The sequence below is a fragment of the Methylosoma difficile genome (assembly GCF_054657615.1).
Genome location: NZ_BAAHYJ010000001.1, coordinates 628,728 through 684,503, shown reverse-complemented (window position 1 = coordinate 684,503; position 55,776 = coordinate 628,728). Strand labels below are relative to the sequence as shown.

Here is a 55,776-nt window from a genome sequence, read left to right as displayed (position 1 = left end):
CAGCAGAGGCGTATCTGAGCCGGGGAATTCATGCACCACCAAGCGGCGGCCTAACTTAGCATCGTGGCTTTCCGTTAAGAAAGACATGCCACGGAATGAGGCGGTGCTTAAACGTTCCTGCCAACTCATGGCGCACCATCCCAAATATTGCCCGTGTTAATGCTGCTGTTGTTTTTACCAGGTGCAGAACTTGAGGAGGCAGTGGCTTTGCCGACAGGGATTAAGCCAGGTGATAGGGTGACGGTCAGTTGGGCGTTGGTATTAACTTCGACGGGTTTGGGTTGATAGTGCATCAAGTCATAAATGGCACTGCCTAAGCTGGTTTCATGGCCTGCCAGTGATGATAAAACCTTGCTTAAGCCATCATTAATAAAGCCCCCAACTTGATAGCCTGTATAAGCTGCGCCAGGCACAGCTACTGCACGGGCAACAACAGGCGCATAAGGTGCGACCGCCCCACCAGCCGCACGGGCTAAAGCAGGGGCGCGGCTTAGTAACGCCGAAGTGCTGGCAGATAGCTGCGTAACCAGCAATGATGTCCTTGCTGCGATCGGGGCAATTTGTGCAGATAAATTGGGTATACCCGCTGCATTGGGTAGTAAGCGATTTAAAGCCCACCAGCCGCCCGCCGCGCCTGCAATACCGCCAGCCGCCCACGGTGCTGCCGAAGCAGCTTGGGCAGCAACAGGATGCCGCTTGCCCCATTCAACAGCGGCATCAGAAGCAGCACCAACTTTTGGCGTGACTTTATCCAGCAAGTGCTTTTGTTGTTCTTCAAAAAACTGACCAGCTGCATTCAGTTTGTATGCGTTGGTTTTTGCAATTGGATCAAAATTCCGGTCAGATGCGCCGCCGGTGGCGCGATCATTTTTAGCAATTATGCTATTGGCTCGATTAACCAGCTCAGTATTTTGATAAGCCAGCAAAGCATTCTTGGCTTGCATATCTTGAAAGTAATTGACGATAACATTACCCTTCGCCAACTCAGAGATACCCTCAATTAAATTGCGTTGCTCAGCCTTATCAGACGTATTGGCAAGCTGAGCTTTTAGTTTTTGCAGCTGTGGGTCTTTGTTTAATTCTTGCTCAATAATATTTTGCCAAACGGTAACAGCATCAATACCCTTGGCACGTTGCTGCATCATATAAGCACCTAAGTCACCACGCCCCATACGCTCGAAATCTTTAGCCGTGTCGCTTGATGTTACTTTTGATAGCAAATTAAAAACGTTACGGCCTGCAATATCGCGCGTTCCTGCTGTCATTACAGCAGCCTCGTTCATCACAAGAATTTTTTGCAAGCCAAGCAAGCCAGTTAAACCCGCTGATTTACCAATGCCAATTTGTTCGGGCAGATACTTTGCCAAATCTTTGAACTCAAACCCACCCGCTTGTCCGGCAGATACGATCATATTCATGGCTCTAGCTAAGCCGTTTTCATCACGGACAACACCATTGCCGTAAAGCTTATTCACCAAAGCGGCAACATCTACCGGATCGGCATTGTTGGCTGTCATGGTCTTAGTGAGTGATGGCAAAGTGGCAAGTGCTTGCTGCTTGGTTAAAACACCACCACCAATGATTTCCTCAAGTAACGACGTTACACGGTCAGGCGTACTACCACCTACGGCAACGGCATGATGCACTTGTTTCTCAAGCTCTCTAGCACCTATCTGACGGCCTTTAGTATCCATTTCAGGGAAAGCCGTATTAGCAAGATAAGCTATACGCTGATCAAAGGTTAAAGCATTGCCCACAGGTGTACGCATCGCCATACCCAAGCCGACCGTACCACCCGCCAAGCTGCCCACTCCGCCTGCACCCAATTGCAATGCCTGGTATCGACGTTGCTCAGCGGTCAAATGCCCCATCTCATTCGTTAAATTACGCACAGTGGCCCGCATGTGTTCAGCGGCTTGTTGTTGCTCACGGAACGACAGAATGCCGTTAGCTGATAAAGTGCGGTAAGCAGCTTGGGTACGGCTAATGTCTTCGCGGATTTGTGCATGGGAGCGCACACTCAACCGCTCACGAGCATCATTGATTTGCTGGTAAGCGCGGATATGCGCGTCTTGGGTTTGGCGGGCGGCGCGGATTTGTTCTTCGGCGGCACGGCGGGCATCTGCCGCAATGCGTTGTTGAATGGCACGGGTTTGTTGCTCTAGCTGTGAAAAGCCACTGCGGATACGTTCATTGCTTTGCTGTGAGGCGCGGGCGGCTTCTTCAGCAACACGGCGCGACTCTGCCAACATGCGCTGCTGAATTTCCCGCGCCTTGCGCTCCAGCTCCCCCAGCGGACGCGATGCGCCGTCAGTTAGCTTTATGCGTAAGTTAACATCAGTAGTCATAGCCGCTTACCTGCTAGCCGCTGGTGGCGGCATATCATTTACAGGTATCTTCAACATTTGCCGCCAAACACGGTTAAACAAATGCGGGGCATTAGCCACCACTTGCCACTGTTCTTGCGTGTGGTTTCTTAAGTAAAACTGCTTAATGCGGGCATGGATGATAGCGTGCTTGTTGAACATGACACTCTTTAGACTTGGCTAAACTGAGCATCATAATAAGTGGATTGATGGTGGGTTTTTAGGCTGGAAATACTTCCAACACAAAAAAAGCCACTGTAAAATGAATTACAGAGTCAGTAGTAATCGTGTAGCTCTAATCAAACTTACGGCCTGTCATCACAGCGGCAATTTTTGCATAAGTGAAAAGCTCAGTAAGCGGCATAGCTTTAATAATCGGCAGCGGTTGGTGGTGTACGTGCATCAATAAACACACCGCCGATAGCACCTTGGCTACTTTTTTTCTTGATCTTCCTCATTATCAGCAGCAAGCAGAGCATCCACTATTTTAGTGGCGGCGCGATAATCAACACCACGTAGTCGCTTGATGATAGTTTCATCGGTGTTGCTAACACTGGCAATCAGCACGATGTTCTGGGCAACCCCGCCATGGACATCAAAAGCCAAATAATCTTCAGCAGTTGTGTAATCGCGGAAACTAAGCTTACTGACAGTAATTTTGCCAATCTCAATCGGGTGCTTAAGTGTTAAGTCAGCCATTACGCCACCTTCTCCGACACATTCGACACTAGCATCAACTTAGCTTCGCCATCACCCACCGCCACTACTTCGGCTGCAAATGCGCCCGACATCAAATGCACTTGACCGTCAGCCAGGCGTACTGTGACATCGTCGTTTTCGATAGCGTTTAGGCTGTCAATATCAATGCCTGACAACAAGTTGATAGATAAATCCAACTTGGCTTGGGTGGCAGTTTCAGTAAAACCGCCATCGACCGCCAAACGACCGGCTTTGGGTTCACGCTTCTTGCCGCTGGGCGTAAATGTGCCGGGCTTGTCTGCCAAGGGCAATTTGCCAATAGACGGCACACTCACCGATTTAATGTTGTTAATTAAAGCCATCGTTAAACCTCTTTCCTAAATTGTGCCTTGCCCGCAAGAATATAGAACGGGCTTAAGATCACGGGTTGGTCGATGTAGTTAAACCGACTAGCGTTAGTTGGGTCTTGCTCGATTACTAAAGTGTTTTTGTAATGCTCATACTCTTGAACCCACCCATATTCACGCATCAGGGTATCTTTGTAGAGTGTCAGCAAATACGCCCTTAATGTATCCAAAGTGACAATCGGTAAGCCAGGCCGGTAGTTTTCATCTGATTTAGCAGCCGCTTTGCCGGTAAAACGCATAATTGCACCCAGCCGTTGCTCGTAACGGATACGCTCCATCACCTCAGTAGTATTGATGTCCAAATAGGCATCATCCAGCGAATCGTCGGGGCGATGCAGGTACATTGAGATCAAACGCTTGATGCTGCTAGTGCCGTCACGTGATTTTTGCACCAAACTCAAGCCGCTAAACAATAGTGCATTTTGTTGCTCAAACGTCCACTTAGTGCCGCTTTTTAAGCCTTTTAGAGCCACGCCTTCGAGCGATTTAACAGGGTTATTAAACAACTCCGGTGCTGCGCTGGCGGCTACAATCGCCGCCGCATCCCATATCGAAGTAATGCCGTTATTCATACAGATACACGTGACATGCTCAAAGTTTTTATCAGCACCGTAAGCTATTGCACCTTCATAATCACCACTGAATGCCGTAAAAATCCGAAAGCCTGACTGGATGGGCGGGGCATAACGGCGCTGGCTTTCAATATGAAAAGATGAGAGTGTGGCGGCATCATTCAGGCCTAACGCAATGTAGCGCGACACACTGTAAAGATAACCCGACTCATCATTATCAAAAATAGCACCCAAGCCATTGGCGCCAATCAAATCCGGCACCAAAGTTCCGCCAGAAAATCCTTCAATATCCAACTCCATACCGGATGGCACGGAAACCACACTTAAACCGATATCATTGCCAAAGCTACCGTTATGTATGCACTCCAGAACGATTTCGCCATTGCCCTCACCGGCGCTGGCGACTACACAAATACCAACCGCATTGATAGCAGCCACTATTCGCGTACGAGCATTGCTGATACTTTGCCCATCCGCAACCAATATAGAAACTTCTATCAGTTCACCGGCAAGATAAAACGAAAACACCTCCGTCTCATCCGGCATACTTGTAATCGTCATCATTGCAGTAGCAGCATTGCCAGTAACGGGCGCAGCAAGAGGTAAAATAAAAACCTGCATTAATGGAGTGATCGCATAATAGCGTTTTGCCATTGCTGCCAGCATTGACCCTTCACCGGCTTTTTTTACAGCATCGGTTAAGCTTGCAACTAACACAATCTCATTAGCAACCGCTTCGCCAGTATTGCGCTTTAAGCCAACTAACAACATGGACGGCTGCCCAACGGTGTCCAATGATGCCATCGAGCCATCAATTTCAATATACGCCCCCGGCACGCGCAAACTAGCGGGGATGGTGTCAAAGTTAATCATAATAGTCCTGTGGTTTGTTGGTTAACCGTTACGCCGCTTGGCGTTGGGTCGGGTAAATAATTGGTGATAACCATGTCGATTTCGTACCGATCCCGCCAGTACAGCGCATCATCTACATAATCAACTACCATGCCGCCGCGTGGCTTTATGGGTTTAATGCTGCCTTCTAGCTCATAACCCAACAACAGCTTTTTTATAGCTTTGCGATAAACCAGCAATTTATCGTCGGTTTCGCCAGACTTTAGTGTGCGGGCATTAGCAATAGCTATCACGACATCAAACATCACTCCGACATCTTCTGCACCATCGCCGATGCTTTGCTCGTTATCTGTCACCCGTATTACCCAAGCCGCTGGCGTGGGTAACTTTTCTTTTAAGGCTTGGGCATATTCAGCCGCACCGCCAACTCTACGTAACCAAACATCAGAGAAGTCGGCTGGCTTCTGCTCAATCAGTCGAACAAGTGGCGTTAATGACAACATGCTTAGTTATACCTTGATGGGCTTGATGCAATCTCCGCCCCTAAAAACACATCATCAACGGTAACCTCAGGTTCAGGCGGCACTAACGATAAAACCCCTTTCTTATGCGAATCAAACATCTTGATTGTGCTGTCATAAGCTTTTTGCACGTCATCAGTCATATTGCCTTGGCTTTGTAGGTAATACAGGGCGACTGTTGCCGCTAAGCGGGCAAGCAACGGCGTTTGTACGGTGGCGGGGATGCTATAACCCAGCATAAGTGCATCAGCGTCGGCTAATGCGCCGTCTATAGCGTCGAGTGCTAAAGCAATGGTTTCTTGATCGGTATTGCTATAGCCTGTTAAATCCCCGTCATCAATTGCTAGACGCAAGGCCGCTTCGTCCACCATCTCCCGATCTGTCGGCACAGTTAACTGCACCAATCGCGTGGCATTGGCTCGCTTTAGTAAATCGGTACGGGTGGCAAATGACATGGTTAACCTGCGCTATCTGGTTTGGGTTTTTTCTTACTAGCGGGTTTAGTGGCTGGCTTTGCTTCTTCAGCGACCGCTTCAACCGCTTCGGTTTCAGCTTGTGCGGTTGGTTCTTCGGCTGCTGTTTCAACCGCTTCGGTTTCGGCTTGTGCGGGTTCTTCTTCGGCTGTTGTTTCACCAGCTTCACCTGATGGGTTTTCAATTACCCCCCCATCAGCCTGTTCGGCTGTTTCGCTAGTCGATGGGGTATTACGACCAGCTTCTTCCGGCTGCAATAATTCTTCTGAAACAGGATTGGGGTTTTCGTTGACAACCTCAATCAAGCCGTGCGCTTTAAGAGCCGCGCGGGTTGTGCGGTCAACATCTACCTCTTGCCACTGCTTATTGATAGTGATGCCCGCTGCATAGATGCTGTGACGACCAGCTGTAACACGCACCCAAATTTTTACGATTTCGCCCGTCTTCTTCATGATGCCACCACGTCAACCAGCAAGAAGCCGAATTCGGTGGCAGTAACCACTTCACGCACTGACTCACCCGCTCGGACTCTAACGCCGCCATACATGCCAATATCAGAATCGATAATCGTACCTGCAATACGAGCGCCGAATTGTGCGGTATAGCCCCAGCTGCCATCGCCGTCTTGAATGTTACTGCCTTGATAAATGCCTAAGCAGTTTTTGCCCCAAACGCGGACTTTTGAAGCGTCTTGACCTTTTTTAACACCATTAACCCAGCCATCGCCGACAATGATTTCTTCAACTTCAAGCTGATCTGCCATCCATTGCCGGGTAATTGAGTTGCGATTTAAACCAACAAGACTAGGGTGGTCGCTTAATGCCGACCAACATGAACGCCCCATGATTAGCTTGTTTGGACGCATAAATGGCTTGTCCAAATACTCTTTCAACTGATTGCGCGGATCAGAGTCAGGATCATCCCATTGGTCGTTTGCATTGCTAATACTTAAGCTGTAAGCAAAGTTGTTGGTATTGCCACAAATTGCCGCCACACGTTGCTCACGGCGCAATTCAACCAAACTCATCACGCGACGGGTTGCACGCATTAATGGCAGCTCACTAGGGCCATTCATCGCGTCTTGATTAGGCACTGGCTCGTCTAAGCCGTTGTTGATGGTTGCCAAATAGGTCGGGTCTTGGTCGGCAGTGCCAAGGGCATGGACTTTGCCTACTCGACCTACTTCGGTATCCACGGTACTAATCCAGTCCGCCATACGATCAGATACATCAATAAATTCTTGCTTATCGACAGTAACGCGCGGCATGACTTTATCGGCAATGAGTGCTTGATTTCTGTACTTGATTGCCACACCCGATAAAACGGGACTAATGACTAAGGGATTTGCATTACCAGGCATGTTTATGCTCCAGGTTGTGAGGATGTAGAAAAGGCAATTAATGCCGGGATAACGTCATTGCTGACGGCTGAGGCTAAAGCAATAGCAACAACCTCGACCGTTGTGCCTGCTGTAGGTGGCGTGGTTGTGACAACCTTACCCGCTGTGGTAACGGAAAGCCGCGCACCGAGTGTAATCGTGCCACCCGCTTTAACTTCGGCAATGCCTGCCATCACCACATCGACTTTTTTGCCTTTGGCTACATCATCGGCACTTACGCCACGGTCATTAACAAAGCCGACAACGAAGTCATTTGCATCGACGGCTTGGGCAACTGTGCCATCGGCGCTGCCCATTTTTACCGCTGTGTATGGCTCAAGTGCCGCTGTAGGGGTAAACGATTTAACAAATATGTGATTGTTGTACATAGTTAGCGTCCAGTTTGTGAGGTGACATGCTGGATAGCACTAATGTCGTCAACATCAATACCCAGCGCTTTTTGCTCTGATTGATAGCGTGTCGCCGCATGAGCAATAGCCTCGCCATTTTGCAGGTCAACACCAGCACCTTGATTGCCTGGCTTATGCTGCTTGCCCAAAATAGCCAGCTCTACACCTGCCGTTTTGGTGAGGTATTCAGTTAAGTCGGCCTTGTTTAGCTTTTCTAAAAACGGCACAACAACGGGCAGCACCTTGCCATCTTTCAATGCGGCTTGAATAAGCCCATCACAGTCAGCCTTTTCTTGCACCAAAGCGGCTTGGGCTTTTTCATCTTTCAAGGCGGCTAATTCGGTGGCTAGGGTATCGCGCTCGGTTGTTAATGCGGCGACTTTGGTATTTAACCCGTCGCGCTCGGTGGTGAGCGCGGCAAGGCTTTGTTTTATGGTGTCACGCTCAACAGTCAGCGCGACAATTTGTTGGTCTTTTTCCATGTTGTTACCTTGAGTTAGATTACGGTTAAGCTTTACTAAGCATTTAAGTGCCGCCAGATCATCCAAATCATCTAGCGCCGGGGAATTGGTCAGCGTGGCTGAGATGATTTCAATCACCTCACCCGTATTTTCGTAATACGTAAAAACAGCACTGGTGTAGCGCAGTTCTTTAGCAGCGATATGGGCATGGGCTTTATCTGTCCAATCAATATTTGTTGCCCATAAGCCGCTGTCACGCCATTGGAGGTTAGTAGGTGGCGCCCAGCCCGCAGCAAGAGCGACTTGCCCATTTTTTTCGGTATACAGAGATTGATGTTCGTAATCGATGAGGATGTCGTTCTTGTGTTCTTGGGCGCGGCGAATAACTTGATCAGCAACAGTCGCATCTAAAAACCAAGCCGCACACTCACGCGGACGACCATCCGTCGCACGAAAATAACCAGCGGGCAATAAGCGGGTTTCTGTCGGTACAGTGCCGTCCGCGTTGGGCGTGATTTCAAAAACCAGCGCGACAGTAGCAAGCACATTTTGTTGATGGGTTTTTGTTGGGTCAGACATAGCCAGCTCCGTTTGAGTGGCTATAGTTTTACAAATAGCAAGCCTATGGTTAAGGCTGGAAATACTTCCAGCCGTGGAATTAACCTAAGCCGATTTAAGGCGTTTTTGGGTAAAGCGGGGCGATGGTATGGAAAAAACGAGAACGCAAAATTTAAATGGGGTTTAAATGGCTTCTAGCGGGGGTTTACTAGGTTTTACACATTGCCTTGCTACTTCAACCAGCCATGCCGCCAATAAAGGCGGCGTATGTTCCCTGTCTGGCCTAAGGCATGATTTTCGATAACCATATTCACCCGGCGACAATCGAGAGCCATCAGTACGTCGCCCATGACTTCCAATAATACAAGCCTCCGCGCCTTGCGATATAGGCATAGGCGGCATAGATTCTGGGGAAATACCAACAACATACAAATACGTTGGCTTTTCAGCGGTATGACCAAAATTGCACTGAAAGATAGGTAATGTCCATCCGCCAAAGTCGTCAACTTCATTTGGTAATGGTAATTTCTTGGCAGGCCAAAGCTTGGACTGTTTTGGGTGCTCTAAAACGCCGCCAAATTCCCGTACTCTATCAACCGCCCACAGCGCTAGTTCTTTTTCATTATCACGCGGTTTTGCCATATGGCTTAATTGCCCCCATGCACGGCAAGGAGGATGCGCTACAACAGGTGTGCCGCCTGGCCACTGCAACGCATCACGCTGCGCGTCCCAAACATCACAATTTTGGAATTTTTTATAATTACTATCTGCCCGTGCGAATAAAACTGAAACTAATTTCATTGATTAAACCACTAGTTGTTTGCTTTGAGCTTGATGGATAATCCAGTGCTACCCAACATTGCACCCACAGCAATGCCATAAGATTGCAAATCAAACGGCACTTGCTTGACTACCGCATAAACCTCTAAACCCAAACCCACTAGCATGGCAATAAAGGCCAACCAGCGGATTAAGTCATGGGTGGTGTTGTCGGCTTCGGTGAGCAGTTGGGCAAGGATAGTATTCATAGCTTTAACATTTCTTGAGCTTCACTTTCGATAAATGCGTATTTTTTTAAAAAGAACCCTATATCTCGACCAGGCCTTTCTTTTTCTTCTTTTCCAAGAAGCTCTACCAACCGCTGCATAGCTTTTTCATACTGATCTTCTGGGTAAGCGGCAAGATTTACCCATTCTGATGAGATAACCCAAAGCTTAACTTTTGGCTCTGCATCTTTTGCAGCAATAAATCCATTTGCAATTGTTATTGCATTTTTAAGTTGGTCTATGTCGAGCTGGCTTAAAAAATCACGGATACTACTCATAACTACCTCCGATACGCAATTAAGTGGTGATACCCTTATCCCTACCAACGTGCCACGCCGGGGCGCATATCTATATGCACAAAAGTTCTATACAAACCTAAGCCGCCAATGTGCGCTTTTTTTTCTTTATGGATTTGCTCAATAATCGCGTGGACTTCTTTGGGCGACAATCCGGCGACTTGTATATCAGCGGCATTGCCTAGCTTGTGCTGGCTGTTTTTAGCGCCACCAACAGCCCTATTGTGTTTGGCACAACGCCTGCCACTTATGACTTTTATGGGTAAGTCGATGCTTTCCCTAATCAACTCCAGCGTTTTAATTAGCGTAGGGTTAACATCGCTTTCACCACATCCACAACGGCAGGCGAATTCTTTACTGTCAAAATGTTCGGATAGCTTGGTCATAATTACCGCTGGTGTAGTGCGCCGCGCAAGACGGCTTGAATGTGGTCTTCGATTAAAGCCACAGTGAAAACCTTATCTGCCACCGAGAAGCCTACTAAAGGACGTGCTGGCAAATGTTTAGTTGAGTGTTCAAAGTAATTTTTCTTTCCACTTTCAACATCCTCCGCCTTGGGTTTCCAAACTGTGCCATGGTGATGCCAATAGGCTTTCTCATCTGCTGTACCGATAGTTACAGAATCATGATCTGGATGGCTGTATAGCCTTAACATGTCGCCCTTTTCAACTAACATCCGTGGGTTAGTCTTATGCTTGATCGTGTATGGCTTAAGCGGTGTCCACGGCTTACCGTCTGGATCAACCTCTTTTACATGCCTGGCTTCATTACGTATTTTTAACGCTAAACCAAGGCTGGTGGTTACGTCTTGATTAACCAATTGCCCGCGTGCTTGGTGTAAGGCACGGACTAAATAATCACCTTCTAACGCGTTTTCAAACGTAATGCTGAGTGACATTATTTTTCCCCTTTTTTATAGACCAATTTGCCTACCCGCCAGTTATCCAATGCGGGGTCTATGTCGCTTTCAAACGGCGTGGTGAAAACGGTATCACCCACCCAGCCTTTTGATCTGCACCACTCGAATGCAGTAATAGCCACATCGGCTTTGCCATCCAGTTTAAACAGGCGCAAGTAACGGCGTTTTAAGCGCCAGCGTTTTGGCGCATCGGGTGAGGCGCTGGGGTTATTGTCTTGCTCCCAGTTCCACCAGACTTCATCAGGTTCTGCTAAGGCCATTGCCAACAGATTGACGGCTTGGATGGTTTTAGCAGGGATCGCCGCAAAGCTGCCTGTTTCATCAGCAAACAGCCGTTTGGTGATGGCGATTGGTTGGTTTACTACATCTTCAAACACCGCGCCTGTTTGAAGATCAGCACCAAAGGTATTTAAAAACTCTTCAGCTGCCACTTCAGGTGCAGTGGTAACGGGCAATAATGCCGTTGGTTTAATTGGCGTTAACGTTGGCAGTGCTGGCCTTGGTGTGCTGGTAGGCCACTTTGCGCCACGTGCTTTTAATACGGCATCGTAGCCTGCCAAGGGCGGCATCGTGTGCGGCTCTAGCCATGCCTTGCCGGGGTTATAAGCAAAGCCAGGGTCGATCATCGTATCTTTGCCGTTATGGGTAACAATAGGCACTTTTACCGTGCGTGGGTTGCTGCCTGTTTTACCGATGATTTTTTCTTCCCACCGGATAGCGGGGGTTTCATCCACGCCTGTTTTGCCTTGTTTAGCCCACTCGGTTTGCGCTTCCATAAGGCTTAAGCTATCCACCGTACACTGACAGCCATAACCATTTTTGGGCGTGATGTATTCCCAGCGGGCATTGTCAGCGGCGAGTATCAAACCATCTAAAAATTGATGCTCGACACGCGGATTGACAATGCTGTGATGTCGATAAACCCAGTATGGCCGCAAGTGCATGACGCTCATCATCTGCACATACTTGCCCGCGTTGTAGGACTGGCCAACATTGGTGTCGTAGATTAATTTACTACGCCAGCCAGGTGAGCCGTGATGACTCCAGCCGTGCGTTTCGACAATAGTGTCAAAGTCGACTTGGAATTGTTTCAAGCCCGTGCCTTCTTTCAAGGCTTTGTGCAGGGCGTTGTAAAAATCCTCCACCAACGCATCGGTTTGTGCGCCTGCGACGACAAAGGCATTGGCATGTTGCTTTTCATAAACGTCGGTATAGCTTGCCGTGGGCAGCTTTAGCTTATTTTCAAAAAAGGATATCGCATCTTTAAAAGGCAAATTAAAGGCGGCTTTAATGTCCATTTAACCAGCCTTCTTCTAGCCATTCATCACAACAATCGGCATCGCACCAACGGCGTTTATCCGGCACTGGATGTCCGCAATTATGGCAATAACCGTTGGCAACAATTTCTGGTACCGCTTTTTGAGAGCGTACGAGACTGACGTTTAAATCATGCGCAGCGGCGCGGTTGGCATCATCGGCTAAGTCGCTCATTTTTTTGCATCCACTCGTCCAGCTAAATGAGCCGCGCTAAAACCATCGGCAATTAAATCCACATACGTGCTATTAATGCCCCTCAGCTCAATAGTGGCTAATGCGGCGATAGCATCTTCAATACTTCCTTTGTCGCGGATCGTGTCATAAATATGAGTAATCATGGCTTGCTCGTGCGGCATTGCTAATGCTGTAAGCTGCGCGGCGTAAGCAGCGGCGATGTCGCCTTGTTGGAGCAATGGAGTTTTTGCTAAGGCGGCCCGCAATGCCGCTGGCGTGGGTGTGGCTTTGCCTAAAATTACACTGCCTTCTTTGGCTCTGGGGATTTGTAGGGATTGATGCCCCCAATCTTTATCGATTTCCATACCCAGATTAACGGCCTTGGTTAACACATCAATCATTTTTGCTTGGTCGGCTGGCTGTTCTGTATCCATTTTCATGGATGGCTCACGACCAGGCGGGAACAATCCGTTTAACGCGCAGATTGGCACGATTAAGCCTTTTCTGTAGCTGGGTTCAAGCTGCTTAACGTCATGCAGTTTGATTTCTTCACGGACTTTTTCATAAATGGCTAAGCGGGTTTCTGTAACGCCTTGACCATCAATTTCACCGCCCAAAATCGCGCCGCTTTGTTTTTCTTCCCAATACTTAATAACCTTCAAGAAGTCATCGACATTGCCTTTTTGCTTGGCTTCAACAAACTCAATCAGCATGTTGGCGGGGATAATGCCAGCGCCATCATTGCCTATGTTTCGCACGGCTTTTAAAAGCTCTTGGCGTTGACCTGGTGTTACGCCAGCTGGGTATTTACCTAAGCGCAACGGGATGCCATAAACCTCTAAAAAACGGTTCATGTCTTTGTAGTCGTAGGCTTTGAAGGCATACAGCCACGTTAATACTCGGAACAACGCGCATTGCTCCATGTAACCCGATTTAGCGCGGTGTTCATGCTTTATCCAACCAAACGGGCGCAGTGGCTCTGGGATGCCGCGCTTAACGTACATCAGTTCATTGGTTGGTAAATCAATCTGAAACAATGCTTGCGGCACAAAATCAATCGAGGCAGGCAAAAAGGTGCTGCCTGGCTTCCAATTGAATTCCATAGCGACAAAGCCTTTACCGATGGCGTCGGTCATGTCGAACTGGAAGTCTTCAAAGTTATCGATGCTAGTCAGCATGTCGCTTAGTTCGGCAGTGCGGTCTATCTCGCTTTGCGTGGCATCGCGGGGCGGCACTAACTGCCATTTAAGGCTAGTAATAGCCAAGCGGCGTTTATTGAGCTTGTCGTAAATATGCGCGTCGCGCTCTTCAATCATTGTGAAAAGCTTGGCTTGCTCATGGATATAGCCTTGCTCTGCCAGCTGAAACGCTTGGGCGACACGGGCAGGGTCTAGGGTATCGATTTGCCGATAGTCATAGGCTGCATTGTTATAGTTGCGGGTGTCTGTTTGCCGTGTATCTAAGCCTTTGGGTATTAACGATCGCAAGGCAGTAAGACGTTTTTGAAAGCCGATATTAATCATCTTGCCATCCATCATTATCAATTGTTGTGCGTCCACGCTGGCTACCACCGGCGCCTTCATAGCGGTATTCACCGCCAAACTGACAAGCTAAGGTGTGGAGCATTTCGAGCGCGTCGGGACCGTCATCGTGGTCGGCTTCGGGGTAAAACTTGAGCTGGTTGATTAGCGTGGTTTGGTTGCGGTTTAGGCGGATTTGACCGTTACGCACATAAGACTGCAATGACATGATGCGTAAGTCTTTGTCCGTATGCGGTATGACTGACACAGCAGGAAAGGCGATACCTTCACCAGCGGCATAGGTAATCAACTGTGAACATAAAAACGCCTGAAATTGCACGGTTTCAATTGCCCATGCTAAGCATTGGAATTCTTTTTGCAGCTCGATAGCGCGGCTAATAATCAATGTGGGTACACGGCGCTGGATGTCTGCCTCAATCACATCTAAAACCATCGTCCGGCGATTAAGGCCGCCCACCAAAATAGCTGATGGATCGCCTTTTTTGCCTTTGTTACCTAGCGATGGATCAATCGCACCGAAAAATATCCATTCTGGCAAATGGTTTACCCAGAACTGCACATCTTTAAACGGCGCGTTGTCATCGTTGCCTGCTTCGTTTTGTTGTTCTTGACTAAATGAGTCATGGTTAGTGGCTCGTAAGCACATCAGCTTATAAAGCGGCCTGACACCGGGCCAACTAATAACAGCCCCTGCATCCATTTCTTCGCGGTGGTCTGCATAAAACTGTTTTGCTTCCGCTTCCGCCGCATCGCGCTCTTCGTTCGTCCCGGTGCGGGTGTAGATATTTTCCCATTCTTCCCAGAGCCGCATGTTGTCAGGCCATCGGGTAATGGCTTTAAACACATACACTCGCCAGCCGGGTGAATTACCCACTTGATTGATGGCGGCGTTGTAATGCAAAGACGTACCTACCCAAAAAATATCCATGCCACCCATCGGCGGAGCCAGGCCCACTACGGCAGATAAGACAAAGTTTTTGGTTTTGTCGCGCTGCTCTTTGCTTTTGATGTTTTCGTCGTTTTCCAAATCATCTAAAAACACTGCATCGACACGATAAGGGCCGTGTTTCATACCGCGCAATTTCTTACCCGTGCCGCCGACGCGGATTTTGATATTGTTGGTAGTAACAGCACCGGAAGCCTGCCAAATTCGGCCTTTTCCGGTGGCATGGGGAAAATCCAAGATTAAGCGGGGGTTGGTGTCTAGTTCGACTTTAATGCTTTCGAGCATTTCTATCGCTTGCTCTAGCGTGTTCATAATGATGCAAAGCAAATGCTTGCGCCCGGTGACAATCAGCCACAGTGCGCCCAATTGGGTGACGTATGTGGATTTAGCCTCACCACGCGGGGCTTCGTAAACATCACGGGCATCTTTTTCATCGTCAATCACTTTGGGGAAGCGTTTGAATAAAAACTGATGGAAAAGTGAAAAGTGCGCGGTCGGGACGTAATGCGGGAAATAGGTTGTGACAAAAAATTCATAATCGTTTTGTACCCGTTCGCGACGTGTACGGCTGGCTTCTGGGTCAACATCAAACGCTTCAACTTCCAGCTCAATAATACGCCGCAAGTCTTCGCCTAAGGCTTCGACGCCTTTTAAAAACTCACCCAGATTTTTAATATCATTGATGTCATCAAGTCCATCCAAGTCATCATAACCATCGACTAGCGCGGGATTATTTATGTCCATGACGTTTACCCAAAATTGCGCCAATATTTTCAATGTGCGGCCGGATGGCTTTTAGTGCTGCCGGATCATTTTTGCGTAAATATTCGACAATGGTTTTTAAGGTATCGAGCGCGATGGAAAGCCCACTGAATTGGGGATTAAGACGGGAAAAGGCTTTGGAAAATTTGGCGTAACTATCAGCTAAGGTGCTATGCAACTGCACTTTAATCATCGCGGTTAAGCTGATGTCATTATCAATTTCGCGCTGAATGGTGATAGCTTGGCGATTGAAGTTTTCAATCACTTGCAAGTTGAGTTGGTCTATACCTGCACCGCTAATGCTAAATGCTGCCCGTGCGGTATCCCAATCGTCACCTTTTTTCTTGGCGGTGGCTTTCCAGGCTTTTGCCGTGTCATAGCTGACCGACGGCTCGCAAGATAATGCCGCTGAAGTCAGCGGCATTCCTTCGATGTACAGTTGTCGGACTTTGTCCTTGGTTTCTTGGCTGTGAGCCATTAGCCTGCCATCCGCTTACAGAATTCAATCCCACTCTGAATAATTACGGTAGTAATAGCAGTGGTAATGACACTTTGTTTAGCAATGGATTTGATCTGATCCTTATTGTCTTGCTCCAGCACTTTAACGCGGTCTTCCACGCCGTCAATACGTGTATTAACGCGTTGCTCACTAGCGCGAATATCATCGCGAATATTGTTTAACTGGGCAAACAGGTTAGTAAAATGGGCATCACTTGAGCCTTTAATTGTTCCCAGTTCCCCCATGATTGTCGCTAGGTCGATAACTGTTGATTGTTCGTTTTCGGGCATGGTTGCTATTCCGTGTCAGTAAAATAATTTTTGGTTACTTTACTGTGTTAATAGCAATGGGTTTAGGCTGGAAACGTTTCTAGCGGGCATAAAAAAGGCCACGCTTTGGTGGCCTTTGCTGTTAAAAAATTATGGTTTGATAGTTATGTAGGGTGGGCAAAACAGCCTGCCCACCCTACGATGCTAATTTGTATTTAATGATTTAATAAAATCAGTAACCCCTTGCAGTCTATCTACAGCATCAGCATTGCCGACAACCGTATTTATACCAACACCACATACGCTAGCTAACTTCATCAGTACATTTGCGACATCATCTTGCGCTTGGCACTTGCAGGCGTTTACATAGTTAATCATTTGTTCTTTTGCCAGTTTTTCAGCTTCTTGTGATGTAATCATTGTTTATCCATATGAAAAAAATCAGCCTTATAGTCTAGGTGGCAATTTTTTGCCCACCCTACGATGCTAGTTATTTACTATCAATTCGAAAAGTTTGCCTCTCAAACACTTCCGGCAATTTATTTAGTCTAATCTCAATTTCAACGCCTTCAGGTAGACTGATAATGCAGCTTGGGTCATCGCCAGCATTAAGTAAATTACCAAAATTATTTAGATGGTCAGCAAGCCAGTTTTTAGCTGGTTGTTTTAAGTCTGCAATCATAGCTCCATCCTTGCTTAAGTATTATCAGTGGCTAAATACATGTCTTTTTCAGATGCCACGCAATAAAAAGGCCGCACCCAAAGGATTTGACAGCTGGGATTGTCGGAATATTTGTAATATTCCGTATTAGCTAGATCATGCAAGCCTTGGACGGCATCCAAGTATTGTTCAAACCACCTTAAACGCTCTTCATCATCTTCCAACATCCAGAGCATAACTCTAGGATTGTTAGGTTTATGAAGTCTTGCGCTTTCTGCATCAATGATTTTTTTGGCAATATCCATATCTTCGCTATTCAGCGTGCGGAGCAGGCCTTCAAGAAGATGCCTGTTTTTATCCGTCAACTTAGGGGCGCGTATGGGATAAGGCCGCTCGATTCTTACAACTACCCCATATTTCTTTCCGGCGAAAACGTTTAAAATTAAAACGGTACTTAAATAACCTAAAGCACCGCCCAATCCGAATAAACCTAAACCAGCGATAAATCTAAGTGTATCTTCCATATTCATAGCTCCCCCATTGCCCTTATTTGCAAATAGCTTTTACTCACTGACACTGGCAGGTTTTCTAATCTTTCTATTTCCGCTAATACAGTTTTCCTAGTGGGTATTGATCCATTATAAATAACTAATTTACAACTAAAATCACCCCTCATTATTTGCTGCAATCGCAGCCGTCTAATATTTTTAAGCATATTATTCATAAATCCCCCAAATCAATTAAACAAATCATCTTGCAAACTATCAACCTTCACTTGTTTGCAAATATTCTGCACATGCCGCGATGAGATACCTGCCATTGTTGCCAATTCATTTAATGTGTACTGATGTCGGTTAAGGCGTAATTCTATATTTCTAAACACATTAAAAATTCTGTCTGCTTTGGGCAGGGCTATGTGGCAATCATTTCTCAAATGGTCGGCAAGCGCTTGGTGTAGCTTGGTGAGTTCTTCAGTGTTTAAACCAAGGCGGCTGCCATCGTGCTTAGGTAGCGTTATATAAGTGCCGCCATGCTGCTTTAAAAACTCTTGGGCACGTACGATACCCAGTGCGCCAACAATCGCCCGCATAACTGGCGTAAACGTGCTTCTTATCGCTTCAATTTCTTCGTCATTCAGCTGGTTTATTGTTGGCATTTTGCCTCCTTAGTTTTGCCGTGGCGGCAAAAACTCAAAGACAAAGTCGGCGGGGAAGTTAACGGCTGTCATTGATAGTGGGATGTTTTCCGTGCCGTTAATGCCATTTTTAGTGCTAGCTTCAATAAACCACGCGGTTTTAACGGGCTTAAATGACGCCTTAAGGATGCTTACACCTTCTGTAAATTCGTTGTTATTGAATTTACTGACCATATCCTCCAGCTTGGCGACGGCAGATAAGTTGATATTGCCGTTTTTATTACGGCGCAACAAACTAAACACCAAATCAACCAGCGCATTGATGTTGTCCGCATCTTTCTGGTCTTCATCACCCGCTTGCATTAATGATTTAGTTTTTATGTTTTGTAAAAAGTGGCTGATTTTTTCAACACCCACATCTACATCATCAGTCCAGCCTTCGTTGACGTTAAAGCCAATGGTGATGCTGTCTGTGCCATTGCTAAATAAATGGCTACGTTGTTCATCAAGGTACTTACTGCGCGATGGCTTGATGCCATAAGCTTTGTACTTCAATTCAAGCAAGTGCTTTCCCACGGTAAACACCTTGAGTTTTACAGCGGCTAACTTTTCGGACGCTTCTTTTAAATCTGCCATTAATTCTGGCAGTTGTTTATTCAATTCAGCATGGTAAAGGGCGACCGGATCATTCTTTTTGGCTTCTGCTTGTTTTTTTGCCAAAAGCTCTTGAAGCATTTCAACGGGCAGCTCATCAAGGGCGATATAGCCCGGTGGTGTGGTGGTTGGGATTTGTGTGGTGGTTTCCATTATTTATCCTCGCTTGTATCAATGATAGGTTTAGCGATTAGGCTTAATGTTTCTGCGAGTTGATGCACTAAGATGTCGGCATCGGTTTCGTTATCGTTATCACCCACCACGCGAAAACCAATGGTTTTATTGCTGGTGTCGGTTTGTTGGATGTCAAAAATTTCAATAATGTGCTTCGGGTTCATCTACAGACTCTTTGGCTTTGGGTCTTTGGTAAAGGCCACCCACAGGGGTAGCGCGTTGGCATAGCCAGCTGTCGGCTTGCTCTATAAGTTGGTCAATCGGTGCCTCGGGTGTGCTGGCTTTATCGTTAAAGACGATTTGGTAATACGCTTGGTTTGGGTCGTCTGGGTGTCGGTAAAAATGAATGCTGTAAGCAGCTTTAACGCTACCGCGTTTAACTTGATTCTTTGGGTCGTCAAGGATGGTTTGGAATTGCTTTTTTATAGCGGGTGGCATACCAAGGCATTTAACTTCGGCGGCATCTTGTTGTGCTTTTGGGCGTGCTGGCAGGCAGCTTAATACTTGGCATGGTGCAGGCCAGTCTTTAAGCGTGCCGGCTGCTTTTAAAAAGCCTTCACGAATGCGGTCGGCATCTTGCTGTTGATTCCATTTGATGTGTTGGTTGTTGAATACCGCAATCCATACCTCCGCTACAGCTGTGATGGTATCAACAGCAGGTGTGCCGTTTAGGCGCAAAACCAGCAGGGTTTGCAGGCCTTCTATGATGCTATCGCGCAACCACATCGCTGCCTCCTTTCATGCTTTGCAGGGCATTAACGGCATTGGCAGTGGCTGATAAGCTGGCAGCAACGGGCGACTTGCCATTGATTACCACGGGCAGATTGTCAGGCTGTGGGCGGCTGACTTCGGTTTTGATGATGTCCAGCAAATAGCCGTGCCCACCTAGCGGAGTGTCTATTTTTCCGGCATCACGCAGGGTGATTATTTTTTGCAGCGCCACTTCCCAAATGTGCGGAGGGGCATCACAGACCACGCCATCGCGCTCAATGCGTTGCGCTTCAATCATGGGTGTTAACTCAGCCAATAACGTGGTAACACGCGCCCAGCTTAGTTGGCTTTTTTTGGGGCGAAACAAGCCAAGGTAACGGATTACCAAGGGGCCAATTGGCGACATTTTGGCAACTTGCATTAAGGCATCGGTGGCAGATTGATTAGCTACCAAAGCATCTAATGAACTGGTTGATCCGCAGGCGGGGCATTTAATCCTCATAACGCCGCCTTTAAACGATGGGTTGCAAGCACAAGGCTTGTTTAGCGACCGCATCCACCAGCTTTACATTAAGCGGGTGGTCTTTGCGGTATTCGCGGATACCTGCAACTAAGCCTTCCACGAGCATACGGGCTGAGCCTTGGCAGTATTTATACATGCGCTCTATCACATCGTCGGCGACTTCTTCTGCGCCAAAACTGGCTTGTATTAACGCGGCTGCGTCTTCTTTGGTGATGGCTTGGATGGTCTCTGGAAAGAAGCCACAACGGCTACGGATTTGGTCAAATTGCCCGTGCTCTGGCTTGAGGATGCCACGCAGGTATTCCGTGCCACATAACACGATGCCGACATTGGCGATGTCGCGCAGGCGGCGTAAGGCATTCAGTACGCTGGGGGTGACGGTTTCGGCTTCATCAAAAATAAATAGCGTGTCGGTTTTGATAACGGCGTTGATGATGGCGTTAAATTTATCGTCCATGCTGCCCTTGACTTCATACCCCAAGACTTTACGGGCCAGTAATTTGATAAGGGTGTTAACAGTCATCATTGGTGTGGCTTCGATTAAGTAGGTGTTGGGGTGGCTGGCGGTGTAATGGCGCATGGCGTAGGTTTTACCTGTGCCAACGTAAGCGCTTATCACAGCAAAATTGCGGTAAATTCTGGCTTGTGAACAGGCGGCGTTGGCTAGTTTGAATACACTGGTTTCAACAGCGGCGATGCTTTGTTGGCTGCTGTCATCAACATTACGCAGGGCGGATTCAACTGCTGACAAAATCTTACTGGGTGATGCGCCATAAGCACCGCTAAGGATTTGGTTTAACGCGGGCGCACTGGTACGCGCTAAACGGGCGACGGCGGCTTGGGTGTAATTGTTGTCGGCAATCCACGTTTTAATGGCGGCGATTTGGTTAATATCTGCCGGGCTATAGTGGCTGGGGTAGGTTTTTTCGGTAGCTTCCATTAGTACAACTCCAGTTTTATATCGTCTTCATCAGTTTCTATGCGGGTGGCGGTGCTTTCTATTGCCAATGCGCCATCGGCGATGGCATCGGCATCAATTAAATTGCCGCCACGGTGTTGCTGTTCTTTGATTTTCTTTTCCAAACGCTTAACCGCATCGCTAGCACGGGTGATGCGTTTTTCTTCTAGCAAGGTGTTTGGCACGACATCAATAGCAGTTATCAAGATGGCATCACATAGCCACACACCGCTTAAGGTGCGGATAACAGCAACGCGGTTATCCATCATATCCAGCTCTACTTGCACGGTTTGCCCGTTGAAAGCGTATAAATCGGCATGTTTGTATTCGCGTTTTTTGTGCTTGACGCTAGCGCGGCGCACTTTAAGCTGCACAACAAAGCGCTTAAGCTCAATCAGTGATATAGCAGGCGGTATAGCTACCAAGCCTTGCCAAACACCTGCGTGGCTGATGCTGGTTTCTTCGGGATGTTTGCGTTGGTGGTAACGTTCTAGCCAGGCATTAAAGGCGTCGGCAAATTGCAAAACGCTTGGCGGGGCAAGGCGTTTGGCTTTGCATTCGCGGACTACTTTGTTACGCACTTCATCGGCGGCTTCATCGCCGCAATAAAACTCCGGCATCCACATTTTTAAAAAGTCTTCTTTCATGGTTTTAAAAAACCGTTCAATCCAACCTTTGCCGTGCGGATTGCCTGGGATGCTATGAATAATTTGCACCACACCTGCACGGACGTAAAAGCCTGTGATTTCATCATCGACAAAGTTATTGCGGTAGCCTGAGCCGTTATCTATATATAAGAGTGGCGGCACATGGTTATGGCGGACAAAGGTTTCTGCCCACATGCTTTGCACAGCAAAACTGCCTTCGTGTTCATCTAGTCGCCAGCCGACGATATAGCGGCTTTTTAAATCCATACTAACTGTGAGTTCCGGCCTAAAAATATCGCCCGTCATGGGGTGGGCTAGGTAAATATCGGCCTTGTAACCGTCGGCGACGTAGATGTCACCAACACGTAGGTTTTCAGTGGTGCGGCGTGCATAACCTGTTTGCGTTAAACGGTGCAGGTTTTTGCCTAAGCGGGCAGGGCCATTTTTACCCAACTTGGCAGGCAGTTTTTGTAAGTACGCTTTAACGGCGGGGTATTGGCAGGTAAAGCCATGTACCTCGGTGAGTTGTTTATGCACGCTGGCATAGCTGGGTTGGCTGGATTGGTTAAACAATTCCATTGCCAATTGCTCCCAGCCACCTTCTACCCGCTGGCGGCCTTTGTGCTTTGGCACGATGGCATCAATACCGCCTTCGCGTTTGTTTTTGTACCACTCGCACAATCGGCTTTTGCTGGGAAACTCTGCTTTGCCAGCGGCGCAAGCGCGTAAGGCACTGCTGATATGCGGCGGCAAGGTGTCATCATCGGCACGGCCTAAGAGCAAATTGACCGCTAAGGTTAACGTGCTGGTGCTTTCCATTAACTGGCTGATGTAATTGCAAATGATGTCGCGGTTAACGGCTTTTTCCCGTGCTTTGGCGGTGCTGCTTTGCACGGCGGTGGTGGCATTTTTTGCCATTATTTCCGTGCGCGTGGCAGGGCGCACTTGGGTTGTATTGCCTACGGGGACAATTGAGCGCTCATATCTCATGACTTGCCGCCCCAGTGCTTAATACGGTGGACGCTGTGGGCGATTTTGATTAATACAGCGCCATCGTTATTGGGTTTAAAATTTCTTACTTGGGTACTTAATGGCACAATGCATCGGCTTGACTGGCTACTCATATCCTTCTCCGCTTATTAGTTACGAAAACTGAAAACAACTATTGAAAACAAGACTATTGCCACTGAAATAAAGGAACTCACACCTAACAATGCATGAGCTGAATCAAGCTTGTTTTTTAAAACAATAGAATTCCATCGGGCATCAGATAGCTGTCGATTTAAAGCAAAAATCTCCTTTTTTAATGAAGCTATCTCGCCATTTTCTGGGTATACCCCCAAATGTTTTTGTTCGTTCATGCAATACTCCCTAGTGTTTAGTTGAGTTGCTTGCGGGCTGCAAAATGGCACCATCAAGTCGACTAAGTGCGTTATCGACCAAGTAGTTTGCCAATAGCGTTGCGCCGGTTTGGTGGCCTGCTTGAAGGCGGGCAAGTTCTTCGGGTAAGCCTTGTTTTAAGGACTGGAAGATAACGCCGCCATCTTCACTGTCTTCTATGATGAGAAAGTGCTTCATAAAAACCTTGGTTATTGATAAAAATATAAAATCGATTCTCTATAAATCACATTCATTTAATTTATAAAAAAATGAACCATAACAATGACTTTCTGCTTTTTTCATATGAAAGTTGTTATAAAAAAACACAGGTACAAGCTTGAACTTACAAACACTTAAACCTAATTTGTAACGCGCTAAAACCGAGCATCTTCGCCTACTAGCCACCTTTCTTGATCGAGCTGAATCCATAAAAGCCCCCCTATAAATCAATCTTCTATTCATAAAAATCCTTATTATTGAGTTTTGTTTTTTGCGCCGGCTGGCCTGCCAGGGGCTTTTTTGTTTTCATCAGCACGGCGTGATTCTCGCCCTACTTCTTTCACGGTAAAGTCGTGGTCTATCATGAGTTTGCAGTCAACTAGCCGCTGCTTTTCAAGATCGGTTAACACATGCTTGCCAGACAATTCAGGCGGTACGGCATCCAGCCCGCGCAGTGCTTGCAGCTCTTGAAACAGGTGGTCAATATCGAGGTACATACCTGATACGGCGTTGGCGATAGCGTCATAACGCAAGCCATCTTCATCCGGCGTAGGCGCGGTTTGCTTGAGGGTTTTTTGCAATAACATCCGCAGGGCTTTTATGTACACGCTTGCGCCGTATTCCAAGGAGTAACTTTCCTCACGGATTGCCATGGTTTCTATGCTTAAGGCTTCTTTGCCGGGTTGTTTGGTGCGGGTTAACTGGTTGAGTTGTCTGGTTTTATCCTCTATCTCCAGTTGTTGTTTTTCATAAAGCTTTTCGTGATTGCCGATTTGCTTTTGTAAGCTTTGGATAGTTTCCAGCAAGGGTTTTTCGGTTTCGGTGGCTAATTTTCCGGCTTTGTATTGGCGTAGCTGGTTACGCAGCTCGGTGGCGGTCATGCACTCGATTTCATCTAACGTGACGGCTGACGCTTCGCCACCGTTGACGATTTCTTCAAGGTCGCCATCGTCTAAAACGAGGAGTTCTAGTAGTTTTTGTTGAGAACCTATCTTTGGAACCAAATCGCCCAAATTGGGCGTTTTGGTAATTTTTCTGACCGCGCCCATAAATCGCTTTGCTGAACTTTGACTAAACCCAAGCAATTCAATGCGCTTTATAAATTCACCATGCGCTGATAACTCCTTAAGCAACAACAATCGCTTACCCAGCTCTAGGCAGGCTTCGGCGGTGCGTTGCTGATAAAACCGGATACCATCTTCCAATGCACCAACAGTCAACACGTCCTCATAGCCAAGCTCTTGCGCCAGCTTTGCCGCGCCAAAGGCTTCACGGGATGGCAATGTGGCGGTTGGCGCAATAGTGCTAATACCTGTTTCCATCAAGCCGAATTGCTCGGCAACTTCGGTTTGTTTCCAGCCGCCTTCTAAATCCAAAACCAAGTCATCAGTTGTTGTCTTGGTTGCGTTTAGATCGATTTCTAAGTTTTCAGCCGCACTCATCCTTGTGCTCCGCTAAAGTCGTCTTTTAATTTGTCAGCGATTTCTTTACCCGTGCCGTACAGGGCTTTATTCGTGCCACGCACCACATCGGACACTTGGCGCAAGCTGTAACCGTACTGCTCCCCCCATGATTTCAATGTCATGCCGCGCTGACGCACGCGGTGCTTAATGCCGTCTAATGATTTTTCGTTAGGTTCAGCCATCGTTATGTCCTATATTTGTGTTTTTACTTAATAACGGGTTATGTCTGTTATTGGCTGTTATCTTAGTACCCAATTGGGTACATGTCAACCATGTTGAGTATTCGAATGAAAACAATTGGCGGAAGAATAAAAGAAGAAAGATTGCGATTGGGTATGACGCAAGAAAAGATGGCAGAATTATGTGGGGTTGGCAGACAAGCGCAACTAAGGTATGAATCGGACGAAAGGTCGCCAGATGGGTACTATTTTGAGGCTATAGCTAAAGTAGGGGGGAATATTGAGTACATTTTGACTGGACGCTGTTCTTCTTCAGTAAAAGAAGATCATCCTAAATATTCCGTACCGGATTACGTGGAAATAGCACACTACAATGTACAGGCTGCCGCAGGATCAGGTGCCATTCCTATATCTGAAGAGCTTTTGCAACCACTTGCATTCCGTCGTGACTGGTTAGTAAAAAGGCACTTATCGCCTAATGATCTTGTAATAGTCGATGTAAAAGGCGAATCAATGGAGCCAAAGCTATTAAATGGGGATTTGGTTTTAGTAGATAAATCACAAACTGATATTGCCAGCGGCAAAACCTTTGTATTGAGAATGGATGGGCATATTTTGGTGAAGAATTTGCAACTGCTGCCACATGGTTTGGTTCAGGTTGCATCGTTTAATACTGGGTATCCTGCTTACCAAGTAGACTTATCTGATGAATCATTAGATATGGCTGTTATTGGCAGGGTTGTAGCTTCTATGCACGAATGGTGATTAATAATGGGTAGCGTTATGAGTAAAATAATTGGATTGTTTTTGTTGCTAATATCATTTTCAGTGTTTGCTAATGAATGGTCGGGGGTAGTTGTAGGTATTTCAGATGGCGATACATTAACCGTATTAAATGAAGAAAAACACACTATTAAAATACGCTTGGCAGAAATTGATGCACCAGAATCTAAGCAAGCTTTTGGCACACAATCTAAACAATCACTATCAGATTTATGCTTTAAAAAAACAGTGATTGTGGATGATAAAGGCAGGGACAAATACAAGCGGACGCTAGGAAGGATTAAATGCAGCGGCATTGATGCAAATTTAGAACAGGTTAAGCGCGGCATGGCATGGGCTTATAAGCAATACTCAACAGATAAATCAATTGCCGACTTAGAAGATGAAGCAAAAGCCTTAGGTATTGGATTATGGGCCGATGAAAATCCAATGCCACCTTGGGATTTTAGGCATGGTGGAAAAAAAACAAATGGTAGTAAACAAAAAAATCCAGTTAACTCATCTAGTAGCAGTTTTGAATGCAGCGGAAAATCAAGATGTGGTGATATGGGTAGTTGTGCAGAAGCTCGGTTTTATTTAAGTGAGTGCGGTATGAGTCGCCTTGATCGTGACCATGATGGCATTCCTTGTGAGTCTATTTGTCGGTAATGCGGCAATTAACTTTTATTGGGGTTAGCTATGGATAATGTTGTACATGAGACAAAAAAAACTCGTTGGGGTTTGATGTTAGGGTTGTTTTTTGGAGTGATTGTAATGCCGATTGCCGTGGTTCTTGTGATGGTTTCGACAACTTCAAACAACAACCAACCTATTGACGCTGCAAAACCAATAGCACCAAGGACGTTTGATTATTTAAAGCTTGTCGATACGGTAGGGCGGGGCTATGCAAATAAAGAAGGCTCAGAAACGGGTGAGGTTTGGACAAACTTAGCAATGGCCTCGATGGTTTCTGTTGTTGGCGCACCAGACAAAGTAACCAAGGTAGCTTTTATTTTTCCAGGACACTCTACCGAGGATGTGATGGTTTTTAATCTTCATGCAATAAAGCAATTAGGCATAGCCTTGCTTAATGATGAGTCTGTCGTTGCTTGGGTTGCAGATATGATTGATAACAAAGCAGGCGAATCTGTAAAGGTTTTTGGCAATATAGAAGTGAGCTTTAAGGAGTTTCCGCTGCCAAAAAATTCGGAAATATATTTGATTTTTACGCCGCTATAAACAATCTTTAAAGACCATTCAAACTTGGTTTAAATGGGTACAAAAATGACCAACAATATTTTTATTACCCATTTAAATATAACTTAAAATCACCCATTTCACGCCAATTTATCCCATTTTCAAGAACTTTATAAAAAACCAATAAAATTAAGCAAATCAATACTTAACGTTATTTTTCAGCCAAAAATACTATCCTATTTCTCCCCCTCCCTTACTCCAAGGTTTTGGCGATTTCAATCGACTGGTTAAAACCGCGCTGCCGATAACGGCTGCCATGCAACGGCACGGGAACAATCAAATCGGGCTTGGGTTGGTTTTGCAGGTGTTCCGCCACTAGCAAGGCCAAGAGGCGGGCATTCTTAAAATCGGCAGAAAATTTTAACGAGGCCACCATGTGGCGCAGCCCAGCATGATGCAGAAACGGCGCAACGGTGTGTTCATAAGCTGGCGGCTTCGTTAAACAGCGCCCACATAAAACCGATGTGTCCGCCCTATCCGGCAACGCCAAACCGCAGCGCCCACAGCAATGGCTATTTCTGGGCAAAAGCCGATGGCAGACCGCGCATAAATCCAGATCGGCCATACCGGCATTCCCGCATAAGATGCAGGTAGGCGGCAGCAAGCAATGCTGTATAATATTCAGCCAGTTGTCTACCCAATTCATAATAACAAGTTGATAAGTGTGGTTGCATGCTTAGCAATAACTATAGTCGGAGTTATCCCCCATGTCTGTATTACGCCACGATTGGCAATTAGCCGAAGTCCAAGCCCTGTTTGATTTACCCTTTAACGACCTGATTTTTCAAGCACAAAGTGTTCATCGCCAACACTTTGACCCTAACGAAGTGCAAATCAGCAGCTTGCTCAGCATCAAAACCGGATCGTGTTCAGAAGACTGCGGCTATTGCCCACAAAGTGCGCGTTACGATTCCGGCTTAAAATCCGAAGCCCTGATGCCGATTGATGAAGTCATCCAAGCCGCGCAACAAGCCAAAGACCAAGGCGCATCACGTTTCTGCATGGGCGCAGCTTGGCGGCAACCCAAAGACCGCGACATCGAACGCGTCGTGGAAATGGTGCAAGGCGTCAAAGCCTTAGGCATGGAAACCTGCGTGACTTTAGGTATGTTGACCGACAGCCAAACCGCACGGCTTAAAGAAGGCGGCCTGGATTACTACAACCACAATCTGGACACATCCGAAGATTATTACTCCGAAGTCATCACCACCCGCACTTATAAAGACCGCTTGGACACCTTAGCGCGAGTGCGTGACGCAGGCATCAACGTCTGCTGCGGCGGCATCGTCGGCATGGGCGAAGGCGAACAAGACCGCGCCAATTTGTTGATTGAACTGGCGAACATGCCCAAACACCCAGAAAGCGTACCGATCAACATGCTGGTACAAGTCGAAGGAACACCGCTGATGGGCACAGAAAAACTCGACCCGCTAGTCTTCATCCGCACCATCGCTGTCGCCCGCATTCTAATGCCCACCTCCCGCGTCCGCCTCTCCGCAGGCCGCAAAGAAATGAGCGACGAAATGCAGGCTTTGTGCTTCTTAGCAGGTGCGAACTCGATTTTTTATGGCGATAAATTGCTGACTACAGATAACCCAATGACTAACCATGATGTGGCGTTGTTTGATAGGTTGGGGTTGCATTCGGGTGGGTCTAGTTATGCGAATTGAGTTTTGAGGTATGTTGGGTTGACGGCTTTATTGTTAACCCAACATATTGAAGTCTTCAAAGTTGGGTTGCCTACAAAGAGCAACCCAACTGAGCTAAATGTTGGTAAGCAAATGAAAATAAATGAGTTTTAATTTTTAAAAATTTATGGGCAAACTTTTGATGTGTGTTATTACGTCAATTTAAGATGCCTACTTTACGTTAGGCAACAAGAATGTCAGATTCTCTTCACTTCTATAAATTTAGGTCAATAAATAAGTGGCTAATTGAGTCAATTGTTCAACGTACAATATTTGCACCAAGGCCGGAAGATTTAAATGACCCATTTGACTGCCAAGTAGACTTAGAAAGTGTTTTTGAGCGTGCGATCTCTCTGGCTTCAGGTGAAAAACTACATTTCATCAAGTCTTTCTATGAAAATAAAGTATTTATTGAGAACTGGAAAAATGAAATGAGCTCTAAAGGGGTTTATTCATTTTCGCTCATAAACAGTCAAATACTTTCTGAGCCGCTTATGTGGTCACATTATGCAGATGAGCATAGAGGCGTTTGTTTAGAATATATTCTTCCTAAAGAATTTATTCTTGAAAATCTTATGGCTCAACATTTAGAAAATCGCTTGTTCGTTTGCAATAGTGTTGACTATCAAGATAGTGGGTTTGTAGAGTGTATTTTGAAGGCATCTCCAGACCTAGAGCGCTTCGCTGAGGATTTAGCTCGTAAGTATCTTTTAACAAAGAGTCCTTCGTGGCACTATGAAAAAGAAGGTAGGCTAGTTCTTAGGCAGAGTGGAAGCATTAAACTGCCGAATGAATCCTTGCGTAGAGTATATTTTGGCTTGCGGTCAGCAAAGTCAGATATTGAGTTAATCACAGAATTGGCGAGAAGCTATTCTGGTTGTAATAGTTTTTATAAGGCAATAAAAGGCAAAGGCGATTTTGAATTTAAATTCGAGGAAATTACTGCCTAATAAGCGAGGTAGCCCTTATGTAGCGATAGCCCGTAGGGTGTATAAGCGAAGCGTCATACACCGCATCGGGATTGCAATCACGGCAAACGTATTTACCGCTCCCCGTTTTATTCCTGCCATGAATTGACCCTACATGGTGTGTTGTCTATTCACAATTCGGTGCATGGCGCTTTGCTTATACACCCTACAATTTGATGAAAAATGAATTAGCCAAGGGTACGCTGTGCGTACCTTTTACATCGCTATTGTTGTAGCGAATGATGGTACGCACAGCGTACCCTACTCAAAAACGCATTAGGCAGATTCACACCAACAATCTGTTGATCGAGGCTTTAAAACTGAAAAAATACAATGGGGTCATGCAGTTTCGTAGGGTGGGCAACGCTTTTCTGCCCACCATTCCCCGCATAATCGGTGTACCCAAAGGGCATAAAGGCAGAAAAGCGTTGCCCACCCTACGCCGCTGACTCACATCTGCAATTTATTACGTCTATTTATGAGGCAAAAATGGAACTCTCCGCAATCTTAACCCCCGCGCCTGAAGGCGGCTACGTTGCCTTAAATCCAGAAACAGGCACAACCAGCCAAGGCGATAGCATTGAAGAGGCTTTGGCAAATCTACAAGAAGCCACCGAGCTTTATTTGGAAGAGTTTCCTATCACCTTTTCAGGCCGCTCGTTAATGACTACGTTCCAAGTCACCCGACATGCAGCCTAGTTTGCCGATTATTTCCGGTGATAAGCACTCTTAAAATGTCCTTTTCACATTTAACCCACAACCTCAATAAGCTCACCCAACAAGGCTTATACCGTTCCCGCCGGGTCGTCGAATCGCCGCAAGGTATTCATCTGCAATTAAACGGCAAAACGGTCGTCAATTTTTGCAGCAATGATTATTTAGGTTTGGCAAACCATCCTGCCATCGTACAAGCCTTTAAAAATGCGGCTGATATTTACGGCGTGGGCAGTGGGGCGGCGCATTTGATTTGCGGGCATAGCACGGCGCATCACGCGTTGGAAGATGAGTTGGCGGCGTTTACCGGACGTGAGCGGGCGCTGTTGTTTTCCACGGGTTATATGGCGAACATCGGCGTGATTAATGCGTTGGTTGGGCGTGGCGATACGGTGTTGGAAGACCGCCTTAACCATGCGTCGTTGTTGGATGGCGGTTTGTCGTCGGGGGCAAAATTCAAACGTTATGCCCATGCCGATACCCAACATTTGGCGGAATTGTTGGCGCAAGCGACGGGCAATAAATTGGTCGTGACCGATGGCGTATTCAGTATGGATGGCGATGCCGCGCCGTTGCCAGAGTTGGCGGCGGTGGCGAAACAACACGATGCGTGGCTGATGGTTGATGATGCCCACGGTTTGGGTGTGTTGGGCGCAAACGGCGGCGGTTTATTGGAGCAATACGGTTTGCAGCAGGATGATGTGCAAGTGCTGATGGGAACACTGGGCAAAGGTTTCGGTACGTTTGGGGCGTTTGTCGCGGGTTCGGATGTGTTGATTGAAACCTTGATCCAATCGGCCCGCACCTATATTTACACCACGGCGATGCCGCCCGCCGTTGCCGAGGCGACCCGCGCCAGTTTGCGCATTATCGAAACCGAACATTGGCGGCGCGAAAAACTGGTCGCCTTAATCCAGAAATTCCGTACCGGTGCGGGGCAATTGGGCTTGTCGCTGATGCCCTCCGCTTCGCCCATCCAGCCGATTCTTGTCGGTGAAAGCGAACGTGCTGTCGAAATCAGCCAAGCGTTATTGGCCGCCGGATTTTGGGTCAGCGCCATCCGTCCGCCGACGGTGGCACAAGGAACGGCGCGGTTGCGGGTGACGTTATCGGCAAGTCATGAAGCGCCGCATGTGGATGCGCTCTTAGACGCGTTGGATTGGACTATCAACGCCTGAGTGACCGCACTTTTTCAACCACGATCAGCTTAGTAAAAATTTTGTTGACACATTTAAAGCTTCATCTCCAAATTTTTGGCAGCGGCAAGCCGATTGTCCTTATCCACGGCTGGGCCATGCACAGCGGCATTTGGCGCGCTTTCGCGCAACGCTTGGCACAGCAGCATCGGGTGATTTGCGTGGATTTGCCGGGCCACGGCCTGAGTCCGGTCATCGAGCCGTTTACGCTGGATAGCATCAGCCAAGCATTGGACAACACACTGGGGGATGAGCCGGCGGTTTGGTTGGGTTGGTCGTTAGGGGCAACGGTCGCACTGGATTATGCCCGCAGCCATCCTGAACGGGTTAAGGGTTTGCTGTTGATGTGCGGAAATCCGTGCTTTACCCAACAGGCGGATTGGCCTGCCATGCCGTCAAAGGTGTTGGCGCAATTCGCCGAGCAATTGCACGCCAATAGCCATGCGACTTTGGTGCGTTTTTTGGCTTTGCAGGTGTTTGATCTGGATAATTACAAAACCTTATTGGCGGAACTGAAAGCCGCCGTGATGGAATGCCCCGCGCCCGATCCGGTGGCCTTGGATGGAGGTTTGGCGATATTAAAACAAGCCGATTTGCGTCAGGCTTTGTCCGCACTGCCCATGCCTGCCGCCGCCCTGTTCGGCACGCGCGACGCGTTGGTGCCGGTTGCTGTGGGCGAAGCCATGCGCCAGCTATTGCCTGCTTTGCACGTGCAGGTGCTGGAAAAAGCCGGACATATCCCCTTTTTATCACACCCCGATGCGGTGCAGGCCATCATTAACGATTTTATGGACAAACAATCATGCTAGCCGTCGATAAGCACAAAGTCCGGCGGTCTTTTGCAGATGCGTCAAGCAGTTACGATCAGGCCGCGCATTTGCAGCGTACCGTGGGCAAAGCCTTGCTGGCGGCTATCGAACCGTCGGCCTTGACAGGTACGGTGCTTGATTTGGGATGTGGCACGGGATTTTTGTCTGCCGAGTTGCTGGGGCAAGGCTTTTGTCAGGAGGGGCAGTTAATCGCACTCGATATTGCCTTGCCCATGCTCCAGGCTGCGCGTAGCAAACTTAAGCCGCAACAGCCCTCTTATGTGTGTGCCGATGCCGACCGCTTGCCGTTTGCGGCGCATAGCATTGACCACATCGTCTCCAATTTGGCTTTGCAGTGGTGCAGCCAACTAGGCGACACCTGTGCGGAGTTGCGGCGCGTGCTGACAATGGGCGGGCAGCTGCGGTTCAGCACCTTCGGCCCGCAAACCTTGCAAGAGCTAAAAGCGGCTTGGCGCACGGTTGATGGGCATCCGCACGTCAATCATTTTTACAGCGAAGCGCAAATCCACAGTTTTTTGCAGCAAGCCGGATTTAGCCAAATTGAGGTGCAATCGGTGCTTTATTGCAACCATTACCCGTCGGTATTGGCGTTAACGCAGGAACTAAAAGCCTTGGGCGCACAGACGGTTGCCGCCCGCCATTCGCATATTACCCGTAAATCACACTGGCAAGCCATGCTGGCGGCGTATGAAAAATCCCGTCAAGATGGACTCATTCCCGCCACTTTCGAAGTCATCACGATAAAGGCCAACGCATGAATCAAAGTTATTTTATTACCGGAACAGACACTAACGTCGGCAAAACCTGGGCAACCATTGCGCTGATGCGGGCTTGGCAACAACAAGGCCGCAGCGTGCTGGGCATGAAGCCTGTCGCTTCCGGTTGCACATATGCAGATGGCGAACTTAAAAATGACGATGCCTTGCTGATTCAAGCCCATGCCTCCTTGCCGTTGGCGTATCGGCAAATTAACCCGTTCGCTTATGTCGAGGCGGTGTCGCCGCATATTGCAGGAACCCATAATCCGGCAGATTTTGCGGTCATCCGCCGCCAGTTTGACGAACTTAAAGCGCAGGCCGATGTGTTGTTGGTGGAAGGGGCGGGCGGTTGGTATTCGCCGATGAACGCGCAACAAAGCAATGCTGATCTGGCTGTTGCATTGGCATTGCCGGTTATTTTGGTGGTGGCGATGCGTTTGGGCTGTATTAACCATGCACTGCTTAGCCAGCAAGCCATTCAGCAATCAGGCTTGCCGCTGGTCGGGTGGATTGCCGTTTGCAGCCAAGCCGATATGGCTTATTTGGATGGCAATATTGCCACGTTAAAAAGCGGTTTGGCGACACCTTTGCTTGGCGTTTTGCCTTATTTGGAAAATGCAGATTTTTCTCACTTAACCAAGCACTTGGACTTATCTTACTTAAAAGGCGATTAGCATTTTTTTCAAACCTTGTTTATTAATAGTCTCTAATATAGAATCTATAACCCCACACTTTGTGGGATTAAAGCGCACATCAGATGCCGCTATCAATAAGGAGACTGCTATGACCACCCTAAACAAGCTTTCCCGCCGTCATTTTTTAAGCTATTCCAGCTTAGGAATACTGGCCTTAGCCAGCACGCCACAACTTTTACAGGCTATGGAAGGTATGCAAGCCATGCCTAAATTGCCGCCCCGCAAAGCTTCACCGCAATTTAAAGCCGATGTGGAGTTGGCTTTATATTGCCAACCCGCCGCAGTACCCATTCTAACTGGGCAGGCGACCGCCGTAATGCAATACACGGCAAAGCTGCTGAATGGCCCTAAAGAAACGCTGACCACGATTGCCGGTTCTTACCTCGGCCCGATCATCCGCCTGCAACAAGGCCAGAAAGTCCGTATCCATTTGCACAATGGTCTTAACGAAAGTACCGTCACCCATTGGCACGGCTTGCACGTCCCTTCGGAAATGGATGGGCATCCGCTGTATGCGATTGATCCAGGTCAGGTATTGGTCTATGAATTTGAAGTATTGAACCGTGCCGGAATGAACATCTACCATCCGCATCCGCACGAGACGACCGCCAAGCAGGTTTATCAGGGTTTGGCGGGCGCATTGTTGGTGAATGATGCTGAGGAAGCGGCGTTGGAGTTGCCTTCTGGTGAATACGAAATTCCCCTGGTTATCCAAGACCGCCTGTTCGACAGCCAAAACCAGCTGGTTTATGTCCGCAACATGCATGACCGGATGTTTGGTTTTTACGGTGACCGCATTTTGGTGAATGGTCGTGCCGATTTTCAGCTTAATGTTGCCAGCCGCGCCTACCGATTGCGCTTCATGAACGGCTCCACGGCCCGTATTTATAAGCTGGCTTGGGATGATGGCACGCCGATAACCGTCATCGGCACGGATGGCGGATTGCTGGAAACGCCGGAGACCAAGCCTTATGTAATGCTGGCACCGGGCGAACGTCTGGATGTTTGGGCGGACTTCAGCGGTCGCCCAATCGGTTCGCAATTGGTGATGCGCAGTTTACCGTTTTCTGGCGCGTTACCCCACGGTGGGATGATGATGGGGCGCGGCAATTTGCCGATGGGCAGTGATTACCCTATTTTTACCGTACAAGTGACGCAAAAAACCAGCGATAGCCCCAAGCTGCCGACACGCTTGTCATCGTTTAAACACTACAAGCTTTCCGAAACCAGCAATCCGGAACAGCCTGTACCGATTGGCATTTCTGAAGGCCATATGAGCATGTTGTTGAATGGGCAAGCCTATGCCTATAACGATGTGCAAGAGATGGAGCGGATTAAACTGAACAGTATCCAGTTGATGGAGATTTTCCATGCCCACGGTGGCGGCCATGGTATGTCATCAGGCGAGGGTATGGGCGGCGGGCGTCATGGCAGAATGGGCATGGGGCGTATGCGCCACGGCTCGATGGGCGGTATGGGCATGATGGCGATGGCGCATCCCATCCATTTGCATGGGCAGCCGTTCCAGATCATCAGCCGTAGCATTTCTGATAATACCGATGAGGGTTATGCCAGTGTCCGCGAAGGATTTGTCGATAGTGGCCTAAAAGATACCGTATTGGTGATGCCTGGCGAAACGGTGCGCATTATCAAGCCGTTCCAAGATTTTAAAGGTTTGTTTATGTACCACTGCCACAATCTTGAGCATGAAGACATGGGCATGATGCGGGATTTTTTAGTGGAATAAACCGGTGCGGTTAGTGGTGGGTGTGTCGTTAGCCACAGGCGTTGACCAGCTTTGCAATGGGCTTAAAGCTTTTTCTGTGTACAGCCAACACGCCAAAAGCCGCCAATTCTGCGCTATGTTGCGCGGTGCCGTAGCCTTTGTGTTGGTGGAATGCAAAATCTGGAAATTGCCGAGAATAGTCGAGCATCAGTTGGTCACGCGCCACTTTTGCCAAAATGGAGGCGGCACTGATGGCGGCGACTTTGCTGTCGCCTTTGACAATCGCGCTTGCAGGGATGGTGAGCGAAGGAAGGCGGTTGCCGTCTATTAAGGCTTCATCGGCGGGTATAGGCAGTCCGGCCAGTGCGCGTTGCATGGCAAGCAGGGTGGCTTGCAAGATATTGAGCTGGTCGATTTCTTCAACGCTGGCTTCGGCAACGCACCAGCTTAAGGCTTGCGCTTTGATGGTGATGGCAAGCGCTTCGCGTTTTTTTTCGCTAAGGGTTTTAGAATCGGCAAGACCTGCAATAGGTTTGAGCGGATCGAGGATGACCGCCGCCGCCATCACCGGCCCCGCCCAAGGGCCGCGGCCTGCTTCATCGACACCGGCAATCAAGCGGTTTTTTTCCGAAGGGTTTAGCAAGTTTTAACGCAAAATGCCACGGGTGACGTTACGCAGAAAGCTGACCATCTGCGACACTTCTTTGCTGTCGGCTGCCAAATCTTCCATTTGGTCGATGGCATCGTCCAGACGCAAATTCATTTTGTAAATCAGCTTGTAAGCTTTACGGATCAGGCGGATGTCTTCGGCGGCAATGCCGTTGCGCTCCATGCCCACCGAGTTGATGCCATGCGGACGCGTGGGCCTGCCACCCACCATAATGAAAGGCGGGATGTCTTGGGTAATGGCGCTGCCCATTGCGGCGAAACTGTACTGCCCAATTTGCGTAAACTGATGTACCAAGGTAAAACCACCCAAAATGGCATGGCTGTTTAAGCGCACATGTCCAGCCAACGACGCGCCGTTAGCCATAATGACATGGTCACCGATGACACAATCATGGGCAACATGGGTATAGGCCATAAACAAATTGTCGTTACCAATTTGCGTGACACTATGGTCTTGGTGGGTGCCACGGTGCATGGAGGTGAATTCGCGGATGGTGTTGCGGTCGCCAATTTCCAAACGGGTAATTTCCGCCGCATATTTTTTGTCCTGCGGGTCTTCCCCTAACGAGGAAAACTGGTAAATACGGTTGTGTTTACCGATGGAGGTAGGGCCTTTGATAACCACATGGGAAGCGATCACGGTACCGGCATCAATCTTTACATCAGGGCCAATGACGGAATAAGCGCCGACGACGACGTCATCGGCAAGTTCGGCACGGCTATCTATTCTGGCTGATGGATCAATCAAAATTAATCCACCACGGCTGCACATCGGATTTCTGCGCTGGCAACAAACTCGCCATCCACTTCGGCCTGACACTCAAATGCCCAGATATTACGCTTACTTTTTACAAATTTGGCTTCCAGCATGAGTTGATCCCCAGGAATAACCGGTTTTTTAAACTTGGCTTTGTCGATGCCCACCAAGTAATAAATCATACCGTCCAGCTCGTTACCTGCCGTTTCTGAAGCCAAAAGCCCCGTGGCTTGCGCCAAGGCTTCCAAAATCAAAACACCAGGCATGATGGGCTTTTGTGGGAAATGGCCTTGAAAAAACGGTTCGTTATAAGTGACGTTTTTCACGCCCAACAATCGGACGCCAGGCTCACATTCGACCACTTTATCGACTAATAAAAAAGGGTAGCGATGCGGTAAAAAGTTTTGTATTTGTAAAATATCTAGTTTGGTAGACATAGGTTTAGAAGACTTTAGCAGATTGGCGAGCTGGATAATTTTGCAATTACTCAGGAAGAGTCAACAGTTTTTGCTGAACCTGGCTCGTCACGTCAATCTGTTCGCTGGCATAAATGACGCCATCGGTCAGTAAAAGGTCAAAGTTTTGGTCTTTGGCAATCGAGCGGATGGCTTCAACAATACGGCGTTGCAGTTTACCCAACTCTTCGTTGCGGCGGGCGTTAAAGTCTTCACTGAACTCTTGTTGCGAGCGTTTGGCATCGCGTTTTTTATTCAGGATTTCTTTTTCCAAATTGCTGCGTTCAGATTCGCTCATAACAGCAGCATCCCGTGCCATACGCTCTTCTTTGCTTTGGATTTCTTTCTGTTGGGCTAACAATTGTTTGTCACGTGGGGAAAATTCCATTTCCAAACGTTTTTTGGCTTTTTCCGCTTGCGGTGCTTTTTCTAGCACGGCAGGGATGTTGACAAAGCCTATCTTTAAGTCGGCATAACTTACATTCGCCGTTAACAACAGCCCTAAAAATATAGCAAGTTTGTTTTTCATTGTTAAAAAGTTCTCCAGTCAGTGAAAAGGCGAGTTGTATTATTAAATGTGAATCAGATTATAGGGTATGGGTGGGTATCCTAAAACAACTTCTATCAGAAATTTTGCCCGAAGTTGAACTGGAACATTTGCTCTTGATCGGCGCGGAATTGTTGCGCACCGCCGTTATCAATATAGGGTGTGCTGCCGGTGTTGAGCGGCATGGCGGCACTCACCGACAACGCACCAAAGGGTGACAGCCATTCGCCGGACAGGCCGGCGGAATATCTGAAGTTGTCCATGTTAAAGCCATTGCTGATCGCGCCGGCATCGAAAAACGCACCTAGGCGGACGGATTTGACATCGGATAAGAACGGCACAGGGAAAAACATCTCGGCGTTACCGATAATTTTGCTTGAGCCACCCAGCGGGAAGGAGTTGGAGTCCCTTGGGCCTAAGGTATTGTTCCTAAAGCCCCTTATCGATCCCGTACCGCCGCCGAAATAATTTTCGAAAAACGGTAATGATTTGGTGGAGCCGTAACCGTTACCGTAAGCGGCTTCAGCCTGTACGCGGAAGGTAAAATCTTTGGCCAGCGGAAAATAGAGCTGGTGTTTATAGCTTAACTTGTAATAGCTCAAGTCGCTGCCAGGTAAGCTGATTAAGCTGGAAAACCGTTGTTGCCCGCCTTTACTAGGAAAAATGGCGCGGTTTAAGGTGTCGTGAGTCCAGCTTAACGTCGGTGAGTAGGTTAAAAAGGTGTCACCTTCACGGGCAATAAAGTCGCTGATTTGTTTGGATGAACTGAAATAAACGTTGCCGCTGGAATCGTAGGCGGTAACCGTGCTGAGGTTCGTGTGTTTAAAATCCAACCCAAAGCGCACTTGGTCAAATTCGTTGAGCGGAATCCCGAAATCGGTGCCTAAGTTAATGACTTTAGTCGAATAATTGGCAATGTTGATGCGCCCCGCGTTACGTTCGGAATAGCCAACGTTATAGCCGACACTGACGCCATCGGGTGTAAAGTAGGGGTTTAAAAAACCGACTTGGTAATTGGTGGCGTAGTTACTGTTGTTAAAGCCCAAGTTGACGCGTTTGCCAGAACCAAAAATATTATCTTGCGATAAGTTGGCGTTGATGACGATGCCTTGTACCTGCGAGAAGCCGACACCCGCTGACAAGTTGCCTGAAGATTTTTCGGTGAGGGCATAATTAACGTCGATCTGGTCGGTTGTGCCGGGTACTTGCGGCGTTTCAACATTTACCGATTCAAAATAACCCAAGCGTTCCAAGCGGGTTTTAGAACGCTCGATTTTAGCGCTGGACGCCCAGCTGCCTTCCATTTGGCGCATTTCGCGGCGCACGACTTCATCGCGGGTTTTGGTGTTGCCCTTGACGTTAATGTGGTTGACGTAAGCGCGTTTGCCCGGGTCAACAAAAAAAGTCATATCAACAGATTTTTTTATTTCATTGATTTCCGGCACCATGTTGACGTTGGCGAATGCGTAACCGTCATTACCTAGACGGTCAGAAATGGCCTTGGAAGTCTCGGTGGCATTTTTTCTGGAAAAAATTTCGCCTGGGCCAACACTGGAAAGCTTAATGAGTTCTTCTGGGTCAACCACCAAATTTCCAGCCAATTTAACTTTTTCTAGCGTGTAAACTTCGCCTTCTTTGACGTTGATGGTGACGTAAATGTCTTTTTTGTCAGGCGTAATAGCCACTTGCGTGGATTCTATTGAGAAATTGATATAACCGCGATCCAAATAATAAGAGCGCAAGGTTTCCAAGTCTGCCGAGAGTTTTTGCTTGGAATATTGGTCGTCTTTTGTGTAAAAAGACAAAAGGTTGGAGGTGCTGAGTTCTAAAATGCCCAGTAGCGCTTTTTCATCAAACACTTTGTTGCCAACGATGTTGATTTGCTTGATTTTGGCAACGCGGCCTTCGGAGATGTTGATGTTGATACCCACGCGGTTGCGTGTCAAATTTGCCACTTCAGTTTTGATTTTTAAGCCGTATTTGCCGTGGCTTAAATATTGGCGGCTCAGTTCTTGTTCTACTTTATCAAGGACTTGGCGATCAAAAACCTTGCCTTCGGACAAGCCGATTTTATCCATGGCTTTTTTTAGGTCGTCTTTGCTTAAGTCTTTGTTGCCTTCAAAAATGATTTTTGCAATTGACGGGCGTTCCACCACGTTGACTATTAAGGAATCGCCTTCCCGTTCCAAGGCAATGTCTTTGAAGAATCCAGTTTTGAATAACGCCCTGATAGCAGGGGCTACATCATCCATGGAAAACTTTTCGCCGACGTTGACCGGCAGGTAGTTGAAGACCGTACCTTCTGATATGCGCTGCAAGCCCCTGACTTTTATGTTTTGTACGAAGAATGCGTCGTCAGCTTGAGCCGCTTGGGAGGCCAGTAAGCCTAACAATAACAGGCGGGAAAAAGTTTTTGATTTCATGTAACCAGCTAAAAAGTATACGACTGAAGTCCAAGCGTGATGATTTGCAAAAAATTATAACACAGTAAGTCTTTAGAAAAGCTTAAGGACATCCTAGTTATTGATTCCATTAAAGTTTAATTGCCGTCTTTAAGGGGCTAGGCGTTGGTAACAGGAAACGCCAATACTTGATCGATGTGTGTGCTGTTAGATAATAGCATCAACAAGCGGTCAACACCGATGGCAATGCCTGCACAATCGGGTAGCCCGCTGGCTAAAGCCGCCAGTAAGCGTTCGTCTTTGACGCTGGCAGGCAAGTTGTTTTGTCTGCGGAAAGCCAGTTCTTGGTTAAAACGGCGGTCTTGCTCGGCGGCATCCGCCAATTCATAAAAGCCATTGCCCAATTCAATGCCATTGATAAATAGCTCGACGCGATCTGTGGTCAGCGGGTTGTCGGCATTCAGGCGTGCTAGTGACGATTGGCAGGCGGGATAGCCAAAAACCATGCATAAGGCATTTTTGCCTAGAAAAGGTTGCACCCGGTGGCTAAAAATAAAATCCAACCACACGGCGTGGTCTTCACCACATAAGTTGACGGCTTCCGGCAAGCCGTTGGCAACGGCATAAGCGCAATAGTCTTCATAACAAAAAACCAGTGCATCCAGTCCGGTCATTTGTTTGAAGAGGGCTTGGTAGCTGATGGTTTGGTTGGTTTGCAAGGCGTGCCTGCCTTGGAATAAGGCTGCCATCAGTTCCGCCACTTCCGCCATTAGCTCCTGTAAGCTGAAGCCAACGCGGTACCATTCCAAAAGGGTGAATTCGGGGTTGTGGTAACGGCCTGATTCGCCATTGCGGAAGGCTTTGCAGATTTGATAAATGGAACCGCTGCCTGCTGCCAGCAAGCGTTTCATGGCAAATTCCGGCGAAGTCTGCAAATACAAAGTCTGCTGCTGGTGTGGTAAATGATAAGGTGTGGAAAAGAAATCCAGCTGCGGATCGGTGCCGATGGCATGGCAAAGCAAGGGCGTTTCAACCTCCAACACCTGCCGGTCTGCAAAAAAAGACCGGATTTGTGCCAGCAATTGGGCCCGTAAACGCAGTGTTTCTGGTGTACAGGCCGGTTGCCACGGATGCTGCACTATTCTTTTACGCGGGAAATGTATTCGCCGGTACGGGTGTCGACTTTAATCATTTCGCCTTGTTGCACAAATAAAGGCACACGCACGACGGCGCCTGTATCCAATTTAGCTGGCTTGCCGCCGCCGCCTGAGGTGTCGCCGCGAACGCCTGGGTCGGTTTCAACAATGGTCAGTTCGACAAAGTTACCGGGCGTTACTGCCAAAGGCGAATCATTCCATAAGGTGACGTAGCAATAATCTTGGTCTTTCAGCCATTTGGCGGCATCGCCGACAATTTTCTCGTCGCACTGATATTGCTCAAAAGTTTCTGCCACCATGAAATGGCGGAATTCACCGTCGTTATACAGGTATTGCATTTCCACATCGACCACGTCGGCGCCTTCCAGCGTTTCGCCTGATTTAAAAGTGCGCTCAATGACCCGACCCGTTTTTAGGTTTCTGATTTTGACGCGGTTGAAGGCTTGGCCTTTGCCTGGCTTAACAAATTCATTGTCAATAATCGCGCAAGGGTCATTTTCTAACATGACCTTTAACCCAGCCCTAAACTCACTTGTACTAAAAACAGCCATTTTATCCTCTGTCTGACACAATAATTGAAAGTTGACCATTATAATGGACGCATCTTGCGATAGAAACTTTAAATAAACGCATTCATGCCCAAACCATCACCCGCCACACCGCATATTGCCAAAAACTGGCAACAACAACTGACTGAAGCTTTCACATCTATAGGCCAACTTTGCAGCTATCTGCACTTAAATATTAACGAGTTGCCGGTTTCTGAAGCCGCCGCCAAAGATTTCGCCATCAAGGTTCCGTTAAGCTTTGCCGAATGCATGGAAAAAGGCAACGCCAACGACCCGCTGTTGCGGCAAGTTTTGCCTATTGATGATGAGATGGTCGCTTATCCTGGCTTTAGCAATGACCCAGTCGGCGATATTGCCGCCAGCCCGCACACCGGCATTTTGCACAAATACCAAGGCCGCGTTTTGCTTATCAACACAGGCAGTTGTGCCATCAATTGCCGGTATTGTTTCCGTCGGCATTTTCCTTATGCCGATTTGCAGCTGAGCAAACAAGCCGAAGAAGCCGCGTTGGCTTACATTAACAACAACGCTAGCATCAGCGAAGTCATCTTAAGTGGCGGCGATCCGTTGCTGCTCAGCGATTCGCGTTTGGCAAGGCTGTTTGAACAACTGAATGCTATCCCACACCTTAAGCGTATCCGTATCCACAGCCGTTTGCCGATTGTGTTGCCGGCGCGGGTTACTGACGGGTTGGTCGCCACGCTCAAGCAAAGCCCCAAAAAAACAGTGTTGGTGGTGCATTGCAATCATGGTAATGAATTGAATGGACACGTCCATCAGGCTTGCCAAGCGTTGCTGGCGGCAGGTATCACCCTTTTTAACCAATCGGTGCTTTTAAAAGGCGTTAACGATGATGCCGCCATTTTGGGCGAACTGAGCGAAAAACTGTTCGCAATCGGTGTTATCCCTTATTACTTGCACTTATTGGACAAAGCCAGCGGCACAGGGCATTTTGACGTTGGGGAAAAAGACGCGTTGACCATCATGGCGCAATTGGAAGCTGCACTGCCGGGTTATTTGGTGCCTAAATTGGTCAAAGAACAGGCAGGTGCGGCTTCGAAAACGCGGGTTGGCTAAGGTTTAGTTCTCGCCAGCCCTGACATCAAACTCAATCTTCCAGCGTCCGTTATCGCGTTGCGAAACGGCCTGCAATTCCAGTGTGCCGACTTCGGTAACGGCGGCGCACAAATGCACAGGGATAACCTCGCCAGGACGGCGGCCTTCTTCGGGCAGGGTGATTTCGATTTCTGCCAATTCCGACAATTCATCGTCCGTCCAATAATCCAAGCGCGTGCCGACTTGATCTTCACGGCGAGTGTTGGAAGCAAAGAAGCGGAAGCGTACTGGCTCGCCTACTACCAAGCCAAATTCATCATCAGGCAATTCTTTTTCAGTGCCTTCTTCCATACCGAACGGTGCGATGCACAAGGCTTCAATTTCCGGCGGCAAGCCCGGTACGGCAGGCATGGCGCTTTCGATGCCGACATAGTAAGACGCCGCCGTACCGCCACGGATACGCACACCTTTGCCTTTGCGGACAAATCCGTAGTAGGCCGCGCCACGGGCAACCGCCAAATCCAAATCCGCACCTTCCAACAAACGCGCAGCAGGGGCTTGTTCCGCCGCCAGCCAACCGTTCAGCACTTGCATCAAGCGTTCTGCCAAGGCATCGGCTTTCAACACACCGCCGTTGAACAGCACGGCTGTCGGGTGTAAGAAGGTGGCGTTTTCCGGCAAATTCACGCCGTTCAGATCGGCAGCGGCATGTTGTTGTTTCGACAAAAACGCGGCTAAGTGACGGGTAATGGCGGCATCTTGCGCGTAAGGTAAACCGGTGGCACGCAAACCGGCGCGGGTGCGGCTGATGGGTTTGTCGCCAACGGCAACAAAGGGCAGGAAGCCCTCCACCAAGACGCGGTTGACTTCTTCGCGCGTCAGTTCCGTCCGTAAAGTGCCGCCCATTAATGATGATCCACGGTTGGCGACAACGATGGGGATATTGTCGGCATCGGCAACGGTAAAGATTTTTTCTTTGGCATCCCGGCAACTGTGCGTTAAGGCTTGGATTTGCCAAGGCTCCAAACGTTTGCCGTCTTGTTCCAGCTTGGCTTTGACCGTGTAGGCCAAAGCCAAGTCCATGTTGTCGCCGCCCAGCAGGATATGGTCGCCGACCGCCACGCGGGTCAGTTCCAAATTGCCGTCTTGTTCGGTGACGGCAATTAATGACAAGTCAGTCGTGCCGCCGCCCACGTCGATGACTAAAATAATGTCGCCGCAGGTTGCTTGTTTGCGCCATTCGCGGTTTTTCTCAATCCAGCTGTACAACGCGGCTTGCGGTTCTTCCAGCAAAATGGCCTGATGCAAACCCACAGCGCGGGCGGCTTCCACGGTCAGCTCACGCGCTGCCGGATCAAACGACGCCGGTACGGTGATGACCAAATCTTGCTCGGCTAACGGCGCATTAGGGTGCAGGCTTTGCCAAGCATCACGGATGTGCTGCAAGTAGGCGACACTGGCTTGGAAAGGCGATACGCGCACCACTTCTTCCGGCGCTTCGGCAGGCAAAATGGGGGCTTTGCAATCGACACCGGCATGGCACAACCAGCTTTTTGCGCTCGACACCAAACGGATGGGCGTTTTGCTGCCCAAATTGCGGGCGATTTCGCCGACGAGGAATTCAGGCTTTTGCGTCCAGGGCAGGGTGGTTGAGCCTTCTGCCAATTCCGCTTCGTGTGCTTGGTACAGGAAAGAAGGCAATTGCAACTTGTTTTCCACCGCGCCTGGCGAGGTGAGTTGCGCAATGCCCATCACTTGTTGGCTGAAATCGTCCGGGTCGATGGCGTTGGTCGCCGCATAAGACAGCACGCAGTGGGTTGTACCTAAGTCGATACCCACGGAAAAATGCGGGTTACCGCCTTGGGCTTGCGGTTGGTCTTGGGGTGTTGGTTCGGCGATAGGCTGTTCCGTTTGTGGGGCTTGCCAATCAGCGCTGCTGACAGGTGCATTAAAGCTTTCTTGCTGGGCTTGGATGCTGGCCTGAGGTGTGGGCTGGATGGGTTCGGCCTGCTGCACTGGCGGTGGCGGCGTGCCAAACATCGGTGCAGGGTGGATTTGCCCGTTTTCGTTTGGTGTTGGTTGGTCTGGCTTGGTATCTTGGATTTTTTTTAAATGGTCGAACAAACTCATAATTCCACCTCGGCGGCGGCAATAATGGCGGCGTTATGGCCTTGGGTCAGCTTAGGCAAGCGAACGTCGGTGACTTGCCAGCCTTTGTGGATCAATGTGCCGGTAAAGGGGGCGGAGCCGACGATATTGCCGGTCAGGCGCACCATGGCGGCATCAAAGCCAGCAGGCAAGGTGATTTTTTGGCCTTCTTGCTCGCTGCGAACCGCTGCCAAGCTGAAATGGCTATTAATGGCTTTGTTGCAGCCTTCATGAACCACACGGGCGACAATGCCGACATCGGCATCGCTAAATTGGCTGACATCTTCCTTAATGAAGTCGATAAAGCGCGCTTCTTTTTGCAATACGCCCAACAATTGCAAGGCTGCATCGGGGGTGGCTTCTTTTAAAATGATGGGTTCTGGGGCAGGGGCTTGGACAATTTTTTCCACTTCAACCAGCTTTTCCACCACTTTAACAATGGGTTCGGGCGCAGGTGCGGTTTGGGTGATGATTTGTGGTGTTTGTGGTTTACGGCGTGCCAAGCTGATGACCATGACCAACAACAGCGTAATCAGGGTGAGCGCCAACACCGCCACGGTACCGGCTAGGCAGACATGCCACAAATCGAAAGTGGTGGGTTGTAAGGACAGGTCAATCTTATATAAAGTATCCATAGCTATCCTTATTCAGCTTGTCCGGCTTTGCGCGCTGCTTCGGAAAACATCAGGTTTTGTAAAACCTTGCGGGTGGTTTCCAAACGCATTTGTTTTAAATGGCGGTCGGCAACTACACCGGGGATTTTTTCTGCCAAATACACTTCGCGCATTTTGCCCAAGACTTCCTCACATTGTTTCATGATGGCATCGGTGGCATTACGGGTGTCCATTTTTAAATAACCGCCTTTTTGCATTTCATCGGTGACGCATTTTTTGTATTCAAATTTAGCGGTTTGGATTTTGGCAATGGTTGCATCTGTCAGCGTGGTGTTTTGCCAGTCGCTTTTGGCTTCATCGGCAATGCTGCTTGTGCAAAACAGCAGAAAGGTTAAAAAAAGCATCTTGTTCATGGTTTTCCTTCAAGGTGATCGGTAGTTTTTATAGTTATGATTTTACGCCAAGCGATTGGGGAATAATAAGATAAGTCAGGATGGCTGCCTATCCTTTTCCTTCTTACGCGAGCATTGGGCTATTCGCTGGCAAACAAAAAGCCGGACGTTTAAACGCCCGGCTTCAACAACAGAAGATTTAGTGTTGGCTTTGCAAAGCGGCAATGCGTTCTTCTAACGGTGGGTGGCTCATGAACAATTTCATCACCCCACTGCCGCTAATGCCGAGTGCCGCAAATTGCCCCGGTAACGGCTGTGGTTCATGACCGCGTTGTAAAGCGTGCAATGCAGCGATCATTTTGTTGCGGCCTGCCAATTGCGCGCCACCGGCATCGGCACGAAATTCGCGGCGGCGGGAGAACCACATCACCAACATCGAGGCCAAAATGCCCAAGACAATTTGCGCCGCCATTTGTGTGATGTAATACGCAGGGCCATAACCGCGCTCGGTTTTAAACACCGCACGGTCAACCACGTGACCGATGACGGTCGCGAAGAAATACACGAAGGTGTTGACCACGCCTTGCATCAAGGCCATCGTCACCATATCGCCGTTGGCGACGTGGGTGATTTCATGACCGATGACCGCTTCCACTTCGTCGGCATTCATGTTTTGCAGCAAGCCGGTGCTGACGGCGACCAGCGCACTGTCGCGGCTCATGCCGGTGGCAAAAGCGTTCGGTTCTGGCGTATGGAAAATACCGACTTCCGGCATGCCGATACCGGCTTGTTGGGCTTGTCTCGCCACCACATCCAACAACCAGCGTTCAGTGCTGTCTTGCGGCTGGCTAATGACTTGTACGCCCATGGCGTTTTTGGCGGACCATTTGGACATCGCTAAAGAAATGAACGAACCGGTCATGCCGATGATGGCAGACATCATCAGCAAGGCTTCCAAATTAAGATGGATGCCTTGCGCGTCAAGCGAACTTTTAACGCCCAACAGGTTAAAAATAACAGTGACGGCCAACAATATGGCAACGTTGGTCGCTAAAAAAAGGAGTATGCGCATCATGGTGTGTGTCCTTGGTCAGTTAAGCTGAATCTTATATGGGGATTGAATACTGGAAATCAATCGTTGTTAAGAGCGACAAAAGCAACGAAAGTTTATGGGTAGATAGAACCTCTTTATCTTGGCTGGCATCATAGGTTTTATTGGGTAGGCCGTACTACGCGGGCATAATGTCGTCAAAGACTGGATTTTATAGCAAGCAAGACTTGCACCAATAGGGCTTTCAATAAGCAAAAACTCCATTACACTTACTAGCCAAACCGCGCCGCCCGAGTATGGGGAGCGGCAATCATCATTCAAGGGGAAAATTAATGCGAACAGTCAGGCTGTTTACCTGTTTGTCTATTGGCGCGTTGGTCGCGCTACCGCTCTGCCTCACCCGCCTGGTTCATGCGACGCCCACTACCGCGCCGGATATTTTGGCGCGTCGTGGCCTGCAGCAAATACCGCATGAAGCCAGCGCCGCACCGGTTATCGCATTAAATAAACCCAGCGGTGGTTGGACAAGCGCCATGCAAATTTTGGTGGCAGGCACTTGTTCGGACACCCAAGCTGATCCGATTGTTATTAATATCAATGGGGTGCGTTATTACGCGCGCAATAATAACGGCAGTTTTGCCCGCTCGTTCCCGGCGGCAAAAGGCAAAAACAGCATTATTGCCGAATGCGCCAATAATAAAGGTGTTGCCAAAGCCTCGGCAACGGTCGATGCGGTGATCCCCGCCATGCCCTTCAAAGTGGTACTGACCAGCGACACCAACAGCGTCTACACCGATTTGCATATTTACGAACCCGACAAAAGCCATGTCTATTGGGCGGATACGCATTCCAACAGCGGCGGCTTGTTTTTCCTGAATAACGACGGCGACAGTTTCGACCAAGCCGGTTATGGCCCGTATCTGTATGTGCATCCTGCGCCGCCTTTGGGGGTTTTCCGTATAGACACCAATTACTGGCCGGGCGGTGCGGAGCAACACACGCTTGCGAATCTGGACATCATTTTGGACGAAGGCTTGCCCAGCGAAAGCCACCGCCGTGTCCAAAAACCGCTGGCTCGTCCTGGCGAAACCCAAACGTTGGCTTATGTGTTGTTTTCCGGCAACCGCCAACCTGCCAAGGTTTTTGTACCCAACCAAGACAACGAACGCGATATGCCGCCGGAAATCCGCGACTTCATAAAGCACGAGCCGCTACGCGAAGGCGAACTGACCAATGCCGATGCCCGCCGCTATTTGCCAGACCCCGACGAAACGGCGCTGCGTGAGTCCGTCACCAACATCGCCCTATTGCAAGCGCAACGCCCCAGCCCGTTTTGGGAACCCAAACAGCGTGACTGTGCAGGGCTGGTGCGCTTCTCTTACCGGATTGCCTTGGAAGCGCGTGATTCCAAACGCACCGCCAAGCTCGGTATTCCAAACCAACTTAAACTGCCGCCTGTTTCCCCGCAGGCGCGGCTGGCTTTGCCCGATTTTCCAAAAATCTGGCAGACCGGATTCAGCAACAACAGCCCTAGCTACGGCTATTTTGCCGATGCCGAAACCTTAATTGGCTACAACTTCCGCCTAAAATCACGCCAGTTGGAAACCGCCCGCAGCGGCGATCTGCTGGTTTACCAAAAACCCATGGACAACGACGAACCTTACCATCTCATGCTTTTTGCAGCCGCCCATCCAGAAAACCTCGTGGTTTACCATAACGGTGCACACGGAGAAGAAGCCCAAGTGCGTGTCGTGCCGGTCAGCGAATTGCTGGCCTCGCCCGACCCTGTTTGGATACCTAGCAACGAAAACCCTTATTTTCTGGGAGTGTATGAATGGAACCGCTTACGACCTCAAAACGGTTGATTATCTTGGTGTCGGCGTTGGGTCTGACCGCCACAGCCGGTATCCTAAGCTACCAACATATCCAGCGCATGCCGTTTGGGCAAATGCTCAAACCGGGCCTGCCCATGCTGGATTTGACGGTCGTCTTGCATGATCTTGACAACAACAAGCTGACCGCAGAGTCGCGCATCGGCAGCCCGGAGCCGCCACCCAGCGGCGACTCCCATTGTCCGGCGCTATCCGGTGGCGACACCCACTCGGCGACTGTCATCAGCCCTTGGCAGAAACGCCCTGAAGATTGCCCGCAACAAGCGGTTTGGCATGTCAAAAAACACCCCATCGCACTCACCGTGCATTTTAATGATGGCGAAGAAGTGCTGGCGTGGTGGGATAGCCAAGCGCAAGTCAAAGCCTTGCGCGACAGCCGTTTTATGCAGGGCCTGTTTTTAGGTTGGTTGAACAGCTTAAAAATCAAAGCCGAACAGTTAAAACTCAGCGGCCTGCAAGGTGAATTTTTAGGGAAGCTATTGCGCGACGCCATTGCTGCCGATGCGGATTTGCACTACGACATCGCCCACGACAAACAAGGCTGGGTATTAAGCTACCGGCGCGGCAGCGATTTTTCCGAACAAGCGCTGCCTGCACTGGCGGGCTTGCTGGCGAGCAACGGATACCGTTTGGCAAAATTGCCCGAACCCATTGTCTCCGTTCGGATTGGCCTGCAAAGCTTTGTCGTCACCGAATACCAACGGCGCATCTATCTGGCACAAAGTCTGGAAGCGTTGCTGAATGTCATAGAAAGCATCAACGAAGACGAAGACCACGCCGACACACCGCTCAGCCTGACCTTACGCACTGAAGCCTTAGTGGGCAGTTTCTTGCCCGTTTTGACCGACTCCGGCACTGCGCCCATCGAATTAAGCTTTAACTTGGAAGACGGGCAATTAGGCGATCTGTACTTGCCCGAAGGCCCTTGGCAAAAACCGTTGCATGAGAAGATTTTTGCCGGCGTGCTTGCCAGTATTCCACATAACACCTTTGCGGCCTTTGCCGGTAGTTATTATTTGCCCCCGACCATGACCAACGCAGACTGGCAACAGTTTGCCGACCACGGCCCGCAACCGACACGCAGCGCCGATGAACCGGCTGGCTTGGCGTTGATCTGGGATTTTGAGCATAGCGAACCGGGCGGCGCGTTGGGCATTGCCATCGCCAACCCCAAGCAACCGGAAAACAGCGAAGCCTACCGCCAATATTTGCGCCACAGCGAATTTGGCGACAGCTGCGCGGGCGGCACGGTGTTTCTGGCAGCAAGTAAAGCCTATTTGCTTAACAGTATGAAAGCCGCTTGCGAAAAACAAGCACCGAGTCCGTTGGATTGGCAGCACGGCAGCGAAAAAGAACGTTATTTGTCGGCGCAGTTGGTCAGTTTTATCAACCCTGCCACCGCTTTGCGCGAGCTGTTTTTAGGCGGTGGCGCGGGCGATAGCCAAGACCTGGGCAACTTCGCCCCGCATTGGCAACAAGATTACGAACAAGCCAAGGCCGCCATGCGCCAAGACGGCGAAAAACTGTTCCGCAGCCTGCCCATTTTTAGCTACGCCGGTCAAGCCGAGGGCGGCGACAAAGTCGGTTTGGAAGGCAAAACCATTAGCCAAGAGGATGTGCAATGAGGTTTTTTAAACAGATCGGTATTTGGCTGGGTATATTGCTGGTTTGGCAATGGTCGGCAGCCGCTATGGCGGGCAGTCCTTTTTATCTGACCGCCGAACGCAGTTTCAGCAACACCGAAACGCCCAGCATCCGTTTGGACTACACCGTTACCAACCAACCGATGTTGGTGCGGGTGTTAAAACCGGAACAGCTCGACCGTTATTTGGATGGGCAATTCAACATCAGCCGCAGCTACGAACAACCCATCAGCGAACTCAACCCCGGCTATTATTTTGCGAAAGGCCTGAATACCGTGCAATCCCCGTTGCGCTTGTTGCGCAACCAATTGTCCGTGGATTTGCGCAAATCGTTAAAAGACACCGCCTTTACCCACGCCTTGGTTAAAGTCACCGACAAGCCGCTGGTTGCCGAACCCGATCAAGTGCTGATTGCGCCGCCTGCTGGTTTTAAAACCGTTAACGAAACGTTTTTGGATTTACAAAAAAACGGCAAAAGTCCGCATGACCTCAACTGGTGGTTTGGCAGCAATTACTACTTTAGCGACCAGTACAAAATTCGCCAGATCGACCTGCCGCCATTGCCTGACGGCATTTATCTGGTGCAGGCCGTGCAAGGCAACCACGAGGCGCAATGTCTGGTGCAAGTCAGCAGCCTGGCAGTGCAAGTCAAACAGTCCAGCGCACAACTGTTGGTGCGGGTGATGGACCGGCAATTAAATCCTGTTGCCCATGCCAAAGTCAGCTATCGCGACGGTCGCGGCCTTTGGCAAGCCATAGCCAACGAAACCAATGCGGCGGGGGAGGTGACGTTTGCCAATCCCGAAGGCAGCTTGGACGGCAAGCTGCTGGTTAAAGTGGAAGCGCTTGCCAGCCAAGGCGGCACAGGTCTGCGTACCGCGTTGACAGCCACCGACTTTCTGCCCGCCCAAAACAAAGACAACAGTGTCTTTGTGATGACCGACCGCCCCATTTTTAAACCGGGTGAAACCTTTTTCTATAAAGGCCTGATCCGCAACTTGGAAAATGGCGATTTAAAAATCCCTGCGTTGCCATCGTTACAAACCCAAGTGTCTTTACTGCAAGCCAACGGCAAAGCCACCGGCTTGCAAAGCAGCAATACCTTGACCGAATTCGGTTCTTTTTCCGGCAGCTTTAACCTTAATGCCGGACAAGAGCCGGGTTTGTACCAATTATTGGCGCAAATCGGTTCCAAAGCCTATGGCGGCGAATTCCGCGTCCGCGATTATGTGAAGCCGACCTATTACCTGCAATGGCTGGAACACAGCCCCAGCATCAGCCTAGGCCAACCGTTCAACTTGAAATTCCGCGCCAAACGCTACAGTGGCGGTATTCCGCAAGATGTTAAATTTGAAGTGTTTTTGTACCGCAAAAAATTCGAAGCCGCGCAATTTGTCGAAGATGCCGGCTTGGGTTTGAACACCGGTAACGATTATTTTGGCAGCATCAAATCCACAGCCCCGCTCAGCCAACCGCAGCGGCTGTTCAGTTCCATACAAGAACGGCAAGCGGCAGAGCTGGCTAATCCTTGGGAGACGGCGGCGAAGCTTGACGACAACGGTGAAGGCAGTTTTGAATTTACCGTACCTAAAAATGATACCAACGCCGCCGACCAGGAATGGGTTTATACCGTCATGGTGCGCGCCCAAGACAGCAGCGGCAGTTTGGCGGTGTTGTCGGAAAATATCTATGCCACCTTATCCGAAGCCCAGCCGGTGGTGCGTTTTAACAAAACCGTCAGCGCGGTAGGCGAGGAAAACGTGCAGCTGCTGTTGCAAGCCAATTACAGCGATGGCAAAGCTGCCGCCAATGCCGGTGGCACCATTGACATTACTTTGGAACAGCCGGATGGCGGCAAGAAAGACTTGCTGAAACTGGCGTTCAGCAGTGATAACCAAGGCCGTCAGCAAATGGCGCTTCCGGCCTTGCAAAATATAGGCAAGCTGACCGCCGTGGCCAAGTTGGAGACCTTAAACGGACAAGCCCTTAAATATCCCGCCCATTCGCAACCCGCCACCTTAATTGTTGCCGGTCACGGTGGCGAAGCGGTCACCGACAACCGCGCGCTGGAGTTGTACACCACGCGGACAGTGCTTAGCCCTGGCGAGCAAGCGGATATTTTTGCCTTACTGCCTAAGGCGTGGGGTCAACAAGAAAACGGGCAAGTCTGGCAAACCACCGCAGGCGAACGCATTTTTGACAGCCAAAGCCGCACGCTAAAAGGCCGTAGCCAGTGGTTTGCCGTCACTGCCAAACCTGAATACGGCACGGGTTTTTATCACACCATTACCGTGCCGATGGCGGATGGCAAATATCAGGAACAAACCCTAGGTTTCCGCATTGTGCCTCGCGAGAAGCTCTTGCAAATCAACATCAAACCGGAAAAAACCGAAGCTGAGCCGCTCAAGCCCACGCGCCTGACCTTAGCCGTGAAACGCGCCGACGGCAGCCCCGCCGCCAACACCGAATTGGCGCTATCGATTGTTGACCGCGCCGTCTACGCGGTGCAAGCGGAATTCCGCCCCAGCGTTTTCGATTTTTTCTATCCCTTGCAGCGCAGCAACGTCAGCACTTTTTATTCTGACGAATTGCAAGGCTATGGCTATGCCGATTTGTTACGCAAACCCAATTTCGCACTTAGCGCGCTGAAAAGCCAAAGCAAACTGGCGAAAAAAGCCCTGCGCGATACGGCGGGCTGGTTTCCGCATTTGCTCACCGATGCCAATGGTGAGGTGAGCGTTAACGTCGATATGCCCGCCAATGTCACGGAATGGCTGGTGACAGCCGTCGCCAACGACAAACAAGGCCGCTTGGGTGAAACCACCGGACAATTCCGCACCGTCACCGATGTCGCTGTGGATGTGGTCAGCCCGCAATTTATGCGCATTGGCGACGAGGCAGAATGGGTGATCAGGCTCAGCAACCAATTGCCAGAACCGGTGCAAGTCAGCGGCTCGGTCAAGCTTGATAAAGGCTTGCAAAAGCAAAGCGGTGAAATGACTGCACAAATAAGCTTGCCCGCCAAAGGCGAACAGTTGTGGCCTTTGCGCGTGCTTGCCAGCGGACCGGCTGCCACTACGAGCTTGTCGGTCAGCCTAAACGCAGACGCTAAAATTAGGGTAGGCGGTCAAGAAGGCTTCGACATACCGCTGCAAAATGCTGCGCTGCGTCAAGTTTTCAGCAGCCAGCAGCAAAAGCAGAGCTTGTCTTTCCAATTGCCCGCACAAGCGCAAGCCCAACAGTTGGATGTACGGGTTAACGAAGGCTTGTTAGGCGCAGCCCTGCAAGCGGCGGCGATGTTGGTGCAATACCCGTATGGCTGCACCGAGCAATTGGCGCACAGTACCGTGCCGAATTTGGTGTTGCTGGATTTGATCCAACGTGCTGGCATCAAACCGGAACAACTGGGGCCGCTGGAAGTATTATTGAACCGCGCCCGGGACAATGCCGCATTGGGTATCCGCAAACTGCACGGCAATCAGAAAGCCGATGGCGGCTTTAGCCTTTGGCCTAATGACAGCGACACCAGCGTGCCTGTCACTTTGATTGCCTTGCAAGCCTTGCAATATGCGGTGGAATTGCAGGTGGATGGCGCGGAGACGGCGTACTCAAATGGCTTGCAATGGTTGTCGAACCAAATGGGCCGTGTTGATGCCAACGACAACTTTAGCTTATCGGCATTTACCCGCATCAATGCTTGGGTTGCGCCTGTCGAGCAGCAGACGCAGCGGGTCAGCCAAGTTGTCGCCGATAGCAACGCCAGCGCCGAACAGCTGATTACCGCTTTACGTATTATCAGCAAATATCAGGGCATGGATTACCACCAATTCAACCAACAATTCCCCGATATGAGCCAAACACGCCAAGATTTGGTGGCGCGTTTGCAAAAAGCCTTGGCGAAACTGAGCGCGAAAGATTGGCAAGCCACGCCCAATCCGCAGCTGGGCTTTAGCATGGGTTTGCCGAGCGTCGTGTCCGATGGCATGGCGGTTTTGGACGAGGCGAACGCCTTAACACCCGAATTGGCAACCCAATTGAAAAAATACCTGTTGGATAGCCAGCGTAACGGCTATTGGGGCTCGACTTACGATACCGCGCAGGTGATTTTTAACATCCGCAACTTGCTCAGCAAAGAAGCGCAAGCCAGTCAAAAGGCTTCGCGTACGTTAACGGTGCGGACGAAAAACGGCGCATCACTGGGCAGTCTGAGCGCCATTCCAGGCGGTTATCTCGGTCATTTTGAAAACTTGCCCAAAACCACCGAATTGGGTGTTATCAAAATAGCAGGTCTGGACGATGCCAGTTATGCCAACGCCAGCCTGGCGCTTGACGTGCCTTATACGACGGTCATTAACAAAGCCGATGGCATCAAGGTGCAGCGCCATTACCAACGCATCACCACCAGCGGCAGCGAAGCCTTGGATTTAAGCAAGCCTTTGCAAGTAGGGGATTTGGTTGTCAGCCAAGTGCATGTGGCGCGTACTGACAGCAGCCCCAACACCCATCAGCAGGGAAGTGATTATGTCATCGTTGAAGATGGCATCCCCTCGCTGGCGGAAGGTATGGAAAATGACCGCAACTACCTTGCCGATGCCAAAGTGAAAGCCAAGCAAGACAGCTATTGGGCGGCTATCAAAGAAACTCAACGCTATCCCGGCAA

General features: G+C 49.1%; 64 protein-coding genes (2 of these 64 running past the window's edge). 15 read left to right on the top strand and 49 right to left on the bottom strand.

The features are described 5' to 3' along the window. The 37 genes from ACYQ1O_RS03335 to ACYQ1O_RS03155 all read right to left on the bottom strand — a co-directional run. Window positions 1-129: the 5' end (the start) of a DNA circularization N-terminal domain-containing protein gene (locus tag ACYQ1O_RS03335; RefSeq protein ID WP_459990215.1), read on the bottom strand. Its footprint begins 1,038 nt before the window's first position; only the first 129 of its 1,167 coding nucleotides appear in the window; the start codon lies at window positions 127-129; its stop codon lies beyond the left edge, outside the window. Further along, window positions 126-2,348, bottom strand: coding sequence for a phage tail tape measure protein (locus tag ACYQ1O_RS03330; RefSeq protein WP_459990214.1), 2,223 nt, complete (start codon window positions 2,346-2,348; stop codon window positions 126-128). The genes ACYQ1O_RS03335 and ACYQ1O_RS03330 overlap by 4 nt, the downstream gene beginning before the upstream one ends. Before the next feature lie 6 nt (window positions 2,349-2,354). Continuing rightward, window positions 2,355-2,528 carry a hypothetical protein gene (locus tag ACYQ1O_RS03325; RefSeq protein WP_459990213.1) on the bottom strand — a complete coding sequence of 58 codons (174 nt, stop codon included), beginning with the start codon at window positions 2,526-2,528 and terminating at the stop codon, window positions 2,355-2,357. Between the two features lie 270 nt (window positions 2,529-2,798). Next, window positions 2,799-3,065 (bottom strand): phage tail assembly protein, encoded by a 267-nt coding sequence (locus ACYQ1O_RS03320; RefSeq protein WP_459990212.1) that lies wholly within the window; start codon window positions 3,063-3,065, stop codon window positions 2,799-2,801. Beyond that, window positions 3,065-3,427, bottom strand: coding sequence for a phage tail tube protein (locus ACYQ1O_RS03315; protein ID WP_459990211.1), 363 nt, complete (start codon window positions 3,425-3,427; stop codon window positions 3,065-3,067). The genes ACYQ1O_RS03320 and ACYQ1O_RS03315 overlap by 1 nt, the downstream gene beginning before the upstream one ends. Before the next feature lie 2 nt (window positions 3,428-3,429). Next, complete coding sequence (locus ACYQ1O_RS03310) at window positions 3,430-4,917, bottom strand: hypothetical protein (protein WP_459990210.1); 1,488 nt, start codon at window positions 4,915-4,917, stop codon at window positions 3,430-3,432. Further along, on the bottom strand, window positions 4,914-5,399 hold the full coding sequence (locus tag ACYQ1O_RS03305) for a phage tail terminator protein (protein WP_459990209.1): 486 nt from the start codon (window positions 5,397-5,399) through the stop codon (window positions 4,914-4,916). The genes ACYQ1O_RS03310 and ACYQ1O_RS03305 overlap by 4 nt, the downstream gene beginning before the upstream one ends. Window positions 5,400-5,401: 2 nt before the next feature. Continuing rightward, entirely contained in the window at window positions 5,402-5,872 is a 471-nt protein-coding gene (locus tag ACYQ1O_RS03300; protein ID WP_459990208.1) for a phage protein Gp36 family protein, read from the bottom strand. 2 nt (window positions 5,873-5,874) lie between these two features. Beyond that, on the bottom strand, window positions 5,875-6,342 hold the full coding sequence (locus tag ACYQ1O_RS03295) for a hypothetical protein (RefSeq protein ID WP_459990207.1): 468 nt from the start codon (window positions 6,340-6,342) through the stop codon (window positions 5,875-5,877). Then, window positions 6,339-7,250 (bottom strand): hypothetical protein, encoded by a 912-nt coding sequence (locus ACYQ1O_RS03290; protein ID WP_459990206.1) that lies wholly within the window; start codon window positions 7,248-7,250, stop codon window positions 6,339-6,341. The genes ACYQ1O_RS03295 and ACYQ1O_RS03290 overlap by 4 nt, the downstream gene beginning before the upstream one ends. A gap of 2 nt (window positions 7,251-7,252) precedes the next feature. Further along, window positions 7,253-7,657 (bottom strand): capsid cement protein, encoded by a 405-nt coding sequence (locus ACYQ1O_RS03285; protein ID WP_459990205.1) that lies wholly within the window; start codon window positions 7,655-7,657, stop codon window positions 7,253-7,255. A gap of 2 nt (window positions 7,658-7,659) precedes the next feature. After that, window positions 7,660-8,718 (bottom strand): phage protease, encoded by a 1,059-nt coding sequence (locus ACYQ1O_RS03280; RefSeq protein WP_459990204.1) that lies wholly within the window; start codon window positions 8,716-8,718, stop codon window positions 7,660-7,662. A 162-nt stretch (window positions 8,719-8,880) separates the two neighbouring features. Beyond that, a complete protein-coding gene (locus ACYQ1O_RS03275) occupies window positions 8,881-9,498 on the bottom strand; it encodes a hypothetical protein (RefSeq protein WP_459990203.1) in 618 nt (205 codons plus the stop codon). An 11-nt stretch (window positions 9,499-9,509) separates the two neighbouring features. Further along, window positions 9,510-9,725: a hypothetical protein gene (locus tag ACYQ1O_RS03270; RefSeq protein ID WP_459990202.1), complete on the bottom strand. Its 216-nt coding sequence runs from the start codon at window positions 9,723-9,725 to the stop codon at window positions 9,510-9,512. Beyond that, the gene (locus tag ACYQ1O_RS03265) at window positions 9,722-10,021 is read right to left on the bottom strand and encodes a hypothetical protein (RefSeq protein WP_459990201.1); all 300 of its coding nucleotides are present in this window, start codon (window positions 10,019-10,021) and stop codon (window positions 9,722-9,724) included. Before ACYQ1O_RS03265 ends, ACYQ1O_RS03270 begins: the two co-directional genes overlap by 4 nt. A gap of 41 nt (window positions 10,022-10,062) precedes the next feature. Further along, entirely contained in the window at window positions 10,063-10,425 is a 363-nt protein-coding gene (locus ACYQ1O_RS03260; protein ID WP_459990200.1) for a YcbK family protein, read from the bottom strand. A gap of 2 nt (window positions 10,426-10,427) precedes the next feature. Continuing rightward, window positions 10,428-10,937 (bottom strand): phage virion morphogenesis family protein, encoded by a 510-nt coding sequence (locus ACYQ1O_RS03255; protein ID WP_459990199.1) that lies wholly within the window; start codon window positions 10,935-10,937, stop codon window positions 10,428-10,430. Next, window positions 10,937-12,256: a PBECR2 nuclease fold domain-containing protein gene (locus tag ACYQ1O_RS03250; protein ID WP_459990198.1), complete on the bottom strand. Its 1,320-nt coding sequence runs from the start codon at window positions 12,254-12,256 to the stop codon at window positions 10,937-10,939. The genes ACYQ1O_RS03255 and ACYQ1O_RS03250 overlap by 1 nt, the downstream gene beginning before the upstream one ends. After that, on the bottom strand, window positions 12,246-12,449 hold the full coding sequence (locus ACYQ1O_RS03245) for a hypothetical protein (protein ID WP_459990197.1): 204 nt from the start codon (window positions 12,447-12,449) through the stop codon (window positions 12,246-12,248). Before ACYQ1O_RS03245 ends, ACYQ1O_RS03250 begins: the two co-directional genes overlap by 11 nt. Beyond that, a complete protein-coding gene (locus ACYQ1O_RS03240; RefSeq protein ID WP_459990196.1) occupies window positions 12,446-14,008 on the bottom strand; it encodes a DUF935 domain-containing protein in 1,563 nt (520 codons plus the stop codon). Before ACYQ1O_RS03240 ends, ACYQ1O_RS03245 begins: the two co-directional genes overlap by 4 nt. Next, entirely contained in the window at window positions 13,965-15,680 is a 1,716-nt protein-coding gene (gene terL, locus ACYQ1O_RS03235) for a phage terminase large subunit (protein WP_459990195.1), read from the bottom strand. The genes ACYQ1O_RS03240 and terL overlap by 44 nt, the downstream gene beginning before the upstream one ends. Beyond that, complete coding sequence (locus tag ACYQ1O_RS03230) at window positions 15,667-16,176, bottom strand: DUF1804 family protein (protein WP_459990194.1); 510 nt, start codon at window positions 16,174-16,176, stop codon at window positions 15,667-15,669. Before ACYQ1O_RS03230 ends, terL begins: the two co-directional genes overlap by 14 nt. Beyond that, window positions 16,176-16,487: a hypothetical protein gene (locus ACYQ1O_RS03225; RefSeq protein WP_459990193.1), complete on the bottom strand. Its 312-nt coding sequence runs from the start codon at window positions 16,485-16,487 to the stop codon at window positions 16,176-16,178. Before ACYQ1O_RS03225 ends, ACYQ1O_RS03230 begins: the two co-directional genes overlap by 1 nt. Before the next feature lie 183 nt (window positions 16,488-16,670). After that, window positions 16,671-16,886 (bottom strand): hypothetical protein, encoded by a 216-nt coding sequence (locus ACYQ1O_RS03220; RefSeq protein ID WP_459990192.1) that lies wholly within the window; start codon window positions 16,884-16,886, stop codon window positions 16,671-16,673. A 70-nt stretch (window positions 16,887-16,956) separates the two neighbouring features. Continuing rightward, window positions 16,957-17,148 (bottom strand): hypothetical protein, encoded by a 192-nt coding sequence (locus ACYQ1O_RS03215; protein WP_459990191.1) that lies wholly within the window; start codon window positions 17,146-17,148, stop codon window positions 16,957-16,959. 14 nt (window positions 17,149-17,162) lie between these two features. After that, window positions 17,163-17,651, bottom strand: coding sequence for a hypothetical protein (locus ACYQ1O_RS03210; protein ID WP_459990190.1), 489 nt, complete (start codon window positions 17,649-17,651; stop codon window positions 17,163-17,165). Between the two features lie 212 nt (window positions 17,652-17,863). Further along, complete coding sequence (locus ACYQ1O_RS03205) at window positions 17,864-18,283, bottom strand: hypothetical protein (RefSeq protein WP_459990189.1); 420 nt, start codon at window positions 18,281-18,283, stop codon at window positions 17,864-17,866. Between the two features lie 9 nt (window positions 18,284-18,292). Continuing rightward, window positions 18,293-19,069: a hypothetical protein gene (locus tag ACYQ1O_RS03200; protein ID WP_459990188.1), complete on the bottom strand. Its 777-nt coding sequence runs from the start codon at window positions 19,067-19,069 to the stop codon at window positions 18,293-18,295. After that, a complete protein-coding gene (locus ACYQ1O_RS03195; RefSeq protein WP_459990187.1) occupies window positions 19,069-19,254 on the bottom strand; it encodes a hypothetical protein in 186 nt (61 codons plus the stop codon). The genes ACYQ1O_RS03200 and ACYQ1O_RS03195 overlap by 1 nt, the downstream gene beginning before the upstream one ends. Then, a complete protein-coding gene (locus ACYQ1O_RS03190) occupies window positions 19,232-19,816 on the bottom strand; it encodes a hypothetical protein (RefSeq protein ID WP_459990186.1) in 585 nt (194 codons plus the stop codon). Before ACYQ1O_RS03190 ends, ACYQ1O_RS03195 begins: the two co-directional genes overlap by 23 nt. Further along, window positions 19,800-20,303 (bottom strand): hypothetical protein, encoded by a 504-nt coding sequence (locus ACYQ1O_RS03185; protein WP_459990185.1) that lies wholly within the window; start codon window positions 20,301-20,303, stop codon window positions 19,800-19,802. Before ACYQ1O_RS03185 ends, ACYQ1O_RS03190 begins: the two co-directional genes overlap by 17 nt. Before the next feature lie 10 nt (window positions 20,304-20,313). Beyond that, window positions 20,314-21,264: an AAA family ATPase gene (locus ACYQ1O_RS03180; protein ID WP_459990184.1), complete on the bottom strand. Its 951-nt coding sequence runs from the start codon at window positions 21,262-21,264 to the stop codon at window positions 20,314-20,316. Continuing rightward, a complete protein-coding gene (locus ACYQ1O_RS03175) occupies window positions 21,264-22,919 on the bottom strand; it encodes a Mu transposase C-terminal domain-containing protein (RefSeq protein WP_459990183.1) in 1,656 nt (551 codons plus the stop codon). Before ACYQ1O_RS03175 ends, ACYQ1O_RS03180 begins: the two co-directional genes overlap by 1 nt. Window positions 22,920-23,068: 149 nt before the next feature. Beyond that, entirely contained in the window at window positions 23,069-23,290 is a 222-nt protein-coding gene (locus ACYQ1O_RS03170) for a hypothetical protein (protein WP_459990182.1), read from the bottom strand. Window positions 23,291-23,300: 10 nt separating this feature from the next. Next, a complete protein-coding gene (locus ACYQ1O_RS03165) occupies window positions 23,301-23,507 on the bottom strand; it encodes a hypothetical protein (protein WP_459990181.1) in 207 nt (68 codons plus the stop codon). Window positions 23,508-23,782: 275 nt separating this feature from the next. Further along, window positions 23,783-24,970 carry a hypothetical protein gene (locus tag ACYQ1O_RS03160; protein WP_459990180.1) on the bottom strand — a complete coding sequence of 396 codons (1,188 nt, stop codon included), beginning with the start codon at window positions 24,968-24,970 and terminating at the stop codon, window positions 23,783-23,785. Then, window positions 24,967-25,173 (bottom strand): hypothetical protein, encoded by a 207-nt coding sequence (locus ACYQ1O_RS03155; RefSeq protein WP_459990179.1) that lies wholly within the window; start codon window positions 25,171-25,173, stop codon window positions 24,967-24,969. Before ACYQ1O_RS03155 ends, ACYQ1O_RS03160 begins: the two co-directional genes overlap by 4 nt. Window positions 25,174-25,263: 90 nt before the next feature. Here ACYQ1O_RS03155 and ACYQ1O_RS03150 point away from each other — a divergent pair, with 90 nt between their 5' ends. Genes ACYQ1O_RS03150 through ACYQ1O_RS03140 form a run of 3 tightly spaced genes read left to right on the top strand, consistent with a single transcriptional unit; the run spans window position 25,264 to window position 27,171 of the window. Further along, the gene (locus ACYQ1O_RS03150) at window positions 25,264-25,935 is read left to right on the top strand and encodes an XRE family transcriptional regulator (RefSeq protein WP_459990178.1); all 672 of its coding nucleotides are present in this window, start codon (window positions 25,264-25,266) and stop codon (window positions 25,933-25,935) included. A gap of 18 nt (window positions 25,936-25,953) precedes the next feature. Continuing rightward, entirely contained in the window at window positions 25,954-26,601 is a 648-nt protein-coding gene (locus ACYQ1O_RS03145) for a thermonuclease family protein (RefSeq protein WP_459990177.1), read from the top strand. A gap of 30 nt (window positions 26,602-26,631) precedes the next feature. Next, entirely contained in the window at window positions 26,632-27,171 is a 540-nt protein-coding gene (locus tag ACYQ1O_RS03140) for a hypothetical protein (RefSeq protein ID WP_459990176.1), read from the top strand. Between the two features lie 211 nt (window positions 27,172-27,382). Here the strand turns inward: ACYQ1O_RS03140 and ACYQ1O_RS03135 are convergent, their stop codons facing one another. Further along, entirely contained in the window at window positions 27,383-27,835 is a 453-nt protein-coding gene (locus tag ACYQ1O_RS03135) for a ComF family protein (protein WP_459990175.1), read from the bottom strand. Between the two features lie 61 nt (window positions 27,836-27,896). On the opposite strand from ACYQ1O_RS03135, the gene bioB reads away from it, so the two are divergent. The 8 genes from bioB (at window position 27,897) to ACYQ1O_RS03095 (ending at window position 35,785) form a co-directional block, all read left to right on the top strand. Next, complete coding sequence (bioB, locus tag ACYQ1O_RS03130; RefSeq protein ID WP_459990174.1) at window positions 27,897-28,859, top strand: biotin synthase BioB; 963 nt, start codon at window positions 27,897-27,899, stop codon at window positions 28,857-28,859. A gap of 212 nt (window positions 28,860-29,071) precedes the next feature. Further along, window positions 29,072-29,827, top strand: coding sequence for a DUF2971 domain-containing protein (locus tag ACYQ1O_RS03125; RefSeq protein WP_459990173.1), 756 nt, complete (start codon window positions 29,072-29,074; stop codon window positions 29,825-29,827). Between the two features lie 507 nt (window positions 29,828-30,334). Beyond that, complete coding sequence (locus ACYQ1O_RS03120) at window positions 30,335-30,544, top strand: type II toxin-antitoxin system HicB family antitoxin (protein WP_459990172.1); 210 nt, start codon at window positions 30,335-30,337, stop codon at window positions 30,542-30,544. Between the two features lie 35 nt (window positions 30,545-30,579). Beyond that, window positions 30,580-31,737, top strand: a complete 1,158-nt coding sequence (bioF, locus tag ACYQ1O_RS03115) for an 8-amino-7-oxononanoate synthase (protein WP_459990171.1) — start codon at window positions 30,580-30,582, stop codon at window positions 31,735-31,737. Then, window positions 31,719-32,564, top strand: a complete 846-nt coding sequence (gene bioH / locus ACYQ1O_RS03110; RefSeq protein ID WP_459990170.1) for a pimeloyl-ACP methyl ester esterase BioH — start codon at window positions 31,719-31,721, stop codon at window positions 32,562-32,564. The genes bioF and bioH overlap by 19 nt, the downstream gene beginning before the upstream one ends. After that, on the top strand, window positions 32,558-33,343 hold the full coding sequence (gene bioC / locus ACYQ1O_RS03105; protein ID WP_459990169.1) for a malonyl-ACP O-methyltransferase BioC: 786 nt from the start codon (window positions 32,558-32,560) through the stop codon (window positions 33,341-33,343). Before bioH ends, bioC begins: the two co-directional genes overlap by 7 nt. After that, entirely contained in the window at window positions 33,340-34,017 is a 678-nt protein-coding gene (gene bioD / locus ACYQ1O_RS03100) for a dethiobiotin synthase (protein WP_459990168.1), read from the top strand. Before bioC ends, bioD begins: the two co-directional genes overlap by 4 nt. Before the next feature lie 109 nt (window positions 34,018-34,126). After that, window positions 34,127-35,785, top strand: a complete 1,659-nt coding sequence (locus tag ACYQ1O_RS03095; protein WP_459990167.1) for a multicopper oxidase family protein — start codon at window positions 34,127-34,129, stop codon at window positions 35,783-35,785. Between the two features lie 28 nt (window positions 35,786-35,813). On the opposite strand, the gene rnhB is transcribed toward ACYQ1O_RS03095, so the two are convergent. The 7 genes from rnhB to efp all read right to left on the bottom strand — a co-directional run bounded on the left by rnhB (window position 35,814) and on the right by efp (window position 42,302). Next, on the bottom strand, window positions 35,814-36,407 hold the full coding sequence (gene rnhB / locus ACYQ1O_RS03090) for a ribonuclease HII (protein WP_459990166.1): 594 nt from the start codon (window positions 36,405-36,407) through the stop codon (window positions 35,814-35,816). A 3-nt stretch (window positions 36,408-36,410) separates the two neighbouring features. Continuing rightward, entirely contained in the window at window positions 36,411-37,181 is a 771-nt protein-coding gene (gene lpxA / locus ACYQ1O_RS03085; protein WP_459990165.1) for an acyl-ACP--UDP-N-acetylglucosamine O-acyltransferase, read from the bottom strand. Between the two features lie 2 nt (window positions 37,182-37,183). Then, a complete protein-coding gene (gene fabZ / locus ACYQ1O_RS03080) occupies window positions 37,184-37,627 on the bottom strand; it encodes a 3-hydroxyacyl-ACP dehydratase FabZ (RefSeq protein ID WP_459990164.1) in 444 nt (147 codons plus the stop codon). A 46-nt stretch (window positions 37,628-37,673) separates the two neighbouring features. Beyond that, window positions 37,674-38,174, bottom strand: a complete 501-nt coding sequence (locus ACYQ1O_RS03075; protein ID WP_459990163.1) for an OmpH/Skp family outer membrane protein — start codon at window positions 38,172-38,174, stop codon at window positions 37,674-37,676. Between the two features lie 95 nt (window positions 38,175-38,269). Next, window positions 38,270-40,615, bottom strand: coding sequence for an outer membrane protein assembly factor BamA (bamA, locus tag ACYQ1O_RS03070; protein ID WP_459990162.1), 2,346 nt, complete (start codon window positions 40,613-40,615; stop codon window positions 38,270-38,272). A gap of 137 nt (window positions 40,616-40,752) precedes the next feature. Then, window positions 40,753-41,733: an EF-P lysine aminoacylase EpmA gene (epmA, locus tag ACYQ1O_RS03065; RefSeq protein ID WP_459990161.1), complete on the bottom strand. Its 981-nt coding sequence runs from the start codon at window positions 41,731-41,733 to the stop codon at window positions 40,753-40,755. Further along, window positions 41,733-42,302 carry an elongation factor P gene (gene efp, locus ACYQ1O_RS03060; RefSeq protein WP_459990160.1) on the bottom strand — a complete coding sequence of 190 codons (570 nt, stop codon included), beginning with the start codon at window positions 42,300-42,302 and terminating at the stop codon, window positions 41,733-41,735. Before efp ends, epmA begins: the two co-directional genes overlap by 1 nt. Window positions 42,303-42,386: 84 nt before the next feature. On the opposite strand from efp, the gene epmB reads away from it, so the two are divergent. Continuing rightward, window positions 42,387-43,397, top strand: coding sequence for an EF-P beta-lysylation protein EpmB (epmB, locus tag ACYQ1O_RS03055; protein ID WP_459990159.1), 1,011 nt, complete (start codon window positions 42,387-42,389; stop codon window positions 43,395-43,397). Window positions 43,398-43,400: 3 nt separating this feature from the next. Here epmB and ACYQ1O_RS03050 read toward each other — a convergent pair whose 3' ends face one another. The 4 genes from ACYQ1O_RS03050 to htpX all read right to left on the bottom strand — a co-directional run bounded on the left by ACYQ1O_RS03050 (window position 43,401) and on the right by htpX (window position 47,605). Then, window positions 43,401-45,506, bottom strand: coding sequence for an Hsp70 family protein (locus tag ACYQ1O_RS03050; protein WP_459990158.1), 2,106 nt, complete (start codon window positions 45,504-45,506; stop codon window positions 43,401-43,403). Next, the gene (locus ACYQ1O_RS03045; RefSeq protein ID WP_459990157.1) at window positions 45,503-46,159 is read right to left on the bottom strand and encodes a DUF2760 domain-containing protein; all 657 of its coding nucleotides are present in this window, start codon (window positions 46,157-46,159) and stop codon (window positions 45,503-45,505) included. Before ACYQ1O_RS03045 ends, ACYQ1O_RS03050 begins: the two co-directional genes overlap by 4 nt. 8 nt (window positions 46,160-46,167) lie before the next feature. Beyond that, window positions 46,168-46,551, bottom strand: a complete 384-nt coding sequence (locus ACYQ1O_RS03040; RefSeq protein WP_459990156.1) for a hypothetical protein — start codon at window positions 46,549-46,551, stop codon at window positions 46,168-46,170. A gap of 178 nt (window positions 46,552-46,729) precedes the next feature. Beyond that, the gene (htpX, locus tag ACYQ1O_RS03035) at window positions 46,730-47,605 is read right to left on the bottom strand and encodes a protease HtpX (RefSeq protein ID WP_459990155.1); all 876 of its coding nucleotides are present in this window, start codon (window positions 47,603-47,605) and stop codon (window positions 46,730-46,732) included. Window positions 47,606-47,913: 308 nt separating this feature from the next. Between htpX and ACYQ1O_RS03030 the strand changes: the two genes are divergently transcribed. The 3 genes in view from ACYQ1O_RS03030 to ACYQ1O_RS03020 are tightly spaced (each overlapping or abutting the next) and all read left to right on the top strand, a layout consistent with a single transcriptional unit that may run on beyond the window. Then, entirely contained in the window at window positions 47,914-49,446 is a 1,533-nt protein-coding gene (locus tag ACYQ1O_RS03030) for a DUF1175 family protein (RefSeq protein ID WP_459990154.1), read from the top strand. Then, window positions 49,416-51,098, top strand: a complete 1,683-nt coding sequence (locus ACYQ1O_RS03025) for a hypothetical protein (RefSeq protein ID WP_459990153.1) — start codon at window positions 49,416-49,418, stop codon at window positions 51,096-51,098. The genes ACYQ1O_RS03030 and ACYQ1O_RS03025 overlap by 31 nt, the downstream gene beginning before the upstream one ends. Further along, window positions 51,095-55,776 carry the 5' portion of an MG2 domain-containing protein gene (locus ACYQ1O_RS03020; protein ID WP_459990152.1) on the top strand. The gene runs 169 nt beyond the window's last position, so only the first 4,682 of its 4,851 coding nucleotides appear in the window; the start codon lies at window positions 51,095-51,097; its stop codon lies beyond the right edge, outside the window. The genes ACYQ1O_RS03025 and ACYQ1O_RS03020 overlap by 4 nt, the downstream gene beginning before the upstream one ends.

Bases quoted from the DNA above. Each gene is read 5' to 3' on its own strand.
- ACYQ1O_RS03125 (WP_459990173.1), top strand. From the start codon at position 29,072: ATGTCAGATTCTCTTCACTTCTATAAATTTAGGTCAATAAATAAGTGG.
- ACYQ1O_RS03290 (WP_459990206.1), bottom strand. From the start codon at position 7,250: ATGCCTGGTAATGCAAATCCCTTAGTCATTAGTCCCGTTTTATCGGGT.
- ACYQ1O_RS03320 (WP_459990212.1), bottom strand. From the start codon at position 3,065: ATGGCTGACTTAACACTTAAGCACCCGATTGAGATTGGCAAAATTACT.
- ACYQ1O_RS03265 (WP_459990201.1), bottom strand. From the start codon at position 10,021: ATGAGTAGTATCCGTGATTTTTTAAGCCAGCTCGACATAGACCAACTT.
- ACYQ1O_RS03270 (WP_459990202.1), bottom strand. From the start codon at position 9,725: ATGAATACTATCCTTGCCCAACTGCTCACCGAAGCCGACAACACCACC.
- ACYQ1O_RS03030 (WP_459990154.1), top strand. From the start codon at position 47,914: ATGCGAACAGTCAGGCTGTTTACCTGTTTGTCTATTGGCGCGTTGGTC.
- ACYQ1O_RS03295 (WP_459990207.1), bottom strand. From the start codon at position 6,342: ATGAAGAAGACGGGCGAAATCGTAAAAATTTGGGTGCGTGTTACAGCT.
- ACYQ1O_RS03260 (WP_459990200.1), bottom strand. From the start codon at position 10,425: ATGACCAAGCTATCCGAACATTTTGACAGTAAAGAATTCGCCTGCCGT.
- ACYQ1O_RS03195 (WP_459990187.1), bottom strand. From the start codon at position 19,254: ATGAACCCGAAGCACATTATTGAAATTTTTGACATCCAACAAACCGAC.
- ACYQ1O_RS03250 (WP_459990198.1), bottom strand. From the start codon at position 12,256: ATGGACATTAAAGCCGCCTTTAATTTGCCTTTTAAAGATGCGATATCC.
- ACYQ1O_RS03230 (WP_459990194.1), bottom strand. From the start codon at position 16,176: ATGGCTCACAGCCAAGAAACCAAGGACAAAGTCCGACAACTGTACATC.
- bioD (WP_459990168.1), top strand. From the start codon at position 33,340: ATGAATCAAAGTTATTTTATTACCGGAACAGACACTAACGTCGGCAAA.
- ACYQ1O_RS03245 (WP_459990197.1), bottom strand. From the start codon at position 12,449: ATGAGCGACTTAGCCGATGATGCCAACCGCGCCGCTGCGCATGATTTA.
- ACYQ1O_RS03170 (WP_459990182.1), bottom strand. From the start codon at position 23,290: ATGAACGAACAAAAACATTTGGGGGTATACCCAGAAAATGGCGAGATA.
- ACYQ1O_RS03225 (WP_459990193.1), bottom strand. From the start codon at position 16,487: ATGCCCGAAAACGAACAATCAACAGTTATCGACCTAGCGACAATCATG.
- ACYQ1O_RS03325 (WP_459990213.1), bottom strand. From the start codon at position 2,528: ATGTTCAACAAGCACGCTATCATCCATGCCCGCATTAAGCAGTTTTAC.
- ACYQ1O_RS03285 (WP_459990205.1), bottom strand. From the start codon at position 7,657: ATGTACAACAATCACATATTTGTTAAATCGTTTACCCCTACAGCGGCA.
- htpX (WP_459990155.1), bottom strand. From the start codon at position 47,605: ATGATGCGCATACTCCTTTTTTTAGCGACCAACGTTGCCATATTGTTG.
- ACYQ1O_RS03190 (WP_459990186.1), bottom strand. From the start codon at position 19,816: ATGTGGTTGCGCGATAGCATCATAGAAGGCCTGCAAACCCTGCTGGTT.
- ACYQ1O_RS03040 (WP_459990156.1), bottom strand. From the start codon at position 46,551: ATGAACAAGATGCTTTTTTTAACCTTTCTGCTGTTTTGCACAAGCAGC.
- bioF (WP_459990171.1), top strand. From the start codon at position 30,580: ATGTCCTTTTCACATTTAACCCACAACCTCAATAAGCTCACCCAACAA.
- ACYQ1O_RS03155 (WP_459990179.1), bottom strand. From the start codon at position 25,173: ATGGCTGAACCTAACGAAAAATCATTAGACGGCATTAAGCACCGCGTG.
- efp (WP_459990160.1), bottom strand. From the start codon at position 42,302: ATGGCTGTTTTTAGTACAAGTGAGTTTAGGGCTGGGTTAAAGGTCATG.
- ACYQ1O_RS03175 (WP_459990183.1), bottom strand. From the start codon at position 22,919: ATGAGATATGAGCGCTCAATTGTCCCCGTAGGCAATACAACCCAAGTG.
- ACYQ1O_RS03140 (WP_459990176.1), top strand. From the start codon at position 26,632: ATGGATAATGTTGTACATGAGACAAAAAAAACTCGTTGGGGTTTGATG.
- ACYQ1O_RS03145 (WP_459990177.1), top strand. From the start codon at position 25,954: ATGAGTAAAATAATTGGATTGTTTTTGTTGCTAATATCATTTTCAGTG.
- ACYQ1O_RS03185 (WP_459990185.1), bottom strand. From the start codon at position 20,303: ATGAGGATTAAATGCCCCGCCTGCGGATCAACCAGTTCATTAGATGCT.
- ACYQ1O_RS03205 (WP_459990189.1), bottom strand. From the start codon at position 18,283: ATGCCAACAATAAACCAGCTGAATGACGAAGAAATTGAAGCGATAAGA.
- ACYQ1O_RS03275 (WP_459990203.1), bottom strand. From the start codon at position 9,498: ATGAAATTAGTTTCAGTTTTATTCGCACGGGCAGATAGTAATTATAAA.
- ACYQ1O_RS03120 (WP_459990172.1), top strand. From the start codon at position 30,335: ATGGAACTCTCCGCAATCTTAACCCCCGCGCCTGAAGGCGGCTACGTT.
- ACYQ1O_RS03330 (WP_459990214.1), bottom strand. From the start codon at position 2,348: ATGACTACTGATGTTAACTTACGCATAAAGCTAACTGACGGCGCATCG.
- ACYQ1O_RS03280 (WP_459990204.1), bottom strand. From the start codon at position 8,718: ATGTCTGACCCAACAAAAACCCATCAACAAAATGTGCTTGCTACTGTC.
- ACYQ1O_RS03095 (WP_459990167.1), top strand. From the start codon at position 34,127: ATGACCACCCTAAACAAGCTTTCCCGCCGTCATTTTTTAAGCTATTCC.
- ACYQ1O_RS03180 (WP_459990184.1), bottom strand. From the start codon at position 21,264: ATGGAAGCTACCGAAAAAACCTACCCCAGCCACTATAGCCCGGCAGAT.
- ACYQ1O_RS03150 (WP_459990178.1), top strand. From the start codon at position 25,264: ATGTTGAGTATTCGAATGAAAACAATTGGCGGAAGAATAAAAGAAGAA.
- ACYQ1O_RS03025 (WP_459990153.1), top strand. From the start codon at position 49,416: ATGGAACCGCTTACGACCTCAAAACGGTTGATTATCTTGGTGTCGGCG.
- ACYQ1O_RS03050 (WP_459990158.1), bottom strand. From the start codon at position 45,506: ATGAGTTTGTTCGACCATTTAAAAAAAATCCAAGATACCAAGCCAGAC.
- ACYQ1O_RS03160 (WP_459990180.1), bottom strand. From the start codon at position 24,970: ATGAGTGCGGCTGAAAACTTAGAAATCGATCTAAACGCAACCAAGACA.
- ACYQ1O_RS03255 (WP_459990199.1), bottom strand. From the start codon at position 10,937: ATGTCACTCAGCATTACGTTTGAAAACGCGTTAGAAGGTGATTATTTA.
- fabZ (WP_459990164.1), bottom strand. From the start codon at position 37,627: ATGTCTACCAAACTAGATATTTTACAAATACAAAACTTTTTACCGCAT.
- ACYQ1O_RS03305 (WP_459990209.1), bottom strand. From the start codon at position 5,399: ATGTTGTCATTAACGCCACTTGTTCGACTGATTGAGCAGAAGCCAGCC.
- bioC (WP_459990169.1), top strand. From the start codon at position 32,558: ATGCTAGCCGTCGATAAGCACAAAGTCCGGCGGTCTTTTGCAGATGCG.
- ACYQ1O_RS03300 (WP_459990208.1), bottom strand. From the start codon at position 5,872: ATGTCATTTGCCACCCGTACCGATTTACTAAAGCGAGCCAATGCCACG.
- terL (WP_459990195.1), bottom strand. From the start codon at position 15,680: ATGGACATAAATAATCCCGCGCTAGTCGATGGTTATGATGACTTGGAT.
- ACYQ1O_RS03045 (WP_459990157.1), bottom strand. From the start codon at position 46,159: ATGGATACTTTATATAAGATTGACCTGTCCTTACAACCCACCACTTTC.
- ACYQ1O_RS03310 (WP_459990210.1), bottom strand. From the start codon at position 4,917: ATGATTAACTTTGACACCATCCCCGCTAGTTTGCGCGTGCCGGGGGCG.
- ACYQ1O_RS03200 (WP_459990188.1), bottom strand. From the start codon at position 19,069: ATGGAAACCACCACACAAATCCCAACCACCACACCACCGGGCTATATC.
- ACYQ1O_RS03220 (WP_459990192.1), bottom strand. From the start codon at position 16,886: ATGATTACATCACAAGAAGCTGAAAAACTGGCAAAAGAACAAATGATT.
- ACYQ1O_RS03215 (WP_459990191.1), bottom strand. From the start codon at position 17,148: ATGATTGCAGACTTAAAACAACCAGCTAAAAACTGGCTTGCTGACCAT.
- bamA (WP_459990162.1), bottom strand. From the start codon at position 40,615: ATGAAATCAAAAACTTTTTCCCGCCTGTTATTGTTAGGCTTACTGGCC.
- ACYQ1O_RS03075 (WP_459990163.1), bottom strand. From the start codon at position 38,174: ATGAAAAACAAACTTGCTATATTTTTAGGGCTGTTGTTAACGGCGAAT.
- epmB (WP_459990159.1), top strand. From the start codon at position 42,387: ATGCCCAAACCATCACCCGCCACACCGCATATTGCCAAAAACTGGCAA.
- ACYQ1O_RS03210 (WP_459990190.1), bottom strand. From the start codon at position 17,651: ATGGAAGATACACTTAGATTTATCGCTGGTTTAGGTTTATTCGGATTG.
- bioB (WP_459990174.1), top strand. From the start codon at position 27,897: ATGTCTGTATTACGCCACGATTGGCAATTAGCCGAAGTCCAAGCCCTG.
- ACYQ1O_RS03315 (WP_459990211.1), bottom strand. From the start codon at position 3,427: ATGGCTTTAATTAACAACATTAAATCGGTGAGTGTGCCGTCTATTGGC.
- ACYQ1O_RS03135 (WP_459990175.1), bottom strand. From the start codon at position 27,835: ATGAATTGGGTAGACAACTGGCTGAATATTATACAGCATTGCTTGCTG.
- ACYQ1O_RS03165 (WP_459990181.1), bottom strand. From the start codon at position 23,507: ATGAAGCACTTTCTCATCATAGAAGACAGTGAAGATGGCGGCGTTATC.